This window comes from Skermania sp. ID1734 (genome assembly GCF_007489285.1).
GTDB lineage: Bacteria > Actinomycetota > Actinomycetes > Mycobacteriales > Mycobacteriaceae > ID1734.
This window is the reverse complement of sequence record NZ_VLIY01000008.1, coordinates 56,543-114,213: the sequence shown is the minus strand read 5'-3', so window position 1 is coordinate 114,213 and position 57,671 is coordinate 56,543. Positions and strand designations below refer to the sequence as shown.

51 protein-coding genes and 1 pseudogene (2 of these 52 running past the window's edge) are annotated in these 57,671 nt (G+C 66.1%); 27 read left to right on the top strand and 25 right to left on the bottom strand.

Going from position 1 to position 57,671, the window contains the following annotated elements; genetic code table 11:
- The 4 genes in view from FOS14_RS11865 to FOS14_RS11850 are tightly spaced (at most 22 nt apart) and all read right to left on the bottom strand, a layout consistent with a single transcriptional unit that may run on beyond the window.
- On the bottom strand, positions 1-156 hold the beginning of the coding sequence (locus FOS14_RS11865; protein WP_143770756.1) for a DUF445 domain-containing protein. The gene continues 1,122 nt to the left of window position 1, outside the view; 156 of the gene's 1,278 nt are visible here — the first part of the coding sequence; it begins with the start codon at positions 154-156; its stop codon lies beyond the left edge, outside the window.
- A gap of 22 nt (positions 157-178) precedes the next feature.
- Positions 179-1,885: a GMC family oxidoreductase gene (locus FOS14_RS11860; RefSeq protein WP_143770754.1), complete on the bottom strand. Its 1,707-nt coding sequence runs from the start codon at positions 1,883-1,885 to the stop codon at positions 179-181.
- The gene (locus FOS14_RS11855; RefSeq protein WP_143770752.1) at positions 1,885-2,607 is read right to left on the bottom strand and encodes a gluconate 2-dehydrogenase subunit 3 family protein; all 723 of its coding nucleotides are present in this window, start codon (positions 2,605-2,607) and stop codon (positions 1,885-1,887) included. The genes FOS14_RS11860 and FOS14_RS11855 overlap by 1 nt, the downstream gene beginning before the upstream one ends.
- 10 nt (positions 2,608-2,617) lie before the next feature.
- Positions 2,618-3,079 (bottom strand): hypothetical protein, encoded by a 462-nt coding sequence (locus tag FOS14_RS11850; RefSeq protein WP_143770750.1) that lies wholly within the window; start codon positions 3,077-3,079, stop codon positions 2,618-2,620.
- A gap of 197 nt (positions 3,080-3,276) precedes the next feature.
- On the opposite strand from FOS14_RS11850, the gene FOS14_RS11845 reads away from it, so the two are divergent.
- The 5 genes and pseudogenes from FOS14_RS11845 to FOS14_RS25215 form a co-directional block, all read left to right on the top strand.
- The gene (locus FOS14_RS11845; protein ID WP_255450261.1) at positions 3,277-7,500 is read left to right on the top strand and encodes a SpoIIE family protein phosphatase; all 4,224 of its coding nucleotides are present in this window, start codon (positions 3,277-3,279) and stop codon (positions 7,498-7,500) included.
- A 60-nt stretch (positions 7,501-7,560) separates the two neighbouring features.
- Entirely contained in the window at positions 7,561-9,984 is a 2,424-nt protein-coding gene (locus tag FOS14_RS11840) for a molybdopterin oxidoreductase family protein (RefSeq protein ID WP_185981744.1), read from the top strand.
- Positions 9,981-10,460 carry a hypothetical protein gene (locus tag FOS14_RS11835; protein ID WP_143770746.1) on the top strand — a complete coding sequence of 160 codons (480 nt, stop codon included), beginning with the start codon at positions 9,981-9,983 and terminating at the stop codon, positions 10,458-10,460. The genes FOS14_RS11840 and FOS14_RS11835 overlap by 4 nt, the downstream gene beginning before the upstream one ends.
- A gap of 29 nt (positions 10,461-10,489) precedes the next feature.
- Positions 10,490-11,080, top strand: coding sequence for a DUF2231 domain-containing protein (locus FOS14_RS11830; protein WP_185981735.1), 591 nt, complete (start codon positions 10,490-10,492; stop codon positions 11,078-11,080).
- 137 nt (positions 11,081-11,217) lie between these two features.
- A pseudogene (locus FOS14_RS25215) lies at positions 11,218-11,487 on the top strand (DUF2784 domain-containing protein); the annotation flags it as partial.
- Here FOS14_RS25215 and FOS14_RS25210 read toward each other — a convergent pair.
- From FOS14_RS25210 to FOS14_RS11805, 4 genes are read right to left on the bottom strand one after another with little or no spacing between them, the layout of a single operon-like run.
- Positions 11,431-12,198 (bottom strand): DUF998 domain-containing protein, encoded by a 768-nt coding sequence (locus FOS14_RS25210; RefSeq protein ID WP_255450286.1) that lies wholly within the window; start codon positions 12,196-12,198, stop codon positions 11,431-11,433. The pseudogene FOS14_RS25215 and the gene FOS14_RS25210 sit on opposite strands and share 57 nt — an antisense overlap.
- Before the next feature lie 59 nt (positions 12,199-12,257).
- A complete protein-coding gene (locus tag FOS14_RS11815; protein ID WP_143770740.1) occupies positions 12,258-12,587 on the bottom strand; it encodes a hypothetical protein in 330 nt (109 codons plus the stop codon).
- Positions 12,584-13,615 carry an SDR family oxidoreductase gene (locus FOS14_RS11810; RefSeq protein ID WP_143770738.1) on the bottom strand — a complete coding sequence of 344 codons (1,032 nt, stop codon included), beginning with the start codon at positions 13,613-13,615 and terminating at the stop codon, positions 12,584-12,586. The genes FOS14_RS11815 and FOS14_RS11810 overlap by 4 nt, the downstream gene beginning before the upstream one ends.
- Before the next feature lie 8 nt (positions 13,616-13,623).
- Positions 13,624-15,417 (bottom strand): thiamine pyrophosphate-requiring protein, encoded by a 1,794-nt coding sequence (locus FOS14_RS11805; protein WP_143770736.1) that lies wholly within the window; start codon positions 15,415-15,417, stop codon positions 13,624-13,626.
- A 184-nt stretch (positions 15,418-15,601) separates the two neighbouring features.
- Here FOS14_RS11805 and FOS14_RS11800 point away from each other — a divergent pair, with 184 nt between their 5' ends.
- Positions 15,602-16,144 carry a DUF4142 domain-containing protein gene (locus tag FOS14_RS11800; protein WP_143770734.1) on the top strand — a complete coding sequence of 181 codons (543 nt, stop codon included), beginning with the start codon at positions 15,602-15,604 and terminating at the stop codon, positions 16,142-16,144.
- Positions 16,145-16,153: 9 nt separating this feature from the next.
- Here the strand turns inward: FOS14_RS11800 and FOS14_RS11795 are convergent, their stop codons facing one another.
- Positions 16,154-17,407 carry a S1C family serine protease gene (locus tag FOS14_RS11795; protein ID WP_143770732.1) on the bottom strand — a complete coding sequence of 418 codons (1,254 nt, stop codon included), beginning with the start codon at positions 17,405-17,407 and terminating at the stop codon, positions 16,154-16,156.
- Positions 17,408-17,539: 132 nt separating this feature from the next.
- Positions 17,540-17,821 (bottom strand): hypothetical protein, encoded by a 282-nt coding sequence (locus tag FOS14_RS11790; RefSeq protein WP_143770730.1) that lies wholly within the window; start codon positions 17,819-17,821, stop codon positions 17,540-17,542.
- Between the two features lie 86 nt (positions 17,822-17,907).
- On the opposite strand from FOS14_RS11790, the gene FOS14_RS11785 reads away from it, so the two are divergent.
- The 9 genes from FOS14_RS11785 (at position 17,908) to FOS14_RS11745 (ending at position 28,179) form a co-directional block, all read left to right on the top strand.
- Positions 17,908-18,897 (top strand): UDP-glucuronic acid decarboxylase family protein, encoded by a 990-nt coding sequence (locus tag FOS14_RS11785; RefSeq protein ID WP_143770728.1) that lies wholly within the window; start codon positions 17,908-17,910, stop codon positions 18,895-18,897.
- Positions 18,898-18,964: 67 nt separating this feature from the next.
- Positions 18,965-20,584 (top strand): carbamoyltransferase C-terminal domain-containing protein, encoded by a 1,620-nt coding sequence (locus FOS14_RS11780; protein ID WP_143770726.1) that lies wholly within the window; start codon positions 18,965-18,967, stop codon positions 20,582-20,584.
- Positions 20,581-22,095 (top strand): HAD-IIIA family hydrolase, encoded by a 1,515-nt coding sequence (locus tag FOS14_RS11775; RefSeq protein WP_143770724.1) that lies wholly within the window; start codon positions 20,581-20,583, stop codon positions 22,093-22,095. The genes FOS14_RS11780 and FOS14_RS11775 overlap by 4 nt, the downstream gene beginning before the upstream one ends.
- Complete coding sequence (locus tag FOS14_RS11770) at positions 22,092-23,105, top strand: glycosyltransferase family 9 protein (RefSeq protein ID WP_143770722.1); 1,014 nt, start codon at positions 22,092-22,094, stop codon at positions 23,103-23,105. Before FOS14_RS11775 ends, FOS14_RS11770 begins: the two co-directional genes overlap by 4 nt.
- 8 nt (positions 23,106-23,113) lie before the next feature.
- Complete coding sequence (locus tag FOS14_RS11765; protein WP_185981734.1) at positions 23,114-23,701, top strand: SIS domain-containing protein; 588 nt, start codon at positions 23,114-23,116, stop codon at positions 23,699-23,701.
- Positions 23,698-25,104, top strand: a complete 1,407-nt coding sequence (locus FOS14_RS11760) for a PfkB family carbohydrate kinase (protein WP_143770720.1) — start codon at positions 23,698-23,700, stop codon at positions 25,102-25,104. The genes FOS14_RS11765 and FOS14_RS11760 overlap by 4 nt, the downstream gene beginning before the upstream one ends.
- Before the next feature lie 39 nt (positions 25,105-25,143).
- Positions 25,144-25,851 carry an SDR family oxidoreductase gene (locus tag FOS14_RS11755; protein WP_143770718.1) on the top strand — a complete coding sequence of 236 codons (708 nt, stop codon included), beginning with the start codon at positions 25,144-25,146 and terminating at the stop codon, positions 25,849-25,851.
- Positions 25,848-26,885 (top strand): glycosyltransferase family 9 protein, encoded by a 1,038-nt coding sequence (locus FOS14_RS11750; RefSeq protein ID WP_255450260.1) that lies wholly within the window; start codon positions 25,848-25,850, stop codon positions 26,883-26,885. Before FOS14_RS11755 ends, FOS14_RS11750 begins: the two co-directional genes overlap by 4 nt.
- Entirely contained in the window at positions 26,875-28,179 is a 1,305-nt protein-coding gene (locus FOS14_RS11745) for a UDP-glucose/GDP-mannose dehydrogenase family protein (RefSeq protein ID WP_255450259.1), read from the top strand. The genes FOS14_RS11750 and FOS14_RS11745 overlap by 11 nt, the downstream gene beginning before the upstream one ends.
- Positions 28,180-28,182: 3 nt before the next feature.
- On the opposite strand, the gene FOS14_RS11740 is transcribed toward FOS14_RS11745, so the two are convergent.
- Positions 28,183-28,626: an STAS domain-containing protein gene (locus FOS14_RS11740; protein WP_143770714.1), complete on the bottom strand. Its 444-nt coding sequence runs from the start codon at positions 28,624-28,626 to the stop codon at positions 28,183-28,185.
- A gap of 421 nt (positions 28,627-29,047) precedes the next feature.
- Here FOS14_RS11740 and FOS14_RS11735 point away from each other — a divergent pair, with 421 nt between their 5' ends.
- The 8 genes from FOS14_RS11735 (at position 29,048) to FOS14_RS11700 (ending at position 36,044) form a co-directional block, all read left to right on the top strand.
- The gene (locus tag FOS14_RS11735; protein WP_255450258.1) at positions 29,048-29,464 is read left to right on the top strand and encodes an ATP-binding protein; all 417 of its coding nucleotides are present in this window, start codon (positions 29,048-29,050) and stop codon (positions 29,462-29,464) included.
- Positions 29,461-30,249 (top strand): SigB/SigF/SigG family RNA polymerase sigma factor, encoded by a 789-nt coding sequence (locus tag FOS14_RS11730; RefSeq protein WP_143770710.1) that lies wholly within the window; start codon positions 29,461-29,463, stop codon positions 30,247-30,249. Before FOS14_RS11735 ends, FOS14_RS11730 begins: the two co-directional genes overlap by 4 nt.
- A 161-nt stretch (positions 30,250-30,410) precedes the next feature.
- Positions 30,411-31,025 carry a hypothetical protein gene (locus FOS14_RS11725; RefSeq protein WP_143770708.1) on the top strand — a complete coding sequence of 205 codons (615 nt, stop codon included), beginning with the start codon at positions 30,411-30,413 and terminating at the stop codon, positions 31,023-31,025.
- Between the two features lie 77 nt (positions 31,026-31,102).
- On the top strand, positions 31,103-32,707 hold the full coding sequence (locus FOS14_RS11720) for a DUF4185 domain-containing protein (protein WP_370512215.1): 1,605 nt from the start codon (positions 31,103-31,105) through the stop codon (positions 32,705-32,707).
- Between the two features lie 23 nt (positions 32,708-32,730).
- On the top strand, positions 32,731-33,534 hold the full coding sequence (locus FOS14_RS11715; RefSeq protein WP_143770704.1) for an SGNH/GDSL hydrolase family protein: 804 nt from the start codon (positions 32,731-32,733) through the stop codon (positions 33,532-33,534).
- Between the two features lie 17 nt (positions 33,535-33,551).
- Positions 33,552-34,292, top strand: a complete 741-nt coding sequence (locus FOS14_RS11710) for a TetR/AcrR family transcriptional regulator (protein ID WP_255450257.1) — start codon at positions 33,552-33,554, stop codon at positions 34,290-34,292.
- A 14-nt stretch (positions 34,293-34,306) separates the two neighbouring features.
- Positions 34,307-35,272 (top strand): oxidoreductase, encoded by a 966-nt coding sequence (locus tag FOS14_RS11705; RefSeq protein ID WP_143770702.1) that lies wholly within the window; start codon positions 34,307-34,309, stop codon positions 35,270-35,272.
- Positions 35,273-35,279: 7 nt separating this feature from the next.
- The gene (locus FOS14_RS11700) at positions 35,280-36,044 is read left to right on the top strand and encodes a class I SAM-dependent methyltransferase (protein WP_255450256.1); all 765 of its coding nucleotides are present in this window, start codon (positions 35,280-35,282) and stop codon (positions 36,042-36,044) included.
- Between the two features lie 18 nt (positions 36,045-36,062).
- Here the strand turns inward: FOS14_RS11700 and FOS14_RS11695 are convergent, their stop codons facing one another.
- The 5 genes from FOS14_RS11695 to FOS14_RS11675 form a co-directional block, all read right to left on the bottom strand.
- Positions 36,063-37,109 (bottom strand): NAD(P)-dependent alcohol dehydrogenase, encoded by a 1,047-nt coding sequence (locus FOS14_RS11695; protein ID WP_143770699.1) that lies wholly within the window; start codon positions 37,107-37,109, stop codon positions 36,063-36,065.
- A gap of 128 nt (positions 37,110-37,237) precedes the next feature.
- Positions 37,238-39,556 (bottom strand): 5-methyltetrahydropteroyltriglutamate--homocysteine S-methyltransferase, encoded by a 2,319-nt coding sequence (gene metE, locus FOS14_RS11690; RefSeq protein WP_143770697.1) that lies wholly within the window; start codon positions 39,554-39,556, stop codon positions 37,238-37,240.
- Between the two features lie 78 nt (positions 39,557-39,634).
- Positions 39,635-40,522, bottom strand: coding sequence for a 3-hydroxybutyryl-CoA dehydrogenase (locus tag FOS14_RS11685; protein WP_143770695.1), 888 nt, complete (start codon positions 40,520-40,522; stop codon positions 39,635-39,637).
- A gap of 50 nt (positions 40,523-40,572) precedes the next feature.
- Positions 40,573-41,862: an isocitrate lyase gene (gene aceA / locus FOS14_RS11680; protein WP_143770693.1), complete on the bottom strand. Its 1,290-nt coding sequence runs from the start codon at positions 41,860-41,862 to the stop codon at positions 40,573-40,575.
- A gap of 344 nt (positions 41,863-42,206) precedes the next feature.
- Positions 42,207-43,748 carry an ATP-dependent DNA ligase gene (locus tag FOS14_RS11675; protein ID WP_370512214.1) on the bottom strand — a complete coding sequence of 514 codons (1,542 nt, stop codon included), beginning with the start codon at positions 43,746-43,748 and terminating at the stop codon, positions 42,207-42,209.
- Between FOS14_RS11675 and FOS14_RS11670 the strand changes: the two genes are divergently transcribed.
- The gene (locus FOS14_RS11670) at positions 43,747-44,268 is read left to right on the top strand and encodes a DUF488 family protein (RefSeq protein WP_143770690.1); all 522 of its coding nucleotides are present in this window, start codon (positions 43,747-43,749) and stop codon (positions 44,266-44,268) included. The genes FOS14_RS11675 and FOS14_RS11670 overlap by 2 nt on opposite strands.
- Here the strand turns inward: FOS14_RS11670 and FOS14_RS11665 are convergent.
- Both FOS14_RS11665 and FOS14_RS11660 read right to left on the bottom strand, forming a co-directional pair.
- The gene (locus tag FOS14_RS11665) at positions 44,183-44,716 is read right to left on the bottom strand and encodes a hypothetical protein (RefSeq protein WP_370512213.1); all 534 of its coding nucleotides are present in this window, start codon (positions 44,714-44,716) and stop codon (positions 44,183-44,185) included. The two genes, FOS14_RS11670 and FOS14_RS11665, sit on opposite strands and share 86 nt — an antisense overlap.
- Positions 44,700-45,974 carry a molybdopterin-dependent oxidoreductase gene (locus FOS14_RS11660; protein WP_143770956.1) on the bottom strand — a complete coding sequence of 425 codons (1,275 nt, stop codon included), beginning with the start codon at positions 45,972-45,974 and terminating at the stop codon, positions 44,700-44,702. The genes FOS14_RS11665 and FOS14_RS11660 overlap by 17 nt, the downstream gene beginning before the upstream one ends.
- A 181-nt stretch (positions 45,975-46,155) precedes the next feature.
- Between FOS14_RS11660 and ramB the strand changes: the two genes are divergently transcribed.
- Entirely contained in the window at positions 46,156-47,571 is a 1,416-nt protein-coding gene (gene ramB / locus FOS14_RS11655) for an acetate metabolism transcriptional regulator RamB (protein WP_143770688.1), read from the top strand.
- Here the strand turns inward: ramB and FOS14_RS11650 are convergent, their stop codons facing one another.
- Positions 47,572-48,789, bottom strand: a complete 1,218-nt coding sequence (locus FOS14_RS11650; RefSeq protein ID WP_255450255.1) for a lipase family protein — start codon at positions 48,787-48,789, stop codon at positions 47,572-47,574. It lies immediately after the preceding gene.
- A gap of 186 nt (positions 48,790-48,975) precedes the next feature.
- The gene (locus FOS14_RS11645; protein ID WP_143770686.1) at positions 48,976-50,805 is read right to left on the bottom strand and encodes an acyl-CoA dehydrogenase; all 1,830 of its coding nucleotides are present in this window, start codon (positions 50,803-50,805) and stop codon (positions 48,976-48,978) included.
- A gap of 63 nt (positions 50,806-50,868) precedes the next feature.
- Between FOS14_RS11645 and FOS14_RS11640 the strand changes: the two genes are divergently transcribed.
- On the top strand, positions 50,869-51,408 hold the full coding sequence (locus FOS14_RS11640; protein ID WP_370512212.1) for a carboxymuconolactone decarboxylase family protein: 540 nt from the start codon (positions 50,869-50,871) through the stop codon (positions 51,406-51,408).
- Between the two features lie 62 nt (positions 51,409-51,470).
- On the opposite strand, the gene lpdA is transcribed toward FOS14_RS11640, so the two are convergent.
- The 3 genes from lpdA to FOS14_RS11625 are packed head-to-tail and all read right to left on the bottom strand — an operon-like array spanning position 51,471 to position 54,351.
- Complete coding sequence (gene lpdA, locus FOS14_RS11635; protein WP_143770682.1) at positions 51,471-52,871, bottom strand: dihydrolipoyl dehydrogenase; 1,401 nt, start codon at positions 52,869-52,871, stop codon at positions 51,471-51,473.
- Positions 52,872-52,928: 57 nt separating this feature from the next.
- Positions 52,929-53,912: a dipeptidase gene (locus FOS14_RS11630; RefSeq protein ID WP_143770680.1), complete on the bottom strand. Its 984-nt coding sequence runs from the start codon at positions 53,910-53,912 to the stop codon at positions 52,929-52,931.
- Positions 53,905-54,351, bottom strand: a complete 447-nt coding sequence (locus FOS14_RS11625) for a cupin domain-containing protein (RefSeq protein WP_143770678.1) — start codon at positions 54,349-54,351, stop codon at positions 53,905-53,907. The genes FOS14_RS11630 and FOS14_RS11625 overlap by 8 nt, the downstream gene beginning before the upstream one ends.
- 49 nt (positions 54,352-54,400) lie before the next feature.
- On the opposite strand from FOS14_RS11625, the gene FOS14_RS11620 reads away from it, so the two are divergent.
- A complete protein-coding gene (locus FOS14_RS11620) occupies positions 54,401-56,473 on the top strand; it encodes a prolyl oligopeptidase family protein (RefSeq protein WP_143770676.1) in 2,073 nt (690 codons plus the stop codon).
- Positions 56,474-56,497: 24 nt separating this feature from the next.
- Here the strand turns inward: FOS14_RS11620 and FOS14_RS11615 are convergent, their stop codons facing one another.
- Positions 56,498-57,361, bottom strand: coding sequence for an alpha/beta fold hydrolase (locus FOS14_RS11615; RefSeq protein ID WP_143770668.1), 864 nt, complete (start codon positions 57,359-57,361; stop codon positions 56,498-56,500).
- 17 nt (positions 57,362-57,378) lie between these two features.
- Positions 57,379-57,671, bottom strand: partial view of a TetR/AcrR family transcriptional regulator gene (locus FOS14_RS11610; RefSeq protein WP_143770666.1) — the end only. 337 nt of this gene lie beyond the right edge of the window; 293 of the gene's 630 nt are visible here — the last part of the coding sequence; its start codon lies beyond the right edge, outside the window; its stop codon occupies positions 57,379-57,381.

Sequence of the window (57,671 nt, the reverse complement as noted above, 5' to 3'; positions counted from 1 at the left end):
TGGGCCCAAGTGGACGCCGAAGTAATCGATCGGCTTGAACATCATCTCGATCGCGACGACCTTGGTGAGGTAGCCGATCAGACCGGCGATGACGATGACCGACAGGTATGGGAGCCAGCGCCAGTCGTTGATGAACTCTTCGAAAATCGCGTGCATGCGCGCCCCCCACCAGGACCGCTCAGCCGACCGCCGCGCCGTGGCGCGCCGAGCGTTGCGGATCGATCTTGCCCTCGATGAAGCGTTCGGCTAGCCGCGATGCCAACGCCATGATCGTCAGCGCCGGGTTCGCGCTCCCCTGCGTCGGGCACACCGATCCGTCCGCGAGGAACAGGTTGGGCACCGCCCAGGTTCGGTGATCGGAGTCCACGACGCTATTGCTCGGGTCGGTGCCCATCCGCATGCCGCCGATGAGGTGGGCAAAGCGCTGAATGGTCAAGACATCCTGTGCGTCCGCGGCATGCAGGAGGTCGGTGATGACCTTGGTGGAGTACGCCATGTTGGCCTTGTCGTTGTCACACAACGAGTAGTCCATCCGCGCCACCGGGATGCCGTACTGGTCGGTTTCGTCGGCCAGCGTGATCCGGTTCTCCGGCTGCGGCAGCAACTCGTTGAGCACACCGACCGTCGCCCAATGGTTGTAGTCGCGCATGTACTCGCGCAACGAATTGCCCCAGTGACCGTCGGCGAGGACGTGCTCGGCCCAGCCGATCGGCAACGGAGACACGGTCTGGATGGAGAAGCCGCGAGCGAAACCGCGGCTGGGGTCGGTCTCGTAGAACTGCTCCGAGGACACTTCGGGCGGTGGCGCCTTGTACATGCGGAGTTCTTCGCCCCACCGGCCCGCCGTCTGGGTAGCGCCCTGCACCATGACGTAGCGGCCCACCTGGTCTTCGTTGTTGCACAGGCCGTTCGGGAAGCCGGCGGTCGCGGAGTTGAGCAGCAGCCGCGGCGTCTCGATCGAATACCCGGCCACCGCAACAGCCTTCGCACGTTGCAACCGCTGGGTCTTGCCGTCCTCGTCGACGTAGGCGACGCCACGCGCCCGGCCCGATTCGTCGAGTTCGATCCGGTTGGCCATGCAGTTCGCCCGCACCTCCACGCCGTGGGCCAGTGCATCCGGCAGGTGCGTGACGTACGGGCTGGCCTTGGCATTCACCTTGCAGCCTTGCAGGCAGTAACCGCGGTAGATGCAGTGTGGCCGATTTCCGAAGGTACCGTTGACAATTCCTACCGGCCCGACGCGCATCTCGACGCCGAGCTTGATGGCGCCCTCCCACAGCCGGGCCGCCGCGCCGGAGATCGGATGCGGCGCAAAGGGATACCGGTGCGGGTAGCCCCACGGCCAGTCCTGCCCCGCCACGGGTAGTTCGCGTTCGACCCGTTCGTAGTGGGCGCGGATGTCCTCGTAGGAAATCGGCCAGTCCGCACCGACACCATCGCGGGTGTAGGTTTCGAGGTCGCTCGGGTGAAAGCGCGGACAGTAGCCGGCATAGTGCACCATCGACCCGCCGACGCCACGTCCGGAGTTGTTCTTGCCCAACTCGATCGGGTCCGAGCCGCCGATGATCCGCTTCTGCGTCCAGTACAGCGAATGCGAGCCCGCCTCGTCGGACACCCAGTCTTCGTCGGGATGCCAGAACGGGCCGGCCTCGATGATGACGATGCGCCAACCCGCCCGGGCAAGTCGTTGCGCCAACACCGAGCCCCCCGCGCCCGCGCCGACGATCACCAGGTCGACCTCGTCGGAGCAGTCGTAGCGGCGCATGGTCGCCTCGCCCGGCAGGTCGCGGCGGTGCACATCGAGTAGGAAACGGGAGTCGTTGTCTTCCGGGGCGACCGAGCCCTTGAGGACTCCGGCGAGCCGCGTCCGCCAGCCGTCTTTCATCACTGATCACCGTCCCGTGCCGGGTCGGTGTTGTAGGCACCCGGAGACTCGTACGGCTCGAGAACTCCCAACCCGCCCATCCGCATGAAGCCCCGCGGATATGCCGGTCCGCCGAACCCGATTTCGTTCCAGGCCCAGGGATGAGAATAGAAGGCGCTCAGTACCATTCGCATGCACACCGACCAGGCGCGCGAGACGTTGAGCTGCTCCCACGTACCGCCGGAGAGCTTGGCGTGCGCGAAACGGTCGATGATGTCCTCGCGCACCTCGTCGGGCGCATCTGCGAAAGTGGCTGCATCACTTTCACGTGCTGTCTCGTCGAGGCCGCGCAGCGTGAGCCGCCAGGTGTCGCGGTCGTCAGGCATGTCGGCATACTGATACCCGTCGAGCTTGCCGTCGGCGAGCTTGGTGTCGACCATCTCCAGCACCGGTATCCGCGGTTCGCAGTCCTGTGCCAGTACGGTGTCGCAGAAGGACCGGGCGGTGGGCTGCTCGTCGGCGGTGAAGAAGCGCAGCGGGCCCGGCGGATCGAGCCGGGCAAGCACCACCTTCCGGGTGGCCTCGTCCCAGTGCTCGGCGGTCTCGAGGACGTCGAAATCCGGGTAGCGCCCGATCATTTGAGGTGTCGTCCCGCGCCGCTGCCTGGGCAGCCAGCCGGGATGTTCCGCGCGCCGGTCGGGACGGCGATTAGGGAGGTGGCCCGGGGTGGACAGGTCTCGCATCGCCACCACCTCAGCCTTCTCGACGCAGTACCGCGGCCAGCAGGCCCATGGCCCCGACGATGCTCATCAATCCCGGAGCCGCGATCGGCGGGCCCATCGGCACGTTGTAGCTCGCGTTGCGCCAACCACCCGGCTTGCGGGCAACCCCGCGCGCATGCAGGTATTCGCCCGCGAGCCCGTTCGCCGCGTAGATCCCCGCGGTGATGGGCAGCCAGCGTTTGGCCCACTTGCGGGAGAACACCCCGCCGATGCCGGCCACGACGACCGGTGGGGTCACCACCACGGGACTCCACATCCACTTGTTGCCGAAGCTGGCCTTGTAGTGCTCCAAGTAGATTTCGGCGGTCGTCACCACGGCGGCGAAGGCCGTCAGACCGGAGAGTGAGCGCTCGAACCGGCCGTGCGCGACGTCCCACAGTGCGCGATCGACTACCTGCTCCACCTCGGAAACAGCGCCGCTGGAGATGCCCATCAGAACGTGACTCCCTTCCGTGCGAACTACAGATCTGTGCGAACCAGACGCGCACACGTCGCTACGGGCACCGGCTACCCAATTTATTCCCGTGTGTAACCGGCATCGGACGCCGGCGTCACGGTGCGCGACCATCGGGATTGACCAGCGCGCAGGCATGGTGTGTGGTTGCTCTAGAAAAGGAGGCTGTGACCCACGTGACAGAGTCTGGCGCGACCGCAAAGAGTCAGCCCGGTCCGGACGATCTCGTCTTTCCCGGCGACGGCGAAATGACCCGCCGGATGCGCGCCTTTGCCTGGGCCGACACCGACATGGGCGCGCCCGACCAATGGCCATCCGTGCTGCAAACGGCCGTGCGCATCTGCCTGACGTCGCGCTTTCCGATGATCGTCTGGTGGGGCGAGGAGTTGCGCTTCCTCTACAACGACGCGTACCTGCCACTGCTCGGCGACAAGCACCCGGCGCTCGGCAAGCCCGGCGAGCGGGTGTGGACCGAAATCTGGCACACCATCGGCCCGATGCTCGATTCGGTGATGAACACCGGCCGGGCCACGTGGTCCGAGGACCTGCTGCTGCCGATGCAGCGCCACGGCTATTGGGAAGAGACCTACTGGACGTACTCCTACAGCCCGCTGCATGACGACGACGGAACCGTCCGCGGGGTCTTCACGGCAGTCAGCGACACCACCGAGCGGGTGGTGGGCGAGCGGCGGCTCGCTGCGCTGCACCACTTGGGCGCGCAGGCCGGATCCGCCCACGACGTCGACGAGGCGTGCACCCTGGTGGCTGCCGCGCTCGACCGAGCACGCAAGGACGTGCCGTACGCAGCGATCTACCTTCGCGACGAGAGTTCGCAGCTGCACCTGGCATCGGTGACTCCGCCGTCCGGACGCGAGATAGCCGTCTCGGCGCTGGACCGCGGATGGCCCATCGATGAGGTCCTGCGCAGCGGTGAGGCGTCCGTATTGTCCGGAGTGGCCGAACAATTCGGGCCGCTGCCCGCCGGTGGATGGCCGACCCCACCGGCCGAGGCGATGGTGCTGCCGCTCGTCGGGGATGCCGGCCAGGATCCGATCGGAGTGATAGTGCTGGCCGCCAGCGCCGGCCGCGCGATGCGCGAGAGCTACCAGGCGTTCCTGCAACTCGTCGCCCGCCAGACGGCCGCACTGATCAATGCCGCCATTGCTTATCAGGCCCAGCAGCGCCGGGCCGAAGAACTTGCCGAACTCGACCGCGCGAAAACCACTTTCTTTTCCAACATCAGCCACGAGTTCCGGACGCCGCTGACGCTCATCATGGGGCCGGTCGTAGAACTGCGCGCCCGTTGCGAAGGCGCTGACGAACAGGCGCATGAAGCGCTGGAAATGATCCACCGCAACGGATTACGGCTGGGCAAGCTCGTCAACACACTGCTGGACTTCTCCCGCATCGAAGCCGGCCGCATGCAGGCCCGTTACGAGCCGGTGGACCTGGCGGAGACCACCGCCGAACTGGCCAGTGTGTTTCGTTCGGCCATCGACCGGGCCGGACTGACGCTCGACATCGATTGTGCCCCATTGCCGGAGCCGGTCTACCTCGACCACGCGATGTGGGAAAAGGTGGTGCTCAACCTCATTTCGAACGCGCTGAAGTTCACCTTCACGGGCGGCATCACGGTACGCGTCCGCGACGAGGGCAAGCACGCGGTGGTTTCGGTGGCGGATACCGGCATCGGGATCAGCGAATCCGAAATGCCTCGCCTGTTCGAACGTTTCCACCGCATTGCGAACGTACGGTCGCGATCCAACGAGGGCAGCGGAATCGGCCTGGCGCTGGTGGGCGAACTCGTCGCGCTACACAAGGGCACCATCAGCGTCGACAGCGCGGAAAATGTCGGCACTACCTTTACGATTCAGCTCCACTACGGCAGCGGCCACCTGCCTCCGGAAGCGGTGGTAACACCGGACACCGCCGTGCACGCGCCCGGTCAGTCGATCAGTCTGACAGCCGAACCCTTTGTGCAGGAAGCACTCCGATGGAATCCGGGGCCGAACGTCGCCGAGCCCGCGCCGGTCGCGGAGCTCGAGCCTGCTGCACCAACCGCCGCGGCGGCCGTCGACCGTCCGGTGGTATTGGTCGCCGACGACAACGCCGACATGCGTGACTACTTGCGTCGGTTGCTCAGCCCGGCGTATCGGGTGCGCTTGGCCGCGGACGGGGCCGAGGCGCTCGACACCGCCCGCGCCGATCCGCCGGATCTCATCGTCAGCGATGTCATGATGCCGCGGCTGGACGGCCTCGAGTTGGTCAGCGCGTTGCGCACCGACTCGCGCACCGCGGCGGTGCCGATCTTGCTGCTCTCCGCCCGCGCCGGCGAAGAGTCCGCCATCGAAGGTTTGCAAGCCGGCGCCGACGATTATCTGGTCAAACCGTTCTCGGCCGCGGACCTGCTGGCGCGCGCCCGCGCGAACGTGGAACTGGCCCGAATGCGCTCGCGGCACGCGAATTGGCGCAGCGCCCTGGTGGATTCACTGCAGGAGGGCTTCTTCGTCGCCGACGCCGCCGGCACCGTCATCGAAATCAATTCGACCTTCACCGACCTGCTCGGTTACGGCGTCGACGGGTTGCCGTACGCGGTGCCGCATCCGTGGTGGCCCGACCCCGACACCGACCCGGAAGGGTTCGAAGAGCTGCAAGCCGCCTTGGCCCGGATCGCCGAAAACGGCGCAAGCAATCAAGAAGTGGTGCCGCTCGACCATCGCGATGGCCGTCGGTTGTGGATCGCCACATCCGTCAAACCGGTCATCGATCCGGAAACCGGTGAACTCAAAGGCGTCGGCACACTACGCGACGTCACGGTCGAACACTATGGGACGCTTCGGGAAACGGCACTGGCCAATCTGGGCACCCGGCTCGCCGAGGCTTCGACCGTCACCGAGGCGCTGACCTGGTCGCTCGAGGAACTCGCCGCGCTGTGGCGGGCGAAGGGTGTTATTGCGGCCATCTTCGCCGATGACTTCCACGGCGGCGTGAAGGATGCCAAGCCGCACAAGGTGTTGTCGAGCTACCAAGGCGACGTCGAATGGGCTGCCTTGCCCGACGCCACCCGAGAGGCGCTGGAGGAGTTGCGGCGCCGTACGCCGCTCGATGCGCAAACCCTCGGCGCACGCCAGGTAGGCATTTCCGTCGAGCATCCCGAGGGCGTCTTGGTGTTGCTCATCGAACTTGCCCTGAAGCGCCGGCTCGGCCCGGCGGACGCCAGCCTGCTGGCGGCTCTGGCCGGCCACATCGGGCAGACGCTGCGCCGCGCGCACCACAGCGATCAGGAGCGCGAGACCGCCCTGCAGTTGCAGCGCGCCATTCTCGGTCCGGCCAAGCTGCCGCCGGGGTTTGCCGTCCGGTACGAGCCCGCGACCCGACCGTTGGAGATCGGTGGCGACTGGTACGACATCGTGCACCTGTCGGGCCGGCGAATCGGGATCGTGGTCGGCGACTGTGTGGGCCGCGGCCTCGAAGCGGCGGCGATCATGGGGCAGTTGCGCAGCGCCGCGCACGCGGTTTTGCTCAATACGTCGGCACCAGATCAGACCCTCGAGGCCCTTGATCACTTCGCGGCTGGACTACCCGGCGCCATGTGCACGACTGTTTTCTGCGCGGTTCTCGACCTGTCCGCCAACACCGTCACGTACAGCAGCGCCGGCCATCCCCCGGCCGTCTTCGCGCGCGCCGATGGCACCGCCGAATTGCTCACCGGCGGACACGGACCAGCCCTGGCGCTGCGCCGGCGATCCGCTCGCTCGGTGGCGATCGCGCCGGTCGAGCCCGGTTCGGTGCTGCTGATCTACACCGACGGACTGGTCGAGCGCCGGGGCGAGTTGCTCGACGAGGGCATCGCCGCTGCCGCCGATCTGCTGTGCGCACAGCGTGATTTGCCGGTGCACCAGCTTGCCGACGTCTTGATGACCGAACTGGCTCCAGCCATCGGTTTCGACGACGACGTGGCGCTGCTGCTCTTTCAGCCGCCGCCGGAGCTGCACATCGCTTTCGCGCCGCGGCCGACGGAACTGGCGCCCGCCCGAAACCGTCTGCGCGAGTGGCTGACCGACTGCAACGTCGAGGCAGCCGACGCGCACGCGATACTCATCGCGGTAGGGGAAGCGTGCACGAACTCCATCGAACACGCCTTCACCACGTCGGCCGGGCAGACCGGGATCGATTCCGCCGCCGCGCGTGTCACTGTCACCGCCAGCATGACCGGCGCCGAATGCACGGTAACGGTCACCGACAACGGCTGGTGGCGACCGCCCGAGATCAGCACCCTGCGCGGTCGTGGGCTACTTCTCATGCGCGGGCTCATGGACGACGTCGAGCTGGAACCGTCCGAAAATGGCACGAGCGTGCGGATGCGCAAGCGGCTGAACCTGAGCGTGCGGGTCAGCTGACGTTTTACCGGACAATCGCCGGGTACCTCCTCGCTCGTGGGTACCAGTGACCGCATAGCGATGCCATGGGGAAGCCGCACACCGTACGAACCCGGTAAAGAGTGGCCGATCCGCATCGATGAATATCTCGCCGACGGCATCGAACCCGACGCCGTGGACGCGTGGGTGCAGTCGGCGTCGATCTTGCATTCCAACGGCGACGCGATGGACATCGCCGTCAAGAACGGCCGGATCGTGGGTGTCCGGGGCCGGGCCGTGGACCGGGTCAACCACGGCCGGCTCGGTCCGAAGGATCTTTTCGGCTGGCAGGCCAACAACTCTCGAGAGCGGCTCACCACTCCACTGGTCCGCACCAACGGCAAGCTCGTCGAAAGTGACTGGGACACCGCGATGGACCGAATCGTTGCGCGCACCAAGGAGTTACTCGACGAGCAGGGTGCGAGCGCCATCGGGTTCTACACCTCGGGCCAGCTCTTCTTGGAGGAGTACTACACCCTCGGCGCCATCGCGCACGGTGCCATCGGCACCAACCACGTCGACGGCAACACCCGGCTGTGCACCGCAACCGCCGCCGAAGCACTCAAGGAGTCGTTCGGCTGCGACGGCCAGCCCGGCTCCTACACCGACATCGACCACGCCGACGTGATCGCGTTGTACGGACACAACGTCGCTGAGACCCAAACCGTCTTGTGGGAAAGGATTCTCGACCGGTTGGCCGGGGACAATCCTCCGGCGATCGTCTGCGTCGACCCGCGCCCGACACCCGTCGCCCGCTGCGCCACAGTGCATCTGGCACCGATGCCGGGAACGAACGTTGCGCTCATGAACGGCCTGCTGCACGAGCTGATCCGCAACGACTGGATCGACACCGACTTCATCGACAATCACACTGTCGGATTTGCCGAGCTGCGCAAGCAGATTGCAGACTACCCGCTCGAGCGGGTCGCCGACATTTGTGGCGTACCACTCGACGACCTGCAGCGGGCGGCGCAGCTGATCGGCACGGCGCCACGGCTGCTTTCCACTGTGCTGCAGGGCTTTTACCAGTCTCATCAGGCCACTGCCGCGTCCGTGCAAGTCAACAACGTACACCTGATTCGCGGCATGCTCGGCAAACCCGGCTGCGGCGTCTTGCAGATGAACGGGCAACCGACCGCGGAGAACACTCGCGAGTGCGGGGCGGACGGCGATCTGGCCGCTTTCCGTAACTGGTCCAACGACTCCCATATCGCCGAGCTTGCCGACCTGTGGAATCTCGAGATCAACAAGATCCCGCACTTCGCCCCGCCCACGCACGCGATGCAGATGTTCCGCTACGCGGAGCAGGGCTCGTTGCGCATGCTGTGGGTGAGCGCGACCAATCCCGCGGTGTCACTGCCCGAGCTTGGCCGAATCCGCTCGATTCTCGCCCAGGACCGGCTGTTTCTGGTGGTGCAGGACATTTTCCGCACCGAAACCGCCGAACTGGCCGACGTCGTGCTGCCCGCGGCGACGTGGGGTGAGAAGACCGGCACCTTCACCAATGTCGACCGCACGGTCCATCTTTCGGACAAAGCCATCGAACCGCCGGGGCTCGCGCGCGCCGACCTCGACATCTTCCTGGACTACGCGCGGCGCATGGACTTCCGCGACAAGGACGGCAAGCCGTTTCCCCCGTGGCACGACCCCGAGTCCGCGTTCGCGGCGTGGCAGCGCTGCAGCGCCGGGCGCCCTTGCGATTACACCGGGATCAGTTACGAGAAGTTGCGGGGCGGCTCCGGTATCCAATGGCCCTGCAACGACGAAAACCCCGACGGCACAGAACGGCTGTACGAGAACGGCGGGTTCTGGGCGCATCCTGACTATTGCGAGTCCTACGGCAAGGACCTGGTGACCGGAGCGCCGGTCGAGGAGACCGCCTACCGGGCGATGAACCCACAGGGCAAGGCGATCATCAAAGCGGCACATTACTTTCCGCCGCACGAGCCACCCAACGCGGACTACCCGTACGCGCTGATCACCGGCCGCACGCTGTATCACTTCCACACCCGCACCAAGACTGCTCGGGCACCGCAGCTGCAGGCCGCCGCGCCCGACGTGTGGGTGGAGATGTCAGCGACGGATGCGAAGCAGGCCGGAATCACCGAGGGCGATCTGGTCGAGGTTTCCTCGCCGCGAGCCACCCTGCGCGCGAAGGCGCGGATCACGGCGATCCGGCCGGGGGTGCTGTTCGTCCCGTTCCACTACGGCTACTGGGATGCCGAGGGTGACGGCGAGAAAGACCGCGCCGCAAACGAACTGACCATCACGGATTGGGACCCGGCGTCCAAACAGCCGATCTACAAGACGGCCGCCGCGCGGATCCGCCTCGCCCAGCATGGTGATTCGCCGGCGCCCGCGCCGACCACGGCTGCGTCGGCACCCGTCGATGACTCGATTCCGCCGACCACCGGCGGCCCAGATGCCCAGGCCCGGGAGACGCTGCGGAATGGAGCCGGCACATGAAACTCGATCTCGCCATCCGCGAACTGCACCGCTCGGAGCGCAAGCTCGCGCGCGACCTGTACACGATGGCGGCACGGCACAAGACCGACCACGAAATCTGGTACACGGCCCACGACATCGCGCTCTGGTCGGAGGAGCACGTCAAGTTGCTCGCCGAGGCGGGTCGCGGCTACGGGCTGAATCTGAAGGAGTCTCCGCGGACCGAGCCGATCACTGCTGGCATGCAGGAGAAGGTCGCTGAGGTGATCGGCCGCCGACCCGAGCCCGGACTGCTGCTCCTGCTGGACCTGCGCCATGTCCACCGGGTCGCCGCCGGCGTTTCGCTCGATTGGGAACTGCTCGCGCAAGCGGCACAGTCGGCCAAGCACGTCGATCTGCTCGAACTCTCCCAGCGCTGCCATCCCGAGACCCTGCGCCAGCAGCGCTGGGCGAACGCCATGCTGAAGGTGCTGTCCCCGCAGATCCTCACGACATAATGCGGGCCCGCCCGGGTACCCAGGAGGCCATGAACAACATCGGTGACCTGCTCGCGAAGATCGAAGACCTCTCCGCCGTCGACGGACTCAGCAACGGCCTGCGCAACACCATTGGCTCCGCGCTCGACAACTCCACCGGCGAGGCGCTACGCGGCGACTGGCTCGGCCACGCCGCCCATCCGATGCTGGTGGGGATCCCGATCGGCGCCTGGCTCGGCGTGACGGCACTGGATATGACCGGCGCGCACAAAGGGGCCCGCACCTTGACCGGGCTCGGCCTGCTCAGCGTGCCAGCAGTGGTTGCCACCGGTTGGGCAGACTGGTCCACGCTGAACACCCGCCAGCGCCGGGTGGGACTGGTGCACGCCGTCAGCAACGGCACCGGCATCGCCATCATGGCGACGTCGTACCGCAAGCGCCGCAAGAATCCCGCCAGCATCGGCGCGAAAGCCCTTACCCTGCTGGGCAACTGCGCGATCGGTATCGGTGGCGCACTCGGCGGATACCTGGTGTACAACCAGGGAGCTCGCGTCTCGCGGACGACCGATGCCACCAACGCCACCGGGCCGGAGTTCGACAGCGCCCAATTGCCCGACGCCATGGCGAAGGCCAGTCAGTAACAACCCCACCGCCCACCCCGCTGTGCGTGCTGTGCGTGATTTTTCACCGCGGGCGGTGAAAAATCACGCACAGGGGGGAGACGCGGCGCACAGGGCGGCGCACAGGACGGATAGCGAACCCGGCGAAGGGAGCGAGGGTGTACGAGGCGATCGTCGTCGCTGCGGTCGCGGCACACTTCGCGTTTTTGTTCTATCTGGTTCTCGGTGGGTTCCTGGCCTGGCGCTGGCGGGCAACCATCGTCGCGCACATCGGGGTGGCCGCCTGGGGCGTCGCGATCACCCTCGCCCACTTCGAGTGTCCACTGACCGATCTCGAACGCTGGGCGCGCGATGCCGGCGGCATGACACCGCTATCCTCCAAAGGCTTCATCGCGACCTATGTGACGGGTGTCCTGTACCCGTCTGACGCGGCGGGCGCCGTTCGGATCGCCGTGTTCGTCGTGGTAGCGATCTCGTGGCTCGGCTATGTCCGTCACTGGGGCACGCGACGGAAACAGGTTGGTGAGGGCGCCGGACGTCTCGACATCCAATCCAGCATCGACCCGGACCGCGCGGCGCGAGACGAACACCATGGCTAGCGGCCACAGCGTCAGGGCCACCGCATCCACCCGTTCGGCGAGGCCCACCAAACCACCGTCGCGCGCCTCGTAGACCAACCAGGCCAGCAGCACGCTCAGCGCGAGCGTCCCCCCGATCGCGACGCGGGCGCGCCGCAGCACCAGCGCCGATGGTTCGCGAGAAACCGTCAGAAGCGGCCACACCGCCAGCAGACCGGCACCGATTCCGAACGCGGTGAGGTGTATCGGCGCCATACCACCCGGGGGTACGGGGAAGGCGGCGATCACGATTCCGCAGACTCCCGCCAGCGCCAGGTCGATGCGCGCAACCGGTTGCACAATCCGCAGCCCCGCCGACGTCACGACGTGACACACGGCGGTAACAACGAAACCCGCCGTCATCACCCAGCGTCCGCTGCCGCCTGAGGCCAGATAGCTCATGGTCTGCGTCCACGGGTCGTAGGCACTGTGCCGCATGAGGTGCGCAGCCACCGAGGTGGCGACCAACGCCGTGGGCGCTGTCCCTGCAGAAATCAGCGCCCACGTCGGAACGGGAGGCACCCGCTGACTCACAAGGTCGAATTATCCACTGACACAGGGGAACAAACCCCATTCATGGATTAACCGGACAGTGACCGACCGACCACAGCGAAAGCGGTAGCAACGACCGCGTCGGTGGCCGCGGCCCGACGCCAGCGCGGCGAGGCCACCGCGACCGCCACCATGCTCAGCGCGTGCAACACGTCCACACCCGCACCCAACCGGTACAGCGCGCGGTCGCCCACGCGCGCGCTGATCGCACCCTGCACGACGTGCCGGGCACCGAGCACCCGCAGCACCACCGCCGCAGTGGTCGGATTGGCGTCCGGAGCCAGCCGCTGGGTGAAGGCCTGGGGGCGGCCAAGCTCCGCCGTCCCCAGGCTGATTCGCACCGCGTCGAGGGGGATCACCGCAGCAGTTGCCGCGCCGCGACGGCAACCGCCGCCAATCCAGCTGCACCCGCCGACGCCAGCAAACCGTGGTGCTGCGATGCCCACACTTGTTTCGTCGACGACGTTGCCTTGCTATCGAAGATCCCGTGCGCCCCGAAGTCGTGGCCCTCAGTGCCGTCGGCGGGCTCCCACAGGTTCGCCGGTTGGTCGGCCGGCCGGGGATCCGATGTCTGCTGCGAGGAGAATCCGGTGCGGGCAAGGTATCGATCGAGCAAGCCGGGCGCGAGCGCGTTGCCCGCCAGCGTGCCGACAGTGCTTGCGCCGACCCAGTATTCGCGACGCGTGGGATGCTCGGCGGCGTAGACGATGGCCTTCGCCGGAACCTCCGGTTGATAGATCGGCGGAACCGGTTGCGCCTGCCGCGGTAGCCGCGAGAGCACCCAGGAGAACTGCGGAGTGTTCACGGCCGGCATCTGCACCATCGTGGTGTGCACGTTGGCGCCTTCGTGCAGCAGTTCACAGCGCAGCGCTTCGTTGAAACCCTGAATCGCGTGCTTGGAACCGCAATACGCGCTCTGCAACGGAATTCCGCGATACGCCAACGCCGAACCGACCTGGACGATCGTGCCGCGGTCACGCGGACGCATCCGCCGCAACGCCGCCATGGTGGCATACACGAAGCCGAGGTAATTCACCTCGGTGACGCGCTTGAACTCCGCCGGTGATATCTCGTCGAACGGAGCGAAAACCGAAGTGAACGCGACGTTCACCCACACCAGGATTGGTCCCAGCTCGTTTTCGACGCGTTCGGCGGCGCTCTCGACCTGTTCGGGGTCCGCCATGTCCGTCGGAATCACCAACGGCTGGCCACCGAGCTTCTTCACCTCATCGGCCGCCGCCGCCAGGCCCGTCTCGCCGCGGGCCAAAAGCGCTACGGAGCAGCCCTTTTCGGCGAACGCGCGAGCCGCGGCCCGACCGATACCTCCCGATGCGCCGGTGACAACGACGACGCTGTCGGGACCTAGTTGATTTACTTGCGTACCCAATTCGAATCCTATTTCTTGTTGTGCGGCAGGAACTCCTGCACCTTGGTCTTGATTCCTTCTTTGACCACGCCCTTGAAGTCTTCGTCGCCAGCCAGCATTGCCTTGGCGGCGCTCTTCATTTGTTCGTAAGTCGCGTGCGGCGGCACCGGTGGGATGTTCGGATCACAATGAACATCGAGCACCGTCGGACGATCTGCATTCAGCGCCTGGTCCCAGGCACCCGGAATCGCAGCCGGATCGGTCAGCGTTATCGCCTGCAGCCCAAGACTTGCGGCGAAGGACGCGTAATCGATGTCGGGAAGTGTCTGCGACTCCGCAAACTTCGGCGAGCCCGCCATGGCCCGCATCTCCCAGGTCACCTGATTCAGATCGTTGTTGTGCAGCACAGCGACGATCAACCGGGGATCGGACCATTCCTTGTAGTAATGCGCGATGGTGATGAGTTCGGCCAGGCCGTTCATCTGCATGGCGCCGTCACCGGCAAACGCGATCACCGGTCGCTGCGGCTCGGCGAACTTCGCACCGATCGCGTACGGAACGCCTGGGCCCATGGTGGCCAAGTTGCCGGACAAGGACCCGCGCATGTTGCCGCGGAACTTCAGTTCGCGCGCATACCAGTTCGCCGAGGATCCGGAATCCGCCGTGATGATGACGTTGTCCGGAAGCTTCGGGGAGAGCTCGGAGAACAGCCGCATCGGATTGATCGGATCCGCCTCGACTTCGGCCTCCATGGCCATCGTTTCCCACCACCGCGCGACGTTGCTCTCGATGCCCTCACGCCACGACCGATCGTCATTGCGCTTCAGCAACGGAATCAGCGCCCGCAGCGTCGTCTTCGCGTCGCCGACCACGTTGACCTCATACGGGTAGCGCATGCCGATGAAGCTGGGGTCGATGTCGATCTGAACGGCGCGCGCCTGGTCGAAGGCCGGTAAGAACTGCGTGTACGGGAAGCTGGATCCAACGGTGAGCAGGGTGTCGCAGTCCCGCATCATTTCGTAGCTCGGCCGGGTGCCGAGCAAGCCGATCGAGCCTGTTACCCACGGGAATTCATCGGACAGCACATCCTTGCCCAGCAGCGCCTTGGCGGCTCCGGCGCCGAGGATCTCGGCGACCTCTTCGACCTCGTCGGCGGCCGCACGTGCGCCCTGGCCGACAAGTATTGCCACTTTGCGGCCCGCGTTGAGAACATCGGCGGCCCGCTGAATTGACTCGGCGCTCGGTGCGATAGCCGGCCACTCGATGCCGGTGCTCGACGGGACCATCTTGAATTCGTGCGTGGGCGGCGAATAGTCGAGTTCCTGTACGTCAGCGGGAATAATCAGCGCAGTGGGCGCTCGCCTGCTGAGCGCGGTCCGGATCGCGCGGTCGAGAACGTTCGGCAACTGCTCGGGAACGTTGACCACCTGGACGTATTCACTGGCTACGTCCTTGTATAGCGAGAGCAGGTCGATTTCCTGCTGGTAGGACCCGCCCATCGCGCTGCGATTCGTCTGGCCGACGATCGCCAGCACGGGAACGTGGTCGAGTTTCGCGTCGTACAGTCCGTTGAGCAGGTGCACCGCCCCGGGACCGGATGTTGCCGCGCAAACACCCAGTCGGCCACTGAACTTCGCATATCCGACAGCCTCGAACGCGGCCATCTCTTCATGCCGGGCCTGGATGAACTTCGGTGAGTTGTCCGCACGCCCCCAAGCGGCCAGCAAACCGTTGATCCCATCGCCCGGATAGGCGAACACTTTGTCAATTCCCCAGTCGCGCAAGCGTTCCAACAGGTAGTCGGCGACCTTGCTCGTGCCCATCGACGCTCCTTTGATTATCTGTTGATTTCGGCCAGACTCGTAGCTCGTAGACGGACTACCCGAGCTACACACCCGGTACACGTGCTAAGCCGAACTCGATTTACCGGGCGGCTGTTTGCATACATGCACAGCAATGGGGAACTCGGTGCTCGCATGACCCATCGTCAGGACGGGAGGGGTACTCATGCGATCACTACGCCGCACGCTGGCAGCCTCAGTTGCCGCGGCGCTTCCGATTCTCGGGGTGGCAGCGTTTGCGCCTGGCACTGCTTCGGCTCAGCCGGCCGCGCTGTCGGTGCAAGATCAAGATTTCTTGATCGCCGCCCATCAGGGCAATCTCGCCGAGATGGCCTCCGGCGCTCGCGCGACGATCTCGCCGCAGGTGGCGTGCGCGGCCGTGCGCCAGCTGGGACCGGTGCTGGTCACCGATCACGGCCGGCTCGACGCGAGCGGCCTGGGCGTCGCCATGCAGAACGGCGTCGCGTTGCCGCTCACCCCGAGCGCCGCGCAAACCCAGCAGTTGATGAGCACCGGGATGAAGACCGGCGCCGACTTCGACCGTGCGTGGTTGCAAATGCAACAGGGCTTCCACACCCAGACGCTCGCGGCGATCAACCAGGAACTGGCGACCGGCACGTCGCCGGCCGTGAAGATGGTCGCCCAGACCGCCGCGCCGGTCGTGCAGAACCACCTGGCGATGGTGAACGCGGCGCTAGCGACGTGCTGATTAACTAACTCAGTTCGGCGGGCCGTCTGCCAACTCCACATTGCCGGTGTGCGGGTGACCCGACTCGTCTGACCAGTTGAGCGCGATGACATCGTGGGGGCGGTGTCGGTTGATGATGGCGCGCAACGCCTTGACCGAGTCGATCGGTCGCCCGTCGATGGCCGTGATCACGTCACCGTTCTCCAGCCCCGCCGACTCGGCGGGCGAGTCGAACACGACCATGTCCACATGCACGCCCCTGGCCGTTGTCGCCGTGCCGGACTGGTCGGAAATCATCACGCCGAGCGTTGCGGTGGGTCCGATGTGCACATCGTCGGTGGGCACGCCGCGTCGGATCTGGTCGACGATGCCGAGGGCTTGCTTGATCGGAATTGCGTAGCCGTGCTTGTCCTTTGGGGCCGACACCATGGGCCCCGAGGCTGCGGTGATCAGGCCGACGACCTGGCCCGATCGGTTCACGAGTGAGCCACCCGATTGGCCCGGAACAACATTCGCCTGCACCTCGATGAGGCCCGCCAGGTTCTTGCGACTCATGTCGGCCTCGTTGCGGGCGATGATGGTCGCATTCAAATCGGTGACCGGTCCGCCCACACTGCTCGGGGCACCGCCGACGCCACCCGCATTGCCGACGGCGACGAGTTGATCGCCCGGCATCACCGCGTCGGAGTCACCCAGGCGCGCCACCGGCAATCCCTGCGCGCCGGAGAGCTTGATCAACGCCACATCGTGACCGCTGTCGTAGCCCAGCGTCGTGGCGTCGTAGGTGGCACCGTTGCTCACCGCGGTAACGCTGATCTTGTTTGCGCCCTTGATTACGTGCTGGCTGGTGAGCACCTGACCGTCGGAAGTCAGCAGGATTCCCGTTCCGGCCCCTTCCACGCCGAGCGACTGGTCGGTGACCGTGATGTCGACGAGCGCCGGTGCCACGAGCGCGCCTACCGCCGCGGGATCGATCGGCGCCGCATCCGGCTGGCGCTCGGTGGTGGTGACTGCGATGGACCCTGGAGAGTTTTCGTGCACCAAGGTCGCAAGCCGGCCGCTGCGGGCCGCGTAGCCGACGAAGAGCGCGCCCACGACAACGAGGATCAGCAACAGCGCCCGCAGCGGACCGCCCCGGCGTGGCGGCCGCCGCTGCAGGTCCGACCGCCTGCCTACTCGAACGCTTTCGGCCCGCCCCCGTTGTGGAGGAATCCCCGGCGCACCATACTGCGACTGCGGCGGCACCCACATGCCGTCGAAGTCTCGGCGCCCGGACGCGTCCATCGCCCCTCCCCGCTCGTCGCTACGACGCCATCATGCCAGCCGCACTATCCGCTTGCCGCGCGGTTGCTTGGGGTCGTGCACGTCCCGCAATGCCTGCAGCTGCGCAAATGCGCGCGCGGCACTGTTGACGGCTCAGTCGCGCGCGATCAACTTGAAGAAGGTGCTGTCTTCACCGCTGGCCTTCTCGGCCTGATAGAGCAGCGCCAGCGCGGCGCTGTCGAACTTGTCGAACCACTCGTCCCAACTGATGTGGGCGAGTTGGTCCTCCCCCGCACCACCGGGAAAGTCGAAGCGCAGCACACCGGCGGCGTCGCCGCCCTCGGTTCCGCGCACGCTCGCGGGTTTCCCGTCGTGGTCGGTAACCCACTTGCGTATCTCGTCGTGATCGGTGGTGGTTCTGGTCCCCGACGCCATCGCAACTCCTTCCAACACCGCTCGGGTACCACTGCGATGGGCGCTGAAACGGTTTGACCGGGCAGGTTGCGGGTACGGCGCAGCACATGGCTGTCTTTCACCGTGCGCTGGTCACCGGCGGGGCCGGCTTCCTCGGCTCGCACCTGTGCGCGGCCCTGCTCGACGCCGGCACCGAGGTGGTGTGCGTCGACAATCTGTGCACCGGGTCGATGAGCAACGTCGAATCGTTGCGGGCGCGCGAGGACTTTACGTTCCTCGACGTCGATGTTGCCGAGTTGGACGCCGATGATGCTGCGTTCGACGGCCTGGACCTGGTCATGCACCTGGCTTCGCCGGCCTCGCCCGTGGACTACCAGCGCCTCGGCGTCGCGACCCTGCGGGCCGGCGCGATCGGCACCGACCGCGCACTGGCCTTGGCGTTGCGCAGCGGCGCACGCTTTCTGCTCGCCTCGACGAGCGAGGTGTACGGCGATCCGCTACAGCATCCACAGACCGAATCGTATTGGGGCAACGTCAATCCCGTCGGAATCCGCAGCGTCTATGACGAAGCCAAGCGCTACGGCGAGGCGCTGACCATGGCGTATCGACGTGACCTCGACGCGAACACCGCCATCGCCCGGATCTTCAACACCTACGGGCCCCGGATGCGCGGGGCCGACGGGCGGATGATCCCCAACTTCGTCCGCCAAGCGCTCGCCGGCGAGCCACTCACGGTCAGCGGGGCGGGCACTCAGACCCGCTCGATCTGCTACGTCGACGACACCGTGGAAGGCCTGCTCGCGCTAGCTCACTCGAACAGGCCGGGCCCGATGAATATCGGCAACCCCACCGAGATGACCGTTCTCGAGGTGGCTCGACTCGTCGCCCGCCTGGCCGGCACGGATGCATCCATCACGTTCATCGACGCCGTCGAGGACGACCCCCAGCGCAGGTGCCCCGACATCTCCCGGGCCGCCGACGAACTGGGCTGGCGGCCGCGGGTGGACGCCGAGACCGGCCTACGCCGAACCATCGCCTGGTTTGCCGAACATTCGCGTGGAGCGGGAGTGAGAAGTGAATTACCTATAGGTGTTTAACCCCTTCCGGCTCGGGTAGTTCCGCCCAAACGCGCCCCGCGAGACCAACCCGTCCGGGAGGTGAAACTTGCGCGTACTAGGTGTCAACGCCGTATTCCACGATTCCGCGGCGGCGCTCGTGGTCGATGGCCAGGTGGTCGCTGCGGCGGAGGAGGAGCGCTTCAGCCGACGTAAGCATGGCAAGCGCCCGGTGCCGTTCTCTGCCTGGGAACAGCCAGATCTCAGCGCACGGTGGTGCCTGGAACAGGGCGGCCTGGAACCTGCAGACCTCGACGCGGTTGCGTACTCCTACGACCCGGCGTTGGTGGACCACACGCTCGGTGGCCTTGACCCCGCCTGGGAGCATCTGCGGACCCTGTATGCGGCCCGCGCGCCGCGTTTTCTCGCGACTGCCCTGCCGGGCCTCGACCCCGCGCGGGTCCGGTTCGTTCGCCACCACGTCGCCCACGCCGCGTCGAGCGGATTACTGGCGCCATGTGGCGACGCCGCAGTGCTGGTGCTGGACGGCCGCGGCGAGGCGACCTCCATGCTGGCCGGTGAGTACCGCGATGGCAAGTTGGATATCCTTGCCGCCCAAGGACTCCCGCATTCCCTCGGCTTCGTCTACGAAGAACTGACCGAGCATCTCGGCTTTCAGCGCTCCAGCGACGAGTACAAGGTCATGGCGTTGGCGTCGTATGGAAAGCCGCGCTGGGCCAAGGAGTTCTCCGACCTCATCCGCAGCAGCGACGGCGCGTTTTCGGTGAGTCCCATCGACTGGTCCGCGTTTGCGCCACGTCGTTACGCCCACGACGAAATGGATCAAGACCACGCCGACCTGGCAGCCACCGTGCAACAACGCATCGAGGAGGTCCTGGGAGATCTGTGCCGCTGGCTGCATCGCCGCACCCATGCCGAATACCTCACGCTCGCCGGTGGTTTGGCACTGAACTGCGTGGCCAATACCCGGCTGCATCACGAGGGTCCGTTCGAGCAGATCTGGGTCCAGCCCGCTGCCGGAGACTCTGGCACCGCGCTCGGGGCCGCGCTCACGGTGGCCGCGGAGGCCGGAGACCGGCCACAACCGATGCGGACCGCCGCGCTGGGCCGGGGGTTCAGCGACGACGCGATCGAACACGCGTTGCGCGAGGCGCACGTCAGCTACGAGCGCCCGGCCGATGTGGCGGCGACGGTAGCGGACGCGCTCGCCGCGGATCAGATCGTCGCCTGGTTCCAGGGCCGCGCCGAGTTCGGTCCCCGCGCGCTCGGGCACCGGTCCCTGCTGGCGCACCCGGGCCGCGCCGAGAACCTCGAGCGTCTCAATGCGGTGAAGGGCCGCGAGCAGTTTCGGCCCGTCGCCCCCATGGTTCTCGCCGACCGCGCGGCCGAGATCTTTTCCCGGGGACCGCTGCCCAGCCCATACATGCTTTTCGTTCACGATGTCGAACCGGCGTGGCGCGACCGCATCCCAGCGGTCACCCACGTGGACGGGACCGCTCGGATTCAAACCGTCGACCCCGACGACAACCCGTTGCTCGGCCGGATGCTCACCGAGTTCGACCGCCGAACCGGAGTGCCCGTGGTGGTCAACACCAGCCTCAACACAGCGGGCCGGCCCATGGTCGACAGTCCCCGAGATGCGTTGGAGTGCTTCGGTTCCGCACCCATCGACCTGCTCGCCATCGGATCCTTCGTGGTGCGGCGATGACGGAAACCCCGCGCTACACGGTCGTCATTCCCACTGTCGGCCGCGAGAACCTGATGTCCTTGCTCGCCCGGCTCGACAGCGCCGCACAGGAGACGACCCGGCCCGCCGAGATCATCGTCGTCGACGACCGGCGCGCCCCGCAGCCGCCACTCGTGCTTCCGCCGCTGAGCGTCCCGATTCGGGTGTTGCGCTCGGGCGGTCGCGGCCCGGCCGCGGCCCGAAACATCGGTTGGCGCAGTGCCATGACCGAGTGGATCGCGTTTCTGGACGACGATGTGTTGCCCTCGCCGACGTGGCCGGCAGACCTTGTCACTGACCTCGGTCGCCTCACCACCGCAGAGGGGGCATCGCAGGGTCGGGTCGAGGTGCCGCTGCCGCAGGACCGGCGACCGACCGACGCCGAACGCGGCACCGCAGGACTCGCGCAGGCTCGCTGGATCACCGCCGACATGTCCTATCGCAGAACGGCGCTGGCCGCGGTCGGTGGATTCGACGAACGCTTCGTGCGCGCCTTCCGCGAAGATGCGGACCTGGCGTTGCAGGTTCTCGAACACGGCTACCGGATCAGCACCGGGCACCGAACTGTCGTGCATCCGCCCGCTGGCGGAACGTTTTTCAGCAGCCTGCGCGCGCAGCGTGGCAACCAGGACAACGCCTTGATGCGGCGCAAGTACGGCCGGAAGTGGCGACAGCGCATCGGTGAGGGCCCCGGCCGCATGCGACAGCACAGCGCGGCAACGATTGCCGCGACCACCGCGCTGCTGCTGGGTCTGCAGCGGCGGCCCAGCGCGGGCATCGCCGCGGCCGGATGGGCGGCCCTGACGGCGGAATTCGCTTGGCGCCGCATTGCTCCCGGTCCACGTACCGCCGCAGAGGTGAGCGCGATGGTGGTGACCAGCGCGCTGATTCCGCCCGCCGCCTGCCTGCACCGGCTGCGCGGAGAATGGCGTGCGCGCCGGGGCTGGCACCTCGATACACCCGAGCCGCCCGAGGCGGTGCTGTTCGACCGGGACGACACGCTCATCGTCGACGTGCCGTACAACACCGATCCTGCACGAGTGCAACCCGTTTCGGGATCGGTCGAGTCGCTGCACCGGCTCCGCGCACTCGGCTGCCGGGTGGGCGTGGTGAGCAACCAATCCGGCGTCGGGCGTGGACTGATCACAGCCGAACAACTCGCGGCGGTGAACTCGCGGGTGCACGAAATGCTGGGGCCGTTCGACACGTGGCACATGTGCGTCCACGGACCGAGCGATGGGTGCGACTGTCGCAAGCCTGCCCCGGGAATGGTGCGCGCGGCTGCGGCGGCCCTCGGGGTGTCGCCGCAGCGATGTGTCGTCATCGGAGATACCGGCGCCGACGTGTGCGCGGCCCAGGCGGCCGGCGCTCGCGCCATCCTCGTCCCGACCGCGCGGACGCTGCGCGAGGAAGTGCAACACGCCCGCGAAACCGCACTGCTGGCGCCGGACTTGGTGTCGGCGATCGAACTGGCGTTGGCAGGTGCGCGATGACCCAACGAATTCTCGCAGCGCGGCTCGACAGCGCCGGTGATGTGCTCCTGACCGGCCCCGCGGTCCGTGCACTCGCCCAGGCAGCGGAGAGCCTTGTCTTTCTCGTCGGGCCGCGCGGACGGGTGGCGGCGCAGTTGCTGCCGGGCGTGGACGAAGTTGTCGAATACCACGCTCCCTGGGTTGATTTCGAACCAAACGAACTCACCGCCGACTCGGTTGCTGCACTGGTCAAGCAAATTCGCGATTACCACATCGACAAGGCATTCGTGTTCACGTCATTTCACCAGTCGCCGCTCCCGTTGGCGCTGATCTTGCGGATGGCCGCCGTGCCGTGGATCGGCGCTATCAGCGTGGACTACCCCGGCTCGCTGCTCGATCTGCGTTATCACGTCGACGGTGATCCACCAGAACCCGAGCGGGCCCTGTCGCTGTGCCGGGCCGCTGGAATAGTGCTGTCCGCCACCGATTCCGGCGCGCTGCAGGTGCGCCGGCCGCTGCCCGATGTCACGAACCTGACCGGGGAGGCCGGTTACGTGGTCGTGCACCCAGGCGCGGCCGTGCCCGCCCGGCGGATGACCGCGGACCGCGCACGCCGCATGGTGGCGGCCATCGCTCACGCCGGCCACCGGGTCATCGTCACCGGCAGTCCCAGCGAGGCGGAATTGACCGCGGTAGTCGCCGGTGATGCCGCACAAGATCTCGGTGGTGCGACATCGTTCGCCGAACTGGCCGCGGTACTGGAACGGGCCGCGGTGGTGATCGCACCCAATACCGGTCCGGCGCATCTGGCCGCGGCCGTGGGTACGCCGGTCGTTTCCCTGTTTGCTCCGGTCGTGCCCGCCTCGCGCTGGGCGCCTTACGGCGTGCCGATCGTCCTGCTCGGGGCTCAACACGCGAAATGCGCCGGCTCGCGGGCGCGAACGTGCCCGATACCCGGCCATCCCTGCCTCGACGGCATCGCGGACAGCGAAGTCCTCGCTGCCATAGCTGAGTTGACAGAACGGAGGTGAGCGCAACGATGAAGCTCGACCCTGGCACAGCGGAATTGCACGAGCACCTCGATGCGTTGGCGCACTCGTTGCAGGCCAATCGTCCAGCAGTACAACGCGTCTCGAGCTGGGGCCGGCAACTCGCAACGGTTTTCGACGCCGGTGGGCGGCTGCTGGCCTGCGGCAACGGCGGTAGCGCCGCAGAGGCGCAACACCTTACCGCGGAGCTGGTCGGCCGGTTCCGGGCGGAACGACGACCATTGTCGGCCATCGCCCTGCACGCGGACACGTCAGCGGGCACCGCAATCGTGAACGACTATGGCGCCGACGAGCAGTTCGCTCGTCAGGTACACGCGCACGGCCGCAAGGGCGACGTTCTGGTCACCCTGTCCACCAGCGGCACCAGCAGCAATGTGGTGGCCGCCGCGAAGGCCGCGCACGATGTCGGAGTGCTGACCTGGGCGCTGACCGGTCCGGCGCCGAACCCGTTGGCGGCGCTGTGCGACGACGCGATCTGCGTCGAAGCATCAACGGTCGCAACGATTCAAGAGATGCACCTGGTCCTGGTCCACACGCTCTGTGCCGCACTCGACGCGGCGCTGGGAGTCACGGCATGACGGGCCCGCTCGTCGTGATCGGGGACGCGTTGCTGGACACCGACGTTCTCGGCCGCGCCGAGCGGCTGTGTCCCGAGGCGCCGGTCCCAGTGGTCGACGTCAGCGGCGAGCGGCAACGGCCTGGTGGCGCAGGGCTCGCCGCGACGATCGCCGCACACACCGGCGCGGAGGTGTGGCTCGTGTGCGCCCTCGGCACCGACTCCGCGGGCCGCAGACTCGGCGAACTCCTCCGCGACCAATTGCAGGTGATCGGCCTGCCACTCGCCGGCTCGACGGTGTGCAAGACCCGGGTGCGAGCCGGTGACCAGTCGATCGTGCGACTCGACTCCGGCGACGGCCACGCTGTGCACGGCCCCGCCCCCGAGTCGGTGGCCGAACTGCTGTCCCGCGCCGCCACCATCCTCGTCTCGGACTACGGCCGCGGCGTCGCCGCACACCCGCAACTGCGCGGACTCATTGCCGATGCGGCACAGCGGATACCGGTCGTCTGGGACCCGCATCCGCGCGGCTCCGCGCCGGTGCCCGGCACCCGGCTGGTCACGCCGAACCGCAAGGAGGCCGAACAGTTCTGCCCGTCGCGAACGGATGTGACCGAGCTGGCGCCGACGCTCGGGCAGCTGTGGCGCAGCGATGCGGTCGCTGTCACCCTTGGCTCCGCAGGTGCCTCGTTGTGGACGGCCGGCCGCGGAGGATCGGTGCACATCTCCGCCCCGACCCTCGACGGCTTCGGCGCGAACGCCATCGACACGTGCGGCGCCGGCGACTGCTTTGCCAGCTCCGCCGCTCTCGAGCTGCTCGCGGGAGGCTCGGTGACACAGGCGATCAGTCTCGCCACCCGACACGCCTCTGAGTTCGTACGTGGCGGCGGGGCGTCGACGCACGGCGTGCTCTGTGACCACAGCGGCTTGCCCACGCACAGCGAGTTCGCCAGCGATGCCATCGAATTCGCCGAACGGATCAGAACCTCCGGTGGACGGCTGGTGGCGACCGGCGGATGCTTCGATCTGCTGCATCCCGGCCATGTGAGTCTGCTGCGACAAGCCCGCGCGATGGGCGACGGGCTGGTGGTGTGCCTGAATTCCGATGCCTCCGTGCGGCGCGCAAAGGGCGACGGCCGACCCGTCGTGCGGGCCGAGGATCGAGCCAAGGTGTTGCTGGAGCTGGCATCGGTGGATGCGGTGGCCATCTTCGACGAACCCACCCCGGCGCGCTTGCTCGAGCATCTCCGGCCGAACGTGTGGGTCAAGGGCCAGGACTGGGCTAGCCCGCACACCGCTTCCCGATACGACCAACTGCCGGAAGCGGCCACGGTGCACCGGCACGGCGGTCGTGTGGTGTTTGTCCCAGTGCTGCGCGGCTATTCGACAACTCGCATCGTCGCGGCCGCGCGGGCTACCGCCTGAGGAATAGCCGACGACTACCAGGAACCGAGGAGACCACCGATGCCAACAGCCCCTCTCGGCAATGTTCTGATCACCGGCGGAGCCTCCGGGCTCGGCGCCGCAACGGTCGCCGCAGTCGCTGCGGTCGGCGGGCGGCCGCTGGTCATCGACCGCGCCACACCGAGCGGGCCCGTGAATCTCGAGACCGACTTTATCCAGGCCGACCTGGCCGATACCGACGCCACCCACGACGCGGTCAGCACCCTCGCCGAACGCGTTGACGGCCAACTGCACGGCGTGTTCACCGCGGCGGGAATCGATAGCTGCGGACGCCTCGAGACGGTGCCGGCCAAAGACTGGGAACGCGTCATCCACGTGAATCTGCTTGGTACCGCGGCCGTGGCCCGTGCCGCGCTGCCCTTCTTGCGGGCGACCCGCGGCACGCTGGTCACCTGCGCGTCCACACTGGGTATCAAGGCCGTGAGCGACGCCACCGCCTACTGCGCGTCGAAGTTCGGCGTGGTCGGCTTCACCCGGGCTCTCGCTGCCGAAACCGGCGGCGAAATCGGGGTCACGCTTCTCATTCCCGGCGGTATGCACACGCACTTCTTCGACGGCCGCGACGAGCAGTACAAACCGCCGCCGGACGCCAAGCTGAACAAGCCCGAAGACGTTGCCGCAGCAGTCGTTTTCGCCCTGAGTCAGCCGCCCGGCTGCGAGGTGCGCGAGATGGTGGTCTGCGCGTCGACGGAGAGTTCCTGGCCGTGACCGGCCGGCCGTCGCTGTTGGCGCTGCGCGCGCTGGGACTCGGTGACCTGCTCACCGGCATTCCGGCACTGCGCGCGCTGCGGCGGGCCTACCCACACCATCGAATTGTGCTGGCCGCACCGCAGCAGCTGGCGCCGATCGTGGAACGAATTGGCGCCGTCGACGTTCTGCTCCCGACAGCAGGCCTAGGGCAGCTCCGCTGGAGCACCAACACCCCGGAGATCGCCGTGAACCTGCACGGCAGCGGTCCGCAAAGCATTGCCGATCTCGTTGCGCTGCAACCACACCGATTGATCACGCACGCGCATAAGGCATTTCCGGGCATTCCCGGGCTGCGCTGGGACCGGCATGTGCACGAGGTCGACCGCTGGTGCCGGTTGCTCGAATACGCCGGGGTCCACGCCGATCGCAGGGACCTGTACCTGCCGCCCCCGTCCCCGTCCCCGTCCCCGTCCCCGTCCCCGTCCCGTGCGTGTTTTTCCACCGCCCGCGGTGGAAAAACACGCACGGGGGACGGGGGCACGCCCGTGCTGATCCATCCCGGCGCCGCGTCCCCGGCGCGCCGGTGGCCGGCCCAGCGCTTCGCGGCGGTCGCCGCGCATGTGCATCGCCGCGGGTTCACCGTGCGGATCACCGGTTCAGCTGCGGAACGCGGACTGGCGCTGGACATCGCGCGCTCGGCGGGACTTGATGATTCTGCGGTGCTGGCGGGTCATCAAGGTCTTGCCGAGTTCGCCACGACCGTCGCGACCGCCCGATTACTCGTCTGCGGCGACACCGGTGCCGGACACCTCGCCACCGCCTACCGGACCCCCTCGGTGCTGCTGTTCGGCCCCACCCCGCCACGACTGTGGGGCCCGCCGCCCACGCCACGCCACGCCGTGCTCTGGGCGGGCGACGTCGGGGATCCGCATGCCACCCAGCCGCATTCGGGCCTCTTGCTGCTCACCGTCGCGCACGTCATCGCCGTGGTGGAAAGCCAACTCGAGCGCTACCCCATGCAATCGTCACAGGAGTTCAGAAGTGTCGGATAGCCGCATCGGTGTCGTCGGCGTGGGATACGTCGGCCTGACCACCGCCGCCGGAATGGCGTGTCTCGGTCATCGCGTGTGTGCAGTCGATGTCGATGCCCGCCGGATCGAACGGCTGCGGCGCGGCCAGCTTCCACTGCGCGAACCCGACCTGGACCGGCTCGTGGCCGAAGGAGTTGCCGCTGGGCGCCTTTTGTTCAGCACCGACTTCTCCCCGCTGCGCGAGTGCGAGGTGGTCTTCGTCAGCGTGCCTACGCCGATGTCGGAGGGCGGCGACGCGGACCTGAGCGCCGTCGACGAGGTGATGGAGCAGTTGTCGCGGCTGCTGCGACCGGACTCGATCGTGGTGGACAAGTCGACGGTTCCCGTTGGCACGGCGCGGCGGGTGGCGCAGCGCCTTGCGCCGCTTGGCATTCACGTGGTCAGCAATCCGGAGTTTTTGCGCGAATCGCACGCGGTGGAGGACTTCCTGCATCCGGCCCGGATCGTCATCGGTGCCGCGTCACGCACGGTGGGTCGCCGCGTCGCCGCGCTGTTCGACAACCTGATCGCGCCCGTGCAGCACACCAGCTATGAGAGCGCCGAACTCGCCAAGTATGCGAGCAACGCCTTTCTTGCCGTGAAGGTTTCGTTCATCAACGAACTGGCGCAGCTGTGCGAATCACTGGACGCCGACGTCCGGGACGTGGCCAACTGCATGGGGCTCGATCCGCGGATCGGGCCGGCGTTTCTGCAGCCCGGCCCCGGCTGGGGCGGTTCCTGCCTGCCGAAGGACACCGCGGCGCTACTGCACACCGCGCGCCGCTCGCACAGCCCGCTCACTCTCGTCGACGCGGCGGTGAGCAGCAATGCCGCGCAGGCGGAACGCACGGTGCGTAAGGTCCGTCGGGCCATCACCGGGCGGCCGGACGGATGTCTTGCCGGTGCTCGAATCGGCTTGCTGGGCTTGGCTTTCAAGGCCGGAACGGCCGACCTCCGCCATTCGCCGGCAATTCGCGTCGCCCACGAATTGGCGGACGCCAGCGCGACCCTGACTGCCTACGACCCGATGGTCTCGGCCGAGGCGGCTGGCGATCTTCAGATAGCGAATCTGACTGTCGTGGACGACCCGTACCTGGTCGGCAAGGCCGCGCACGCCGTGGTGGTGCTCACCGAATGCCCGCAGTTCCGCAATCTGAACTGGCGCGAGCTGGGCAGTTCGATCGAAAACCCGATCGTCGTAGATACGAGAAACCTGCTCGACCGCGAATCTCTGGACCGAGCAGGTTTCACCTTGTTGGGCAACGGGATTAGCTGATGATCAGCTCCCGCGGTGGGTCACCGCGGCGAGCGCCGCGTCGAAGGACGTGTACACCGGATACCGCTCGGCGGCTTGCGCGGCCATTAACAGCCGCCGCACCGAGCGTCCGACCACCAATGCCCAGCGCATTCCCTCCCGATTGGCCGCACGATCGAGGCCGGAAAGCAGGGAAAGCCCGGCAGAACCGAAAAAGGCGCAGCCGGACAGATCGAGCACGATCTTGCGGCCCGGACCGATCTGCCGGTCGAGGAAAGCCGCAAGCGACGGGGCGGTCAGCATATCGACTTCACCGTCGACGCTGATCAACAACGTCGACGAGCTGATTCGTTCGGCGCGAACGCCCACGCCAGGCGATTCCGAGACAGTTCCCAACGACCCGGCGCGCGGCGGTTCTTCCGCGAGGTCGTCGTGGGTAGTCAGCTCAGAAACGAAATTGGACAACACTGTGGTGGCCCTCCGTTCTCTTGCATCGAGAGATGGGAAGCCAACCCGACGCACGACCGCTTGAGGACTGGGCCGCGAGCCAGAAAATTGGTTGAATACCAAACTGGACTGTTAGCCACTCAATCACTGATGCGGAAACGCCATACGCTTCCCGAGCGGCTGTGTGCTCAACCTGATTTGAACCTACCCTCGCAGCTGGGATGTCACAAGGATTATTTACCGCAGCTAAACCCCTGCCGTATCGTGGCGGCCCTGTGACGCTGACCTTGCTTGAAAACTGCCGGATGCGGGTAAGAGACTGGCATGCTCAGTCCGGGTGACGCGCCGGGAGGCAGAATGCTGCTCCCGGCGCGTGGCCATGTTTGTGTTTGCTATCGAGTGATAATTCGGAGGTCTGGTGACGAAGTCGAGGTCAGTAGAAGTGACTGACACACAGCTTTCTCCCTCGACGGTCGAGCTGCGCGTCAGCGCAAGTCCGAATCAGCTTTCAGTAGTGCGCGCCGTCGCGGCAACGATCGCTGGCCAATGCGACTTCGATCTCGACGAGATCGCCGACGTCCGGCTCGCGATCGACGAGGCATGCTCGCATCTGATCGTGCGGGCGCATTCCGAAGCCGTGCTGCAGTGCACGTTCGAGATGGCTCCGAACGCCCTGCAGGTGACGGCCATGACGATCACCTCGGGCGCCGATTCGTCGAGCCGGCGGTCCTTTGGTTGGCATGTCCTCAACACTTTGGCCGACTCCGTGACGATGACTCAGGACGCCATTCCCGATCGGCCCGACAGCTATCGCACGTCGATCGAGTTCGTCAAGGAAAAGGCCGGCGGCGCCGCGTGAGACCGAACGCGGAGAGATCGAGCAGTAGCCGCGGAGACGACGAATACGCAGATGTCGCGGCCAAGTTCGCAGAAATAGCGGCGCTGGACCCCGAAGACCCCCGCCGATCCCGGCTGCGCGACGAACTGGTGACGCGCTGCCTGCCGCTCGCGGAGCACATCGCGCGCCGCTTCGACGGCCGTGGCGAGGCGCACGACGATTTGGTGCAGGTCGCCCGCCTCGGACTGGTAAACGCCGTGGATCGCTTTGATGTGGAACGCGGTTCGGACTTCGTTTCGTTCGCGGTGCCGACCATCATGGGCGAGGTTCGCCGCCACTTCCGCGACACCGGCTGGGCGGTTCGGGTGCCCCGGCGGATGAAAGAACTGCACCTGTCATTGAGCAAGGCCATCGGCGAAATGTCCCAGCGCCTGGGCCGATCGCCGACGATCGCGGAGCTTTCCGCCGAGCTCGGCGTCGACCCGGATGACGTGGCGCAGGGCTTGGCTGCCGGCAGCGCCTATCAAACGGTGTCGGTGGACACCACCTACAGCAGCCGTTCCGACGAACTGCCCCTGGTGGAAACGCTCGGCGATTACGACGCCGCGTTGGACAACGTCGAGAACCACGAGGCGTTGCGGCCGTTGCTCGAGGCGTTGCCCGAACGCGAGCGCACGGTTGTGTTGCTGCGGTTTTTCGGCAACCTCACCCAAACGCAGATCGCCGAGAAGATCGGCGTATCGCAGATGCATGTGTCGAGGTTGTTGGCTCGGACGCTGGCACAGTTGCGCGAAGGTCTGGAATAACTCGCCCATTGCTTACGGCGTTAACTAGGCGTGTAATTGATCTTGCGGCTTCTGTCCACGTCCGCTTCCGCGGGCGGGGCCATTTGAGCGGCTCTGCGAGCCGAGGCAACAAGCACACACCGTTCTCGTCAGCATCTCCGCGATAGGAGGCGAGCAGCGATATGAATCTCCGCAAGACCGTCACGTTCCTCGCCGCGGCCGTATTGGCCACGGCGACCATGGGCATCGCAACCACCACGGCAAGCGCCGACCCGGTGTCATCGCCGCCAGGACCGATCCAATACCAGACACGACTGGTGGACCGGACGATGACCACCTCGCTGGACGGTGGCACGTTCACCGTCACGGCCGACGGCTCGGGAGTCGTCATCAACGACGCGTCCGGGCATGCCGTCGTCGAACTACCGCTGACGACGCGGATCCACAACGTCTCCTATCCGATGAGCTACGCCGTGACCAACGCCGGCCGCACGCTCAGTGTGACCGCTCCGGCGAGCATGCCCGGCGTGACCTCGGTGGCGTCGGCGTACCAGAACCAGCAGGCGCTCAACAACTTCAACGCTCTGCTGGGTCCGGCCATGCAGGCCGGCGGTCCAGGCGGAACCGTCGTCGGCGCAATCGCGGGCTGCATCTTCGGGTTCTGGATACTCCCGGTTCCGTGCCTGACAGGCGCCGTGATCGGCGGCGTCATCGGTGGCGCGATCGGCACCGGGCTTGCCGGCGGGCAGCCCTTGCTCGCCGCCGGAATGAACGTGATCACCACCTACCTGTCCTAACTCGCAAATGCGCTGCGGCGCTATGGCACAGTCACATTGGTGCCACAGCGCGTCGGCGCTATGGCACAGTGCTAGCTGTGCCGATCCGAAAACCCGCGTTGCTCGCCGTGGTCGTAGCGCTGACCGCGGCGGGCCTGGCGGTCCTCGGACCCGGCACCGCCGTCGCTGACGGACCCACCACCGCAGTGAACGAATGCGGCGAACCGCTGCGCGTGGTACCCGATTCCGGCCCTGGGGCGCCGCATAGCGCGCCCGGCCAGCCGGCTCCGCCGCCGGACATCACCATCAACTTCCCTTACCCGAAGTTCCAGGGCGTACCGGTCCCGGGGCCGAAGCAGAACAACACCCGCTTTCCCTCGCCCCCACCGCCAGCCGACCCCTGCGCGAACCCGTGCCCACCGCCGCCTCCCGGCCCGCCCGTGCCGAACCCGCCACCCGCGGCACCCGGATCGCTGGGATCTCTGGGATCGAGCGGGTCATCGGGCTCTTCCGGGTCCTCGGGCTCCAGCTACGACTCCGGCTCCAGCTGGAACACCGGTTCGGCATCGACGGGCTTGCCGTTTCCGAAGCTGATCCTGCGCGCGGCGCCGATCACGGTGCCCATCCCGTACCCGGGCGGAGACAACTACCCGACCACGCCGCCGCCACCGCCCGCTCATCCGCCGACCAGTCCCGGACCGGTCACCGCCGCGCCGCCGATGCCGCACGTCAGCGGGCTGAGCCAGGTGTCCAAGCTCAGCGGCCGTGGCTCGGTAAGCCGAACCGACGTCCGGTTCGGCGTCGACGCGACCGACCTCGGGATCATGTGGCAGGCCGCGCCGAACAAGATCGCCGTCGCCTTCGGCGACACCTTCGGCAAGGGGTGGCAACCGCCCGGTGGTGCCGGCCCGGACTGGCGTTCGAACGTCCTCGGATTCAGCTCGGACCACGACCTTGCCGACGGGATGAACATCGACTCGATGGTGCAGGACGGACCCTGCCACGCCGCCGAGGTGCTCGCCAGCCGCAAGGTGGACAACTTCGAGATCACCACCATCCCAACTTCAGGCTTCGCGCTCGGCAACCGGCAGTACATGAGCTACATGTCCGTGCACTGCTGGGGAAGCGATGGCACCTGGCTGACCAACTACGGCGGCCTTGCCTACTCCGACGACGGCGGATCGACGTGGACAAAAGACCCATACGCTCGCTGGGACAACCTGTTTGGGCTCGCGCAGTTTCAGGTCAGCGCGATGGTGCCCTACGACGGCTATGTCTACATGTTCGGCACTCCCAACGGCCGCTTCGGCACCACCGCGCTGGCCCGGGTGCCGCAGGATCAGCTGCTGAACAAATCGGCGTATCAGTACTGGAAGGCGGGAACCTGGATACCGGCAGCCGAAACGTTCGACGGCAGCCCGCTTTTCAACGGGCCCGTCGGGGAAATGTCGGTCCGTTACGACGAGAGCACCGGGCTGTGGCAGACCAGTTACTTCGACACCAAAACCGGCCAAATCGTGCTGCGCGAGGCGCGCAGTCCGCAGGGCACCTGGACCGCTCCCGTGGAACTCGCGAACGCCACCGAATTCCCACAGCTCTACGGCGGATTCCTGCATCCCTGGTCAACCGGAAATGACTTGTACTTCACCATGTCTCAGTGGAACGAATACAACGTCTACCTGATGCACGCGACGCTGGATTGATCAGCTACGGGGAGAATCGGCGCATGGGTTTTGATCGGTTCGTAGCACTGGGCGACAGCCAGACCGAGGGTCTATGGGACGGCGACGATGAGACCGGTTTGGCAGGCTGGGCGGATCGCCTGGCACAGCGCCTGGCGCTCGACAACCCGGATATCCGATATGCGAACCTCGCGATGCGTGCCCAGCGGATCTGCGATGTCTACGACAGGCAGTTCAGGCCCGCGCTGGCGATGGCGCCGGATCTGGTGGGCATCTGTGTAGGCATGAACGACGTACTCGGCTTACGAGGCGAACTGGCCGGTCCCCTGGACCTCATGGAGCTGACGTACCGACGGTTCGCACAGACCGGCGCGGTCGTCCTCACGACCACGTTTCCCGACCTGCGGCCCATCTTCCCGGCCTCCCGGCTGATGTACGCCCGCATCGAGCGGGTCAACGAGCGGATCCGGCTGTGCGCGCGGCGCTACGACCTGGCCCTGGTCGACCTGTATGCCGCGCCCTCGATGGTCGATCTGCGGATGTGGAGTCCCGATCGGGTACACGGCTCGTCGCTGGGCCACGAGATGTTCGCGCGGGCCGCGGCGGAGGCGCTCGGGCTCGACGGAGCCGACCACAGTTGGGCGCAACCACTGGCCTCAGTCCCCACCCCAATGCCCGCGGCGGTCGTGGGTGTACTGCGACGCGAAGCGTCCTGGGCGGCGTCGGAACTGCGGCCGTGGGTGGTGCGTCGACTGCGCGGCAAGTCCACCGGCGACGGCCGAGTAGCTCGGCGACCGGAGTTGGCCCCCGTCGTGCTCGATTCCACCAGTAGCCAGTACCAGCGGTAGCAGGTAACATCGCGGGCGTGATCCACAGTGCGCGCGGAGCCAAGCGTCCGTCCGGGCACGGCAACTCGTGCGGCAAGCGCGTCGACGCGCGCAGTGAACGGTGGCGCGAGCATCGCATCAAAGTCCGGGCCGAATTCGTCGACGCCGCATTTCGCGCCCTCGACGAGCAAGGTCCGGATGTGAGCATGGGGGACATCGCCCGCCACGCCGGCGCCGCAAAACCCAAGCTGTACCGGCACTTCGAGGACAAAACCGATCTGTACAACGCGGTGGTCGAACGCCTGCAGGACCTGCTGTGGGAGCGCATCCTGGCCGACACCGATCTGCTTCATGATCCCGCGCGCGAGGTCGTGCGACGCAGCATCGCCGAATACGCGCGGGTGGTCAGTGAGCACCCGAACGTTTTTCGCTTCATGGTGCACAGCCACTTCACCCAGCAGGCAACCGATTCCGAGCGCGCACTGCAATCGCTCCGGCAATCCGCCAAACGCGCCGCGACGATGCTGGTGGAGGTGATGGACCCGCAGTCGGTCGACGTCGATGGGGCCGAAATGGTTATCTACTCGATCTTCGGCGCGGTCGGGTCGTCGACCGACTGGTGGCTCGGCGCGAGCCGTCCCATGGAGCAGGCAACCTTCGCCAACTACCTCACGGCCTCGGTCTTCGGCATCGCCTCGTCGGCGGCCACTCTCAGCGGCGTGCGATTCGACCCGGAAGTACCGCTGCCGCAGGCTTTTTCCACCCAACCCGCCCACTAGACGAGGACCCGCGCATGACTCGGAGAACGGTGCAGAACTCCCACTTTCGGTTCAAAGACACGCCGGATCAAACCGGCCGCACAATTCTCATCACCGGCGCGAACAACGGCCTGGGCCTGCACTCGGCGAGCGCGCTCGCGGCGGCGGGCGCCCGAATTCTGCTGGCCTGCCGCAATCAACAGACCGGTCAGGCCGCGCTCGAGCGCCTTGGACAGCTCTCTCCGGCACCCACCGATCACCGGCTCATTCCTGTCGATCTTGCCGACCTCGCGTCGGTTCGATCCGCGGCCGAACAGGCGATAGACGCGGCGCCACGCATCGACGTCCTAATCAATAACGCTGGCGTCATGGCCATCCCACGCAGCCGGACCGTCGATGGTTTCGAAACACAAGTGGGAACAAACCACTTCGGGCATTTCGTGCTCACCGACGCGTTGCTGCCGGCGCTGTTGGCCACGTCCGCTCCACGCGTGGTCACTCTCGCCAGCATTGCGCATCGGCGCGGGCGGATTGTTCTGGACGACTTCGGGTTTGAGCGCAGACGGTATCGGCGGATGACCGCCTACAGCCAATCCAAGCTGGCCAATCTCCTGTTCAGCGCCGAGCTGGCTCGCCGCAGCGCGGCCGCCGGACTGCCGCTGATCTCGGTCGCGGCGCATCCCGGCGTGGCGGCGACCAATCTCTTCGACTCGATGGTTCCGCCGATCCCTGGGGCGACCGCGCTGATGCACGCGGGACTGCGGGTGGTCGGCAACAGCGAACGCGGTGGCGCGCTGAGCCAGGTGTATGCGGCGACGATGCCCGACGTGCGCAACGGCGACTACCTGGGCCCCACCTGGATGTTCGGAATCCGTGGACCGGTTCGCCATTCGTCTCGCACCCGCAAGGCCCGCAGCGAGGAGCTCGCCGCCGCGCTGTGGGAGGAATCGGTCCGGCTGACGGGAGCACACTACTCGCCGCTGCACGCAGAACGGAGCTGAAGCTACAGTGACTTCGGATATCGATACCGCCCTCGAGCGCGCCATCGCGCTGGTCCGGCGCAGCGCCATGCCGGAGCATCCGGACACGTCCCGCGGCTATCTGGACCTGCTCGGCGGCGATGACGCGCCACGGCCCACGGTGGCGCAGTCGGCCATGAACAACCGCATTGTCGCGGCCATCTACGAACGCCTCTGGCGCCCAGCGGGAGTGGCGGCCATGGGCTTCTACGGCCTGTCGCCCGCGGCGGAGCGACAGAAGGCCGCAGACGATCTGCACCTCAGCGGCAGTCAACGAGTCCTCGATGTCGCCTGCGGCCCAGGAAATTTCACCAGCTTCTTCGGATCGCGGCTGAACGGCGACGGCATCGCGGTGGGCTTCGACATCTCGAAGCCGATGTTGGACATGGCCGCCCGCGAAAACCGCAACGCCCACGCCGCCTACATTCGCGGCGACGCGCGCCATCTTCCCTTCGATGACGGCACCTTCCACGGCGTCTGCTGCTACGCCGCGCTGTATCTGGTGCCTGAACCGTTCACGGTCGTGCGGGAAATGCTGCGGGTGCTCGCGCCGGGCGGTCGCGTCACGATCATGACCAGTTACACGCGGGAAAACCTACTGGTGCGTGAGGCGATCACCATGGGCGCCAAAAGCATTGGCGTCCGAATGTTCGATCGGTCGACATTCCCGACGATGTTCGCCGACGCCGGATTGACCGATATCCACCAGCAGATCCACGGGATCGCTCAGTTCGTCAGCGCCCGCAAGCCCTGATCAGTGCTGCCCGCCTCGTCAGTCCGCGAAAGTCTTCGCGTCGATGACGAATCGGTACCGCACGTCGCTGGCCACCACCCGGTCGTATGCCACATCAATCTGCTGCGCCGGTATCACCTCGATCTCGGCGCCGATGCCGTGTTCGGCGCAGAAGTCGAGCATCTCCTGCGTCTCGGCTACGCCACCGACCATCGAACCGGCGAGGCTGCGGCGGTTGTTGGCCAGCGAGAATCCCCGCACCTCGATGGGCTTGTCGGGCAGGCCGAGTTCCACCAGCGCACCGTTGATGGTGAGCAGTGACATGTAGGCATCCATGTCCAGGTTCACCGACACCGTGTTGAGGATCAGGTCGAAACGGCCGCGCAGCGCCTTGAACGTGGCCGGATCCTTGGTGGCGAAGTAGTGCTCGGCGCCGAAGCGGACGCCGTCGTCCTGCTTGCTCGTGGTCTGACTGAGCACCGTCACTTCCGCGCCCATGGCGGCGGCGATCTTCACAGCCACATGCCCTAGGCCGCCCATCCCGATGATGGCCACTTGCTTGCCCGGCCCGGCATTCCAGTGCCGCAGCGGCGAATAGGTGGTGATGCCCGCGCACAGCAGCGGCGCGGCCACATCAAGCGGAAGGTTGTCCGGGATGGACAGCACGAAGTGCTCGGTGACCACGATGTGCGTCGAGTAGCCACCGAGCGTGTAATCACCGTCGGGCAGGGGCGAATTGTAGGTCGCCACAACGCGTTTGTAGCAGTACTGCTCATCACCGGTTTCACACGCGGGGCAGTGGCCGCACGAATCCACAAAACAGCCCACGCCCACCCGATCGCCGACGCGGTGCCGGCTCACCTCCGAGCCGACTGCCGCGACAATGCCGGTGATCTCGTGTCCGGGGACCACCGGGTAGCGGGTGCCGCCCCACTCGTTGCGGGCCGTGTGGATGTCGGAGTGACAGATGCCGGAGTATTTGATCTCGATCAGGACATCGTGCGGCGCCAGATCGCGGCGGGCGATCGTGATCTTTTCGAATTGAGCGTCGGCAGCGGGCATCGCATAGGCGGCGGCAGAAACCATGCTTCTATCCCTACTCGCCTCCGTCGGAGTCGCGTCATCCGGGTCCGGGGCCGCTCGCGCCGCGCGGGATTTTGCGCAGGCGCACGCCCTCGCGCGGGTGCGGCCGCGCGAAAGTCCGAGCGGCAGGTTCAGTCGCCCCGTTGGGCCGCGCGCCGGCGCAACCGCCTCGCCGCGGCGACCATATTGCGCAGCGACGGGTCCAGTTGCCAGTAGTGGCGTGTCTTCAAGCCGCCGTCGGGGTTGGCCCACAACCGGTCCAGCTCGATGGCTTCGCTCGCCTGCGTGAGCAGCTCATCGAGTTCATCGATGTCCGGAATGCGCGCCGAGCGGCTCTCGTAGATCCCCGGCCCAACGCCGTGGGTCAGCCGGTTCTCCCCCTCCGCATCCTCCTTGAGCGCACGCAACACCCATGTGATCGACCGGGTGGCCACCAGCGCCGTCACGTCGGCATCGAGCCGCTCGATCGCGTCCACCACGATCGACTGCCCGGAATAGCCGATGTGGGTGTGGATTTGGGTTTCCGGCTTGACGCCCGAGGTGGCCAGCCGGAAGGCACCCACCGACCAGTCGAGGTACTCCTTGCGGCCCTGGTGCCGGAACGGCAACATCTCCCGAATGGCCGGTTCGTCGACCTGGATGATCGCGATGCCGGCGCGTTCGAGGTCCACCACCTCGTCGCGGATCGCCAGCGCAACCTGATCGGCCGTCTCGTACAGCGGCTGGTCCTGACGCACGAACGAGCGGGCAAGCATGGTGACCGGGCCGGTGACCATGCCCTTGACCGGTTTGTCGGTGAGTGACTGCGCGAAGGTGGCCCACTCGACCGTCATCGGCTTGGGCCGCGCCACGTCACCGTAGAGAATCGGTGGGCGCACGCAGCGCGAGCCGTAGACCTGGACCCAGCCGTTGTGCGTGGTCGCGAAACCGTCGAGTTGCTCGGCGAAGTACTGGATCATGTCGTTGCGTTCGTGCTCGCCATGCACCAGCACGTCGAGGCCGATGTCTTCCTGCAGGCGGATCGTCGCCTCGATCTCGTCCTGCACTCGCTTGACGTACTCGTCCCAGCCGAGCCGCCCTTGACCGAGTTCGTAACGCGCCTTGCGGATTTCGACGGATTGCGGGAAAGAGCCGAGCGTGGTCGCAGGCACCAGCGGCAGCTGCAGCCGCTCCTGCTGCGCGGCACGGCGCACCTCGTAGGGCTCGCGGACCCGCATCTCCGGTTTGATCGCGTAAACGCGTTGGCGAACTGCGTGTTTCTGCTTGAAGTGGACTTCCCTGGGGCGCTTGCGCCACTTTTCCGACGGCCCCTCGGTGAGCGCCTTCGCCAGCGAAACAACCTCGAGCACTTTCTGTTTCGCGAACGCGAGGCGGTCCGCGACATTGCCCTCGATGTCGTATTCGACGAGCAGGTCATAGGGAACGTGCAGCAGCGTGCATCCCGTGGAAACCACCAGGTCCGGGCACACCGTGGCCAGCTCGTTGAGGTAGTTGAGGGTGACGTAGCGGTCGGCGCGCCAGACATTGCGGCCGCTGATCACCCCCGCATAGAGCCGTTTGCGCCGGATACCCGCAATCTTGGCCAGTTCCTCGGGGCGCATCCGATAGGCCGCCAGGTCCAGGCCGATCGCCTCCACCTTGGTGGCGGCCAGAATCCGCAGTGCCTCACCGAAATCGCCGTACTGACCGGTGACCAGCATGCGGGGGCGCAGCGGAGCGGTGGACAGGCGCTGGTAGGTCCGCTCGAAGGCCGCCAGCTCCGCCTCGGTGCGGTCACCGGTGAACGACGGCTCGTCGAGCTGGACGCAGGTTGCGCCGCGTTTGGCCAGGAGCTCGAACAGCTGCTCGTATTGCGGCAGCAGGTCATCGAGGAGCTGCAGCGTCTCGAATCCATCGGCCGCACCGGGCGCGACCTTCGACAACAGCAGCAGCGACACCGGCCCGATCACCACCGGCCGCAATTCGATCCCGCGGGCCAGCGCACGGTCGAACTCGTCGAGCAGCGCCTCGGCGTGCAACGAGAAGGTCGTGGTCTCGTCGAGCTCGGGCTGGCGGTAGTGATAGTTGGTGCCGAAGAACTTCACCAGTTCCAGGGGCGGAAAGTCTTCCCGGCCGCGGGCAAGCGTGAAGTAAAAGTCCAGCGGGTCCAGGTCGGCTTGTAGCGGCTTGAACCGGGTCGGCACCGCGCCGAACAGCAGCGCGTTGTCGAGGACGTGGTCGTAGAAGGAAAAGGTGTTGCCGGGAACCTGCGTCAGGCCGCTGGCCGCCAGCTCGCTGAATGCTTGTTCTTGCAGCTCACGCCCTACCGCAAGCAGTTCCTCGCGGGTGCACCCGCCGTGCCAGTAGCCCTCCAGTGCCCGCTTGAGTTCGCGATGCGGACCGATGCGCGGATATCCGAGGATGCTTGACCCGAAGCCGTCTGTTTGGTTGGGCCCCGCTTGGTTAGGCATGGACGGTCGCTCCCTTCGCGCTAACGCAATTGGGGAGTCTAGTGAGACACCAGACTCCCCAATTTGCAATGCATCGAGCTACTTGCCGCGCCGACCGTTATCGCCGTACTGGTAGAAACCGGCGCCGGCCTTCTTACCGACCAGGCCCGCTTCCACCATCCGCAGTAGCAGCGGCGGAGCGGAGTACAACGGCTCCTTGAACTCCTCGTACATGGAGTCGGCGATCGACTTGACCGTGTCCAGGCCGACCAGATCGGTCAGCGCCAACGGGCCCATCGGGTGTGCCAGGCCGAGAACGATCGCCTTGTCGACGTCTTCCTTCGTGGCAAAACCCGATTCGACCATCCGGATCGCGGACAGTAGGTAGGGCACCAGCAGCGCGTTGACCACGAAACCCGAGCGGTCCGCCGAACGAACCACCTGTTTGCCCAACACGTCGCTGGCAAAGGCTTCGGCCCGCTCGGAGACTTCCTGACTGGTCTTGAGCGTGGTCACCAGCTCGACCAACGGCAGCACCGGAACCGGATTGAAGAAGTGCATGCCGATCACCCGTTCGGGTGCCTTGGTGGCGATGCCCAGCTTCATGATCGGAATCGAGGAGGTATTCGATGCGAGTACCGCCTTGGGGTCGGTGACCACCTCGTCCAACTCGCGGAAGATGTCGGTCTTGACCTTCTCGTCCTCGACCACGGCTTCCACAACCAGCTGGCGATCGGCGAAGTCACCCATATCCGAGGTGAAGCGCAGCCGCCACGCGGCCTGCTCGCGCTCGCGCTCGGTGATCTTACCGCTGCTCACGCCCTTGTCCAGCGACCGCAGGATGCGTGCGCGTCCTGCGGCCGCCAGCTCACGGGTCTGCTCGAATACCAGCACGTCGACGTGCGCCCGCGCGCACACCTCCGCGACGCCAGCGCCCATCTGCCCGGCGCCGACCACGCCGACGCGTTGAATCTTCTCGCTGGTCACGATCAGCTCCCTCTAGGTTCGTTCTACCGATTGCCGGGGATGCCGACAGATCAGTGGAACTGGCCCTCTTCGGTGGAGCCCTTCAGCGCGGCGGTCGAGGTGTTCGGGTCGACCGTCGTGGCGATGCTGTCGAAGTAGCCGGCGCCGACCTCACGCTGGTGCTTGGTGGCGGTGTAGCCACGAGCCTCGGCCGCGAACTCGCGCTCCTGCAGGTCGACGTAGGCGGTCATGCCCTCGCGGGCGTAGCCGTAGGCCAGGTCGAACGCGGAGTAGTTCAGCGAGTGGAAGCCGGCCAGGGTGATGAACTGGAACTTGAAGCCCATCGAGGACAGCTCACGCTGGAACTTCGCGATGGTGCTGTCGTCCAGGTGCGCCTTCCAGTTGAACGACGGCGAGCAGTTGTAGGCCAGCAGCTGGTCCGGGAACTCGCTCTTGACGCCCTCGGCGAACTTGCGCGCGAGCTCGAGGTCCGGCTTGCCGGTCTCCATCCAGATCAGGTCGGCGTACGGGGCGTAGGCCTTGGCGCGGGCGATGCAGGGCTCGAGGCCGTTCTGCACGTGGTAGAAGCCCTCGGCGGTGCGCTCGCCGCTAATGAACGGACGGTCACGCTCGTCGACATCGGAGGTGATCAGGGTGGCTGCCTCGGCGTCGGTGCGGGCGATGACGACGGTCGGAACGTCGGCGACGTCAGCCGCGAGGCGAGCCGAGGTCAGGGTGCGGATGTGCTGCTGGGTCGGGATCAGCACCTTGCCACCGAGGTGGCCGCACTTCTTCTCCGAGGCCAGCTGGTCCTCCCAGTGGGTACCGGCGGCACCCGCGGCGATCATGGCCTTCTGCAGTTCGTAGACGTTGAGGGCACCACCGAAGCCGGCCTCACCGTCGGCCACGATCGGCACCAGCCAGTTCGGCACCGAGGTGTCGCCCTCGACCTTGGAGATTTCGTCGGCGCGCAGCAGCGCGTTGTTGATGCGGCGCACGACGTTCGGCACGGAGTTGGCCGGGTAGAGGCTCTGGTCCGGGTAGGTGTGGCCGGAGAGGTTCGCGTCACCGGCGACCTGCCAACCCGACAGGTAGATGGCGCGCAGGCCGGCGCGGACGTACTGCACAGCCTGGTTTCCGGTCAGGGCGCCCAAGGAGTGGATGTAGTCGTCTTCCTGGTTCACTCCTTCCCACAGGATTTCCGCACCGCGACGGGCAAGGGTGTGCTCCTCGACGACGTTGCCCTGCAGGGCGACGACCTGGTCGGCGGTGTAGTTGCGGGTAATGCCCTTCCAGCGCGGATTGGTGTCCCAGTCCTTCTGGATCTCAGCAGCGGTCTTCGGAGTGCCGGTGGTCGACATCTAGAGCTCAACTCACTTTCGGTATCGCGCCCCGCAGCGGCAAAATCTTCGCAGCCTTGCGAGACGTTTCCTATGTACATATCGAGCATGGCACACCCAAAAAAGGGCATCTACCTGTTGCTAATGCCAATCTTCGCTAGCTTTTCAACGGGGCCTGCAAACTTTGCAAATTTTGGCTGTAGGGTTTAGGACCCAAAACCCGCGCTGGCCTCGGGTTTTAACAGAACGCGCGTACTGCTTGCGACGCGCTGGTGGCTTGCACACTGTGGCGAGATTCACATCGAGTTCATGGATCGGTAGACGCTGTTCGAGTGACGGTGTACCCAAGCAGGATCTCGTCGGCCCTACCGCAATAGCGCCCGCAAGGCGTCGATCGTGTCCGCCTCCGCTGCGGTCTTGTCCGGTCGGTACCGCAGCACCCGAGCAAAACGCAACGCCACCCCGCCGGGGTAGCGCGAGCTGACCTGCACCCCATCGAGTTCTATCTCGACCACCAACTCCGGCTTCAGGTAGACGGTGTGCTGATCGCGGCTGTGTTCATGGCGCGGAAATTCCTCGGTCTGCCATCGCAGCAACGCATCGGTAAGCCCCTTGAAGGTCTTGCCCACCATGATCGGTTCGCCGCCGTCGGGATCGCGCGCCCCCAGATGCAGGTTGGAGAGGTAGCCGGTGCGCCTGCCATAGCCCCATTCCGCGCCCAGCACGATGAGGTCGAACGTGTGCTCCGGCTTCACCTTCTGCCACGCGCTGCCGCGCCGGCCGGCCGCATACACCGAGTCGAGGGCCTTGACCATCACGCCCTCGTGCCCATCGGCGAGTGCGCTGTCGAAGTACGCCGCGGCTTGATCCGCTGTCGGCCGCAGGGTCGACGGGATTCGGTATTGCGCGGCGACACTTTCGAGCGCCTCCAACCGGCGCGACAGCGGTTCGTCCACCAAATCGACGCCGTCGAGGTGCAGGCAATCGAAGAAATACGGCCGCAGCATCAGCTCGCGTTCGGATTGCGCGCCGAACCGGCTCATCGTCTCCTGGAACGGACGGGGGCGCCCAGAATCGTTGAGAGCCAGGGTTTCTCCATCGAATACTGCTTTCCAGCACGGGAGGCCGGCCACCAGCTCCACGAGTTCCGGCACCGCAGTGGTGATTTCGCGCAGACTCCGAGTGAAGACTCGAATATCGCCGCCGTCGCGATGCACCTGAATTCGTGCGCCGTCGAGCTTGTACTCGACGCTGACCTCCGTGCCGAGTTGCGCGAGCGCGCCCGCCAACGATTCGCCCGGCGAGGCGAGCATCGGCCGCACCGGCCGGCCCACCTGCAGCCGGACCGCGGCGAGCCCGGCCGCACCCTCCGTGAGCGCGATCGCGGCGGTCAGCGGAAGCCGGCCGGACAGCATGAATGCGCGGCGAATATCGTCCGGAGCCAGCGCGGTAGCGACCGCCACCGCGTCGGTCATCACGCCTTCCAATGCACCCTGACGCAGGTCACCGGTGAGCAGTCGGAACAAAAACTCTTGCTCGTCAGCGGTGGCGGCGGCAAACAGCGAACCGAGTAACTCACGACGCCGACCCGCCGACCCAGCACCGCCGGTCGCTGCCAGCTCGGTCAGCAGATCGTCGACGACACCAACGGTGAGGGTCGGCGCGGATGCCGGGTCAGCCCGTGCCGACGCGAGTGTTCGCCACCCGGTGCCGATCCGGCCCTGGCGCAACTCGCCCGACAACCAGGCGACCGTCGGCTCGATCTCGGCCGGCTCCAGCCCCCTGAGCAGCTGGGCCAGGACCTCGATCTTCGCCCGCCGCGACCGGGTTGCGCCGACCTGGCCGGACGCGCTGACAACGTTTGCCAAGAGCACCCCTCGACGGTAGCGCTCGTACGCTGGCGTCATGTTGATGACCGGCGGGCACGGCCAGCTCGATCGCGACGAACTCACGGAATTGTTCCGCAACGCCGCCGTCGAGTCGGTCGTCGACATTCGGCGGTATCCGGGCAGCCGCGCGCACCCGGACGTGGCCCGAGACGCGTTGGCGCAGTGGCTGCCCGCCGCCGGGGTCGACTACCGCTGGGAGGAACGGCTCGGCGGCCGGCGACGCATACCCAAGGACGCGCCGTGCGAAGACACGTGGTGGCAGGTGGAGCAGTTCGCTGCCTACGCGGCATACACCCGGACGGCGCCGTTCGAGGCGGCCCTGCCGATCGTGCTCGACGAGGCGGCGCGGCGGAACACGTTGGTGATGTGCAGCGAAAGCGTGTGGTGGCGTTGTCATCGGAGGCTGGTCGCCGATGTGGCGGCGTTGGGTTTTGACACCGTCGCCATGCACCTCATGCACGACGGTCGGCTGGTTCCGCACGAAGTTGCCGCGGGCGCTCGACTACGCGAGAACGGGTTGGTCGTCTGGGACGGGTAGCGGCGTAGACAAGCGCGCTGAGGACGAACATCGCCGCGCTGATCAGTAGCCAGCGACCCAGAAACGGCTCCTGCGTCTGACCGGTCGCCGCGAGGTAGGTGTCGCCGCCCTGTCGGATGATGCCTGGCAGGTAGACGAGGAGCAGCAAGCCGGAACCAAGCGTCGGCACGCGCAGGTAATTCAGCGCCCGCGTTGGGGCCACCGCTGCGAGTACCCGGTCCGCCAGGGCGTACAGCGGGAACAAGACCAGATCGTGGGCAATGATGGCGGCCGCGAACCACACGGCGATCGACTGCCACCACTTCTGCGAATTCCACAGCGTGACAGGTTGAATGGTCGCGACGACGTAACCGAACACCGCGAAACACGCCAGCAGGACCAACAGATGCAGCACGTGTGCTCCATAGAACCGACGGAACCGCGCGAGCACGTCAACTCTGAAACTCAATGGACTCAACCCATTTCGTGTTGTGCACACCGGGCAGGGCGGGCACGATGATGCGCGCCGGATAGCCGTGGTCCAGCGAGAGATCCGCGCCGTTCACGCGCAGCGCCAGCAGTGAATCATCGTCGGCCACCTGATCTTCCAGTAGCGATGCCTGGTTGAACGCACCGCCGCGTTGCAGCGATCGAACGCTCGCGGACGTCGGCGTCAAAACCCCGGCGTGCGCGGCCAGATCGCGCAGTCGCACACCCGTCCACGTTTCGGTGGTGGACCAGCCTTCCACGCACGCGATCGGCAGCACCGCGGTGTGCTGCGGCATGGCGAGCAGGCTCGCGCGGTCCATCGTGACCGGTGACGGCCCACCCCGGACTGTGAGCCGCCACGATTCACCGGTCGCCACCTGATCGATACCGGCCGCCGCGGCCGTTTTGTTCACCTGAAAACCGTTGGGGCCGTGTCCGGGTGAGCGTCCACGCGGCAGCAGTAGCGCGACCGGGCGGGTCCAGCCGCCGATCGTTTGCCCCGCGGTCAGCACGGCGACGAGCACTGTGCCGCCGCCGACCAGCGCGAGCGCCCCGCGCCGGCTCATGGTGGGTTCGGCAGGATTCGAAGCGACCAGCCCGTCGGGATCGGAGGGCTCGGGCTTGGTCTCGGCCCGGGACGTGTGCAGCACTGCGCGCAGCGACAGCCCCCGTAAGCCGGAAACCATCCGCGGCAACTTGATCACCACATGCGCCACGAAACCAGCGATGAACACCCAGGCGCCGAAGTAGTGTGCGGTGTAGAAGCTGAAGCCGAATATGTAGTCGTACTGGATATTCAGGACTCCGGTGACCATCTCGAACAGCACCCCACCGACCAGCAGCAGCAACGACGCTCGCTCGATGACCTGCGCGATCGACCGCGACGGCGGCCAGGCGAACAGCCGCGGAATCACCGACCACAGCTTGGCCAGGACCGTCGGGATCAGCACCATGCCAAGCCCGACGTGCACCCCTTGCGTCAGGCGGTACAACCACGCGGGGTTCGTCGGCCAGTCGAAACTGGGCAGTTTGAGCCAGCCGACGTCACCCGGAATCGCTTGCCCGAGTTGCGGGCCGTACGCGATGTAGGACAGCAAACCGGTGATGATCACCAGCGGCAGCGACACCAGCAGCACCGCACCGAAGATCGACGTGAGCCATGGCCCGCGCAGCGGGCTGCGCCATCGCTGCAACCGCTGCACCCCCGGCGGCGGATGTTGTTCCAGCCGGTCCCACATTGCGCGTGGAAACCCAGCGGGCGGGCGCTCGTCGTGATTCACCGCGGGCCCCTCTCACGGACGTGACCGTCTACATCATGGGCCCGTGCAGGCCGCGCCGTACAGCGGATGGCACGAGGTGGCATGTGAAGTTGCGAAGGCCGACCTTTGCAGGTTTGCGAAACGCTCGTACGCTGGATTTATGGCCAAGACCTTCGTCGGTGCCCGGCTGCGGCAATTGCGTGTCGAACGCGGGATGAGCCAGGTCGCGCTCGCCCAATCGCTGGAGATTTCGGCAAGTTACCTCAACCAGATCGAGCACGACGTGCGCCCGCTGACGGTGCCAGTGCTGCTGCGCATCAGCGAGGAGTTCGGCGTAGACGCCACCTTCTTCTCTTCGCAGGACGACACCCGGCTCATCGCCGAATTGCAAGAAGTAGCGCTCGATCAGGAAATGGGCATCGACGCCGATGCACAGGAGATCGCGGAGATGGTTTCCGCCCACCCGAGCCTCGCGCGCGCCATGGTGAACATGCACCGGCGCTACCGCAATACCTCCGCCCAACTCGCGGCGGCGACCGAAGACCGCTTCACCACGGACGGCAGTGGCACCGGCTCGATCAGCAAGCCGCACGAAGAGGTGCGCGACTATTTTTATCAGCGCCAGAACTACATTCACGACCTCGACGCCGCCGCCGAGGAGTTGACGGCACGGATGCGTTTCCATCGCGGCGATCTTGGCGGCGAAATTCGACGGCGTCTGACGACGCTGCACGAGGTGCAGATCGTGGAGCGGATCGACCTCGGCGAGAACGTCTTGCACCGTTTCGATCCCGAAACTCGAATACTCGAGATCTCTCCGCACCTGTCCGACGGGCAGCGAGTGTTCAAGTTCGCGGCCGAGCTCGCCTATCTGGAATACGGTGAGTTGATCGACAAGCTGGTGGCGGAAGGGAATTTCACGTCCGAAGCGTCGCGGAAGCTGGGATTGCTGGGTCTGGCCAACTACTTCGCCGCTGCTGTTGTCTTGCCGTACACGCAGTTCCACGAGGTGGCCGAGGACTTCCGGTACGACATCGAGCGGCTTTCCGCGTTCTACTCCCAAAGCTACGAGACGATCTGCCACCGCCTGTCCACCCTGCAGCGGCCGAAGCTGCGTGGCGTGCCATTCTCGTTTGTGCGGGTCGATCGTGCCGGCAACATGTCGAAACGCCAGTCGGCCACCGGCTTTCACTTTTCATCGAGCGGCGGCACCTGCCCGCTGTGGAACGTCTACGAGACGTTCGCTTACCCCGGGAAGATCATGACCCAGATCGCGCAGATGCCCGACGGGCGAAAGTACCTGTGGATTGCGCGGACGGTCGAGCGGCGCGCCAAGCGGTATGGCCAGCCCGGCAAGACGTTTGCCATCGGACTCGGTTGCGAGCTGCGCCATGCCGGCCGGACCGTCTACGCCGACGGACTGGACCTCGACAACGACGCCGCCGTGACCCCTATCGGGGCTGGGTGCCGAGTGTGCGAACGGGCGAATTGCCCCCAGCGCGCGTTCCCGCCGCTGGGCAAGGACCTCGACATCAGCGAGCACCGCAGTTCGGTGTCGCCGTACGTCTTACAGTGACTAGCAGCTTGACGGCGCGGGCACCCCGTTGAATCGGTCCAGCATCCACTGGTCCGCTTGCGCGACCGCCGGTAGCACCGGAAGTCCGTGCCCGAGCACGGTTCCCGGCAACAGCGGCGGCAGGTCGATCTGCGAGTACTGCACCGTCGCGCCCTTGCCGCACCAATCGGCAACGAGTTGGCGCACTTGACCGTTGGGCACCAGGTCGTCGTTGACGTTCGACACCACGAGGACCGGTGCCGTGGGCTTGACGTTGCCGATGAACTGTTCCGCGATGACCTGCTGGGCGGCCGGTTCCTGCGCGATGATCTGCGACAGCGACTGTCCGGTCTTCGTCCAGGCATTGGTCCGCGTGAAGGCGTACTGCATGGTTTCCAGGTCGCACTGGGTGGCGGTGGCCGTCAGCATCTGCCGGCCGCGGTCGTTGATGTATTTGTCGATGATCGGCCGCATCTGCGGGTACCACCCGGCAAAGCCGTTGAGCGCGTAGCCGATTGCTCCGACGAACAGCGACCCGTCGGCCATGTTCAGCGTCGCCGCCAAATTTGCTGGCGGCGCACCGGTGTAGGTGCCCTTCAGATTGAGATCCGGTGCGTAGGTCGGCTGCAGTTCCGCCGCCGCCGCCGTCGCCGCACCGCCCTCGGAATAGCCCCACAGGCCTACGGGCGAATTTGGCTGCAGCCCAGTGTTCGGCAGGCGCAGCGCGGCCCGGGCGGCGTCGAGAACGGCCTGACCGTTCGCCCGCCGATTCACGTACGGATGCGGGCCTGGCGTGCCGAGTCCCGCATAGTCGGTGAACACCACCGCGACACCCTGGGCGAGCAGTAGGTCTACGAACGGCAATTCGTAGTCCGCCATCAGGTCGAACGGCGGGTGGTATTCGAGCAGCGTATTGAACATCATCGACGGCGCGCATTGGCGGCCGAAGCCTTGGGTCCCGGCGGCAATCGACACCAACGGTCGGGGTCCGGGCCCGTGCCAGGGCATGCCGGGCGCGAAGTAGGTACCGCTGATCGCGGTGGGTGCGCCGTGTGTGTCCTCGCTGCGGTACAGGATCCGGGTGGCTGTTGCGGGGGCGAGCCCGAACGAGGGTTGCGTACGAATGATGTCACCGGGGTTGCCGGGCGGCAGCGGAACCGGGGGGTTGTAGAAGTCGCCCCACGGCCCTGGCGGCGCAGGTTGCCCGGCAACCGGAGCCGGCTGGGCCGCATCAGACACAGGCCCGGGGGGTTCGGGTTGAATCACCCCGGACCACGGCGCGGGTGCCGCGGCCGCCTGCCCGACCATTCCGAAGCCCAACAAACAGGCCGAGATCAGTACAACCCAGAGTCGACGCCCACGAGTCTCCACAAGATCAGTATCTACTTCGATACCGCTTCGATACCTAAGTTTTGCGAAAACATGTTAAAACGCAGCTTCGTCCAGCTCCATGATGTCGTTGTCGACCGCGGCGAGAATCGCGCGCGTCGCGCTCAGTTGCGGCAGCACGTTCTTGGCGAAGAAGGAGCCGACGGCGATCTTGCCCTCGTAGAACCGCCGGTCCTTGTCGGAGATTTCTTCGTCTTCCAATGCGGTGCATGCGATTTCGGCCTGAACAAGCAGGCGCCACGCGATCAGCATATCGCCCATGGCCATGAGGAAACGCACCGAGGCAAGCCCGATCTTGTAGAGCTCCGACGGTGTCTGCCGGGCGGCCAGCAGATGCCCGGTCAGGTCCGCGACCATCGCCTGCACGTCATCCAATGCCGTGGCGAGAAAGTCGCGCTCGGGCTTGAGCGATCCGCCCGCGTCCAGGAACTTCTTGATCTCGCCGGCAACGTGACCGAGCGCCACCCCACGGTCGCGCGCGATCTTGCGGAAGAAGAAGTCCTGCGCCTGAATCGCCGTGGTGCCCTCGTACAGCGAATCGATCTTGGCGTCGCGAATGTACTGCTCGATCGGATAGTCCTGCAGGAAGCCGGAACCGCCGAGCGTCTGCAACGACTCGGTGAGGTACTGGTAGGCCCGCTCGGAGCCGACGCCCTTGACGATGGGCAGCAGCAGATCGTTGATCCGCTCGGCCATTTCCGCGTCGACACTCGAAACATGTTGGGCAGCAGTGGCATCCTGGTGCGCGGCCGTGTAAAGGTACACCGCACGCAGACCTTCGGCGTAGGCCTTCTGCATCGCGAGGCTACGACGCACGTCCGGGTGATGGGTGATCGTGACGCGCGGAGCGGCCTTGTCCGTCATGTGCGTGAGGTCGGCACCCTGGACGCGCTCCTTGGCGTAAGCCAGCGCGTTGAGGTAGCCGGTGGACAAGGTTCCGGTGGACTTGACCCCGACCGTCATGCGCGCGTTCTCGATGACCTTGAACATCTGCGCGATGCCGTCATGCACGTCGCCGACGAGCCAACCGACCGCCGGGACGTCGGTGCCGCCGAACGTGAGTTCACAGGTGGGCGACGACTTGATGCCCATCTTGTGTTCGAGCCCGGTGACGTAGACCCCGTTGCGCCCCTTGAGCTCCAACGTCTCGGGATCGAACAGGTACTTCGGCACATAGAACAGGCTGAGCCCCTTCGTGCCGGGACCCGCGCCTTCCGGCCGCGCCAGCACCAGATGGAAGAGGTTCTCCGCGGTGTCGCCGACGTCTCCACCAGAGATGAATCGCTTGACGCCCTCGATGTGCCAGGTGCCGTCGGGCTGCTCGATCGCCTTGGTCCGCCCCGCGCCCACGTCCGACCCGGCGTCCGGCTCGGTGAGCACCATGGTCGCCGCCCAGCCGCGCTCGAAACCTTCGCGGGCCCAGCGCTGTTGGGTTGGGTTGCCGACACCGAACAGCACGTTCGCCATGAGCGGACCCATGTTGAAGAAACTGGCCGACGGGTTGGCGCAGAACAACATTTCCTGCACGGCCCAGGTCAGTGCCGCCGGCGCCGGCACGCCGTCCATCTCTGCTGGCATGCCGATACGGGACCAGCCACCTTCGTGCAGCGCGTGCACCGACTTGCGGAACCCTTCCGGGATTTTCAGTGTGTCGTTCTCCCGATCCCACTCGACCGGGTGTCGATCACCCTCGACGAAAGACTCCGCAAGCGGCCCCTCGGCCAACCGCGCGACCTCAGCGAGAATGTTGCGCGCGGTGTCGGTGTCCAGGTCGCCGTACGCGCCGCTGTCGAGCAGGCTGTCCAGCCCCAGCACCTCGAACAGGTTGAACTCGATGTCACGAACGTTTGCTTTGTAGTGGCTCACACCGAGCATCCTTCCTCGTCGCGACAAGTCTCGCATGTGGATTGCGGACGGTAGCCTCAGGTGGTGACTGTGCAAACCCCACGCATCGCCCCCGGTCGATTCAAAGAGCTCGGGCCCATCAACTGGGCACTGTGGCAAGTACTTTCACGCGGCGCCGGGGTACCGGACGCGCACTTGTTCAGCACGCTGGGCCGCACGGGCGGGTTGTTTCGCGGCTGGCTGCACTACTCCGGCCGGCTCATGCCCGGCGGCAAACTGTCCCGGCACGACTGCGAACTGGTCATCCTGCGGGTCGCCCAGTTGCGCGACTGCGAATACGAAATGGACCACCACATCCGCCTGGGCAAACGGGCGGGCGTGACGCCGGAGATCCTCGAGCGGGTCCGGCAGGGTCCGTCTGCCGACGGCTGGAACCACAAACACCGTGCGCTACTTACTGCCGTCGATGCCCAGGTCACCAGCAAGGACATCGACGACCCCACGTGGGCGGCGCTGGCCCAGCACTACGACGAGCACCGCCTGATCGAGATCGTGCTGCTGATCAGCCAGTACGACGGCCTGGCCACCACGATCAAAACGCTGCGCATCCAGCGCGACCGGTAAGCCCCCTGTGCGTGTTTTTCCACCGCGGGCGGTGGAAAAACACGCACGGGTGGGGGGGTTGGTCAGAAGTTGATCATGTGCCCGGCAAGTCCGTGGATGGCTTCCTGCAGCGCCTCGGACAGCGTCGGGTGGGTGTGCACGTTGCGGGCGAGCTCGTTGACCGTCAGGTCCCACTTCTGCGCCAGCGTCAGCTCGGGCAGCAGCTCGGAAACATCGGGCCCGATCAGGTGGCCGCCGAGCAGTTCGCCGTATTTCTTGTCCGCGACCAGCTTGACGAAACCGGTCGGGTCGCCGAGCCCGTGGGCCTTGCCGTTGGCGGTGAACGGGAAGGTCGCGACCTTGACGTCGTACCCCTCGTCGCGTGCCTGCTCCTCGGTGAGGCCGAAGCTGGCCACCTGCGGCTGGCAGAAGGTGGCGCGCGGCATCATCCGGTAGTCCTCGATCGGCAGCGTCTCCGCGCCGGCGATCGTCTCGGCGGCCACCACTCCCTGTGCCTCCGCGACGTGAGCGAGTTGCAGCTTGCCGGTGACGTCGCCGATGGCGAAGATGTGGTCGACATTCGTGCGCATGACGTCGTCGATGACGATGGCGCCGCGCTCGATCTCCACACCGGTGTTCTCGAGGCCGTAGCCCTCGACCCGCGGCGCGAAGCCGACCGCCTGCAACACCTTGTCGACCGTGACGGTCTCGGTCTCGCCGCTTTTGTTGTCCTTGATCTCGACGGTGACCTTGTCGCCGTGGTCCTCGATCGACTGGACCGCCGCCCCGGTAGTGATCGGGATGCCCAGCTTCTTGTAGGCCTTGGTGATTTCCTTGGAGACGTCAGCATCCTCGTTCGGCAGCGCGCGGTCGAGGAATTCCACGATGCGCACGTCGACGCCGTAGTTTCGCATCACATAAGCGAACTCCATGCCGATGGCGCCCGCACCGACGATGAGGATGGACCCGGGCAGGTCGCGGGTCATGATCTGCTCTTCGTAGGTGACAACGTTGTCGCTCAGCGACGTGTTCGGCAGCAACTTGGTGGTGGTGCCGGTGGCGATGATGACGTTGTCGAAGGTGACGGTTTCGGTGCCGCCCTTGCTGAGCTCCACCTCGATGGTGTTGGCGTCTTTGAACGAGCCCTTACCGTCGAACTCGGTGATCTTGTTCTTCTTCATCAAGAAATGGACGCCTTTTACGCGACCGTCCGCAACCTTGCGGCTGCGGTCGAAGGCGACGCCGTAGTCGAAGCTGGCCTCGCCGGAGATGCCGAACAGCTTCGCGTCCTTGGTGAAAATATGCGCGAGTTCGGCATTGCGCAGCAGCGCCTTCGACGGGATACACCCGACGTTGAGGCACACCCCGCCCCAATACTTCTGCTCGATGATGGCGGTGCTTAGACCCAGCTGAGCTGCCCGGATCGCGGCGACATACCCACCAGGACCGGCACCGAGGACAACGACGTCGAAGTGTGAAGTCACGCCGATGAGCCTAGCGCCCCGACCCGGTCGCCGCTCAGGGTGGATTGCTCCGGTTCGTTACCGCCAAACTTGTCTCGCGACGCGGGCAAAATTGCCCCCGCACACCGCGTCGATGTCCGCCGGTGACCAGCCACGCTCGGCCAGCACCGAATCCAACGTCACTGTGTCCTCGGGCGGCACCCACTGCAGCGGCCCGTATGCGGTATACGCATCGGAAAACGCCTGCGGATTGGTCTGTAACTCGAGGTTGAAATCGACGTGGTCGAAGGAATAGTCCGAGCCGATCCCGACGTGCTCGATCCCGACCAACTCGACGCCGTACTCGAGGTGATCCGCCATCGCACGCAGTCGCTCACCGCGTTGCTCGGGCGCGTTCGCGCCGAGGAAGATGCCCACGCCGTTGACACCGATCACACCGCCGGTCTCGGCGCATGCGCGGGCCTGGTCGTCAGTGATATTCCGCGGGTGCTTCCAGAGCGCGGCGAAATTGCTGTGGCTGTAGATCATTGGCTGCGCGGTGGCGTCGGCAAGGTCGAGGCCGGTGCGGATGGAGCAGTGCGACCCGTCGACGAGCATTCCTATCCGGTTCATTTCCTGCACCAGCGCCTTGCCATACGCGGTGAGCCCGGTATCGATGGTGTCGAGGCACCCGCACCCAGCGGAGTTGGCGCGGTTGTAGGTCGGCAGCATGGATCGCACGCCCAGGTCGTAGAAATGGGCGGCGTTGTCGAGTTCGCCTTCGATCGGTGCGGAATCCTCGAGGTCGAAGGCAAGCGCAAAAGCGCCGTCGCGCGCGGCTTCCTCGATGTCGGCGACCGTTCGCACCAGCCGAAAGCGCCCGTCTGCTATGGCCTTTCGACGAAAGTCCGCGGCAATCTCAGTTGCCGCCGTTTTGTTCTGCGGCGAGTAGCCGACGTTCACCGAGAGGTACACCGGCCGCGTGGTTCGGTAGCGCGCGAGTTCGGTGATGTCTGCGGTGGGCTGCAGAGGCAGACAGCAGTGCTGTTCCCACAACAGTTTCGCCGGCACCGCCTCAGTCATCGCCGCGCGCCAGCGTGAAGTCGTCGAAGTCGAAGCCGGGCACTACGACGCAACTGACCAGGCACGGGTGCGCACCGTCGTTCACCGCGCGCTGCCAATGCCCGGGCGGGATGAGAATCTGTGGCTGTTCGCCCGCAGCGACGTCGGCGCCCAACCGCACGTGCGACGGCTCCCCGGGGTGTGGCGCGTCCCCGCCGATTCCCAGCCGCAATGGTCCGCCTCGATGGTGGAACCACAATTCGGCGCCCCGCACGGAGTGCCAGGCAGACTCCTCACCCGGCAGTAGCAGAAAAAGTATCGCGGTACCGGCCGACCGCACGCCCGGATAGCCAACCGGTTCGATGTCAATATCGCTGCGCCATGTCTCACGGAACCACCCGCCCTCGGGATGAGGTCGCAGGTCCAGCGAATCGGCCCACGCGGGCAACTGAGCGTTCATCGCATTTGAAATTACTGCGCGGTTGCTCTGGTCCGCCAGAATATCTGCCATGACCGAGTCTGCGACGCCCGACGATCCCTACCTGTGGCTGGAGGAGGTCGCCGCCGACACGGCGCTCGACTGGGTCCGGCAGCGCAACGATCGCACCATCGCGGAGTTCACCGAGAACGACAGATTCGCCGCGCTGCGGGACCGCATCCGACGCATGCTCGACACCGATGACCGCATTGCCTACCCGGGACGGCGCGGGGAGTACCTCTACAACTTCTGGCGCGACGCTGACCATCCACGCGGACTGTGGCGGCGCACCACCATGGAGCAGTATCGGCGCGACGATATCGAATGGGAGGTCCTCATCGACCTCGACGCGCTCGCGGCCGCCGAAGACGAAAACTGGGTGTGGGCCGGACCGTCTGTGCTGAGACCAGACCAGCATCTGGCGTTGATCAGCCTGTCGCGCGGCGGTGCCGACGCCAGTGTGGTGCGCGAATTCGACCTTCGTACCAAGACGTTTCGGGCACCGGAAGCCCCCGAGTACGGTTTCTCGCTGCCGGAGGCAAAGTCCTCGATCGGCTGGATCGATGCGGATACCGTCTACGTGGGAACAGATTTCGGCCCCGGCTCGCTCACCGACTCCGGGTACCCGCGAATTGTGAAGCGGTGGCGACGCGGCACAGAACTGACCGACGCCGAAACGGTTTTCGAGGGCGAGCCTTCCGACATTTCCGTGTCCGCAGGCTACGACCGCACCCCCGGTTACGAGCGCCACTTTGTCAGCCGCGGAACCGACTTCTTCAATCATGAGTTCTACTTGTTAGATCCGGACACCAACGGGCTGACCAAGATTGACACGCCGACCGATGCGGATGCGTCGATTCAGAAGAACTGGCTGCTGGTAAACCCGAAGTCGCCGTGGCAGATTGACGACAAGACCTACAGCGCGGGATCGCTGCTCGCCATCGACGTCGACTCATTCCTGGCCGGTGATCGGGACTTCGAGGTGCTGTTCACCCCCGATGCACACACCAGCCTAGGTCAGTACGCGTGGACCGAAAACCACCTGCTGCTCGGCACTTTGGCCGATGTGCAGACGAAATTGTATGTGCTCACACCCAGTCCCGAAGGCTGGTCGAAGACGTCGCTCGCCGACGTGCCGCCGATGTCGAGCACGGGTATCTACGACGTCGATCCGCTCGACAACGGCGACGAGTACATGCTGACCTCGAGCGGTTTCACTGTCCCGCCGACGCTGCTGTACGGCACGGTCGGCGACGGCACCGAAACGCTGAAGCAATCGCCGGCGTTCTTCGATGCCACCGACGTCATCACCGAGCAATTCTTCGCCGAATCCGCCGATGGCACAATGATTCCCTACTTCGTGGTCCGCAAGAAGGGCGCGACCGGCCCCACATTGCTTTCCGGCTATGGCGGCTTCGAGGTTTCGCGCACGCCCGGCTACAACGCCATCAATGGCATGGCCTGGCTCGAGCAGGGCCGGGTCTCGGTGACTGCGAACATTCGCGGCGGCGGGGAGTACGGCCCGGACTGGCACACGGTCGCCCGGCGCGCGGGCCGACACCATTCGTTCGAGGACTTCGCCGCCGTGGCAATGGATTTGGTAGCGCGCGAGATCACCACCCCGGCGCAGTTGGGCGCGATCGGCGGCAGCAACGGTGGCCTGCTGATCGGCGTGATGCTTACCCGCTACCCCGAGTTGTTCGGCGCCCTGGTGTGCCAGGTGCCGTTGCTCGACATGCGCCGCTATCACAAACTGCTCGCTGGAGCGTCGTGGATGGCCGAATACGGCGATCCGGACAAGCCCGAAGACTGGGCCTTTATCAGCGAGTACTCGCCATACCAGAACACCCGGGCTGAGGTCGACTATCCGCCCATACTTTTGACGACTTCAACGCGGGACGACCGGGTGCATCCCGGCCACGCCCGCAAGATGGCCGCGCTGCTCGAAGAACTGGACAAGACAGTCTGGTACTACGAGAACATCGAAGGCGGGCACGGCGGCGCCGCGGACAACGCGCAGGTGGCGTTTCAGAATGCGCTGATTTTCGAGTTCCTCGATCGGCATTTGGCCGCAGAGCCGGCGCCCGGCCACGCCCGTGCGTGAAATTTCACCGCCCGCGGTGAAATTTCACGCACGGTCACGCAACCACTTCTCGATCCGGTCGACAGTCGAGCGCGGATTTCGGATCCAGCCGTTGTGGCCGAGGGGCTCCGGTTGCAGCCACTCGGTGAGCGGTGCGTTCGGCAACTTCTCCACCAGATGCTTAGCTGAACTGGGCGGAGCCACCTCGTCGTCTTCGATGGAAATGGACAGCACCGGCAGTTTCAGCCTGGAGATTCGCTCTTCATAATCGATGTCGGCGTCACTCGGGTCGAAGCGGCCGGTGCGGGCCAGCCGCGACCAATCCGCGATCAGCACCTTGGATTGCCGACCGAACCCGCCGATGCCGATTCGATCTCCCGGCCAGAAGCCCGCCACGTTGGCCGTCAACGACATTGCCGCCGATCCCACCAGAATGCCCGGCGACTTGGCGCCGCTGAAGCTGCGGTAATACGGCGTACCCGAGGCGACCAGTATCAGGCCACCGAGCCGGCCCCGCGCCCGCGCGGCGTACAGCACCCCGAGTTGCCCACCCATGCTGTGTCCGAGCAGAAATGGCGTGCTGTCCGGAAATCGTTCCCGCACAACTTCGAAGATTGCCGGTATGTCCACCGAGGCCAGTTCCTGATACCCGTACCGGGAGTCGCCGCTCGGGCGCGGCCGACTGTCGCCTTGCCCGCGTAGTTCACCGATGGCCGCATCGAAACCGCGACTGGCCAGTTCCTTCGCGAAGGGGTCGTAGTACCCGCCTGGAATCCCGAGCCCAGGCAGCACGACGACGACAATCCGAGTTGTGTCGAGCGAATCTGTGCGACGACGAGCGCCTTCACTGGGAAACAGCCGCACCGGCAGAATGCTGCCATCGGGGATTTGGATCGGAACGGTCTCCACGTTCGCGACCTTACGCATTAACTGCTGATAGCGCCGACCAACGTGCGCACCAGAACCCTGATCACGTCATCGAGATCCGGGCGCGGCGAGGCGATCGTCCAGTCGTAGACCACGTAGCTCACGGCGCCGAGAATCGCGCTGACGCGCATCGCGTAATCGCCGGCCGGAATTTCGCCGTGGCCGGCCATCTCTTCGGCGAACCGCTGCAGCATCGTCGCCCACGACTGGCGTTGCGCCAACCGGTACTGCTCCATCCGCGGGCTCGCGCCGACAGCTTCGACGAGCGCCACCCGAGCACGACGGGGATCGC

Bases quoted from the DNA above. Each gene is read 5' to 3' on its own strand.
- FOS14_RS11860 (WP_143770754.1), bottom strand. From the start codon at position 1,885: ATGAAAGACGGCTGGCGGACGCGGCTCGCCGGAGTCCTCAAGGGCTCG.
- FOS14_RS11855 (WP_143770752.1), bottom strand. From the start codon at position 2,607: ATGCGAGACCTGTCCACCCCGGGCCACCTCCCTAATCGCCGTCCCGAC.
- FOS14_RS11850 (WP_143770750.1), bottom strand. From the start codon at position 3,079: ATGGGCATCTCCAGCGGCGCTGTTTCCGAGGTGGAGCAGGTAGTCGAT.
- FOS14_RS11840 (WP_185981744.1), top strand. From the start codon at position 7,561: ATGCCATGGGGAAGCCGCACACCGTACGAACCCGGTAAAGAGTGGCCG.
- FOS14_RS11835 (WP_143770746.1), top strand. From the start codon at position 9,981: ATGAAACTCGATCTCGCCATCCGCGAACTGCACCGCTCGGAGCGCAAG.
- FOS14_RS11830 (WP_185981735.1), top strand. From the start codon at position 10,490: ATGAACAACATCGGTGACCTGCTCGCGAAGATCGAAGACCTCTCCGCC.
- FOS14_RS11805 (WP_143770736.1), bottom strand. From the start codon at position 15,417: ATGGGCACGAGCAAGGTCGCCGACTACCTGTTGGAACGCTTGCGCGAC.
- FOS14_RS11800 (WP_143770734.1), top strand. From the start codon at position 15,602: ATGCGATCACTACGCCGCACGCTGGCAGCCTCAGTTGCCGCGGCGCTT.
- FOS14_RS11795 (WP_143770732.1), bottom strand. From the start codon at position 17,407: ATGGACGCGTCCGGGCGCCGAGACTTCGACGGCATGTGGGTGCCGCCG.
- FOS14_RS11790 (WP_143770730.1), bottom strand. From the start codon at position 17,821: ATGGCGTCGGGGACCAGAACCACCACCGATCACGACGAGATACGCAAG.
- FOS14_RS11785 (WP_143770728.1), top strand. From the start codon at position 17,908: ATGGCTGTCTTTCACCGTGCGCTGGTCACCGGCGGGGCCGGCTTCCTC.
- FOS14_RS11775 (WP_143770724.1), top strand. From the start codon at position 20,581: ATGACGGAAACCCCGCGCTACACGGTCGTCATTCCCACTGTCGGCCGC.
- FOS14_RS11770 (WP_143770722.1), top strand. From the start codon at position 22,092: ATGACCCAACGAATTCTCGCAGCGCGGCTCGACAGCGCCGGTGATGTG.
- FOS14_RS11765 (WP_185981734.1), top strand. From the start codon at position 23,114: ATGAAGCTCGACCCTGGCACAGCGGAATTGCACGAGCACCTCGATGCG.
- FOS14_RS11760 (WP_143770720.1), top strand. From the start codon at position 23,698: ATGACGGGCCCGCTCGTCGTGATCGGGGACGCGTTGCTGGACACCGAC.
- FOS14_RS11755 (WP_143770718.1), top strand. From the start codon at position 25,144: ATGCCAACAGCCCCTCTCGGCAATGTTCTGATCACCGGCGGAGCCTCC.
- FOS14_RS11725 (WP_143770708.1), top strand. From the start codon at position 30,411: ATGAATCTCCGCAAGACCGTCACGTTCCTCGCCGCGGCCGTATTGGCC.
- FOS14_RS11715 (WP_143770704.1), top strand. From the start codon at position 32,731: ATGGGTTTTGATCGGTTCGTAGCACTGGGCGACAGCCAGACCGAGGGT.
- FOS14_RS11705 (WP_143770702.1), top strand. From the start codon at position 34,307: ATGACTCGGAGAACGGTGCAGAACTCCCACTTTCGGTTCAAAGACACG.
- FOS14_RS11695 (WP_143770699.1), bottom strand. From the start codon at position 37,109: ATGGTTTCTGCCGCCGCCTATGCGATGCCCGCTGCCGACGCTCAATTC.
- metE (WP_143770697.1), bottom strand. From the start codon at position 39,556: ATGCCTAACCAAGCGGGGCCCAACCAAACAGACGGCTTCGGGTCAAGC.
- aceA (WP_143770693.1), bottom strand. From the start codon at position 41,862: ATGTCGACCACCGGCACTCCGAAGACCGCTGCTGAGATCCAGAAGGAC.
- FOS14_RS11670 (WP_143770690.1), top strand. From the start codon at position 43,747: ATGTTGATGACCGGCGGGCACGGCCAGCTCGATCGCGACGAACTCACG.
- FOS14_RS11675 (WP_370512214.1), bottom strand. From the start codon at position 43,748: ATGACGCCAGCGTACGAGCGCTACCGTCGAGGGGTGCTCTTGGCAAAC.
- FOS14_RS11660 (WP_143770956.1), bottom strand. From the start codon at position 45,974: ATGTGGGACCGGCTGGAACAACATCCGCCGCCGGGGGTGCAGCGGTTG.
- ramB (WP_143770688.1), top strand. From the start codon at position 46,156: ATGGCCAAGACCTTCGTCGGTGCCCGGCTGCGGCAATTGCGTGTCGAA.
- FOS14_RS11630 (WP_143770680.1), bottom strand. From the start codon at position 53,912: ATGACTGAGGCGGTGCCGGCGAAACTGTTGTGGGAACAGCACTGCTGT.
- FOS14_RS11625 (WP_143770678.1), bottom strand. From the start codon at position 54,351: ATGAACGCTCAGTTGCCCGCGTGGGCCGATTCGCTGGACCTGCGACCT.
- FOS14_RS11620 (WP_143770676.1), top strand. From the start codon at position 54,401: ATGACCGAGTCTGCGACGCCCGACGATCCCTACCTGTGGCTGGAGGAG.